This is a genomic window from Pseudomonas sp. Marseille-Q1929, assembly GCF_017316265.1.
GTDB lineage: Bacteria > Pseudomonadota > Gammaproteobacteria > Pseudomonadales > Pseudomonadaceae > Aquipseudomonas.
The window spans coordinates 57672-113509 of record NZ_JAFLWU010000013.1; the positions used below are offsets into that span (position 1 = coordinate 57672).

The 55838-nt window shown below is 62.1% G+C and carries 56 protein-coding genes (2 of these 56 cut by a window edge); 26 read left to right on the top strand and 30 right to left on the bottom strand.

Annotation, left to right across the window (positions count from 1 at the left end):
- The 3 genes from lipB to J1G37_RS15785 all read left to right on the top strand — a co-directional run.
- Window positions 1-564, top strand: the 3' portion of a protein-coding gene (lipB, locus tag J1G37_RS15775; RefSeq protein ID WP_017735631.1) for a lipoyl(octanoyl) transferase LipB. 84 nt of this gene lie to the left of the window's left edge; 564 of the gene's 648 nt are visible here — the last part of the coding sequence; its start codon lies beyond the left edge, outside the window; its stop codon occupies window positions 562-564.
- 26 nt (window positions 565-590) lie between these two features.
- A complete protein-coding gene (lipA, locus tag J1G37_RS15780; protein WP_162493887.1) occupies window positions 591-1592 on the top strand; it encodes a lipoyl synthase in 1002 nt (333 codons plus the stop codon).
- 151 nt (window positions 1593-1743) lie between these two features.
- Window positions 1744-2661, top strand: a complete 918-nt coding sequence (locus J1G37_RS15785) for an LD-carboxypeptidase (RefSeq protein WP_207043161.1) — start codon at window positions 1744-1746, stop codon at window positions 2659-2661.
- A 109-nt stretch (window positions 2662-2770) separates the two neighbouring features.
- Here J1G37_RS15785 and J1G37_RS15790 read toward each other — a convergent pair whose 3' ends face one another.
- From J1G37_RS15790 to leuS, 5 genes are all read right to left on the bottom strand, one after another.
- A complete protein-coding gene (locus tag J1G37_RS15790) occupies window positions 2771-4096 on the bottom strand; it encodes a lytic murein transglycosylase (RefSeq protein WP_207043164.1) in 1326 nt (441 codons plus the stop codon).
- Between the two features lie 61 nt (window positions 4097-4157).
- Window positions 4158-4322, bottom strand: a complete 165-nt coding sequence (gene arfA, locus J1G37_RS15795) for an alternative ribosome rescue factor ArfA (protein ID WP_003176285.1) — start codon at window positions 4320-4322, stop codon at window positions 4158-4160.
- Window positions 4323-4448: 126 nt separating this feature from the next.
- Window positions 4449-5486 (bottom strand): DNA polymerase III subunit delta, encoded by a 1038-nt coding sequence (gene holA, locus J1G37_RS15800; protein ID WP_207043166.1) that lies wholly within the window; start codon window positions 5484-5486, stop codon window positions 4449-4451.
- 39 nt (window positions 5487-5525) lie between these two features.
- Window positions 5526-6131: an LPS assembly lipoprotein LptE gene (lptE, locus tag J1G37_RS15805; RefSeq protein ID WP_207043167.1), complete on the bottom strand. Its 606-nt coding sequence runs from the start codon at window positions 6129-6131 to the stop codon at window positions 5526-5528.
- A gap of 89 nt (window positions 6132-6220) precedes the next feature.
- Complete coding sequence (gene leuS, locus J1G37_RS15810) at window positions 6221-8827, bottom strand: leucine--tRNA ligase (protein WP_207043169.1); 2607 nt, start codon at window positions 8825-8827, stop codon at window positions 6221-6223.
- Between the two features lie 262 nt (window positions 8828-9089).
- On the opposite strand from leuS, the gene J1G37_RS15815 reads away from it, so the two are divergent.
- Window positions 9090-9407, top strand: coding sequence for a hypothetical protein (locus tag J1G37_RS15815; protein ID WP_207043170.1), 318 nt, complete (start codon window positions 9090-9092; stop codon window positions 9405-9407).
- A 97-nt stretch (window positions 9408-9504) separates the two neighbouring features.
- Window positions 9505-10266 carry a YdcF family protein gene (locus J1G37_RS15820; RefSeq protein ID WP_207043171.1) on the top strand — a complete coding sequence of 254 codons (762 nt, stop codon included), beginning with the start codon at window positions 9505-9507 and terminating at the stop codon, window positions 10264-10266.
- 143 nt (window positions 10267-10409) lie between these two features.
- On the opposite strand, the gene lnt is transcribed toward J1G37_RS15820, so the two are convergent.
- The 5 genes from lnt to miaB form a co-directional block, all read right to left on the bottom strand.
- A complete protein-coding gene (gene lnt, locus J1G37_RS15825; RefSeq protein ID WP_207043172.1) occupies window positions 10410-11933 on the bottom strand; it encodes an apolipoprotein N-acyltransferase in 1524 nt (507 codons plus the stop codon).
- A gap of 8 nt (window positions 11934-11941) precedes the next feature.
- Window positions 11942-12781, bottom strand: coding sequence for an HlyC/CorC family transporter (locus tag J1G37_RS15830; protein WP_017735641.1), 840 nt, complete (start codon window positions 12779-12781; stop codon window positions 11942-11944).
- Between the two features lie 40 nt (window positions 12782-12821).
- Window positions 12822-13280, bottom strand: coding sequence for an rRNA maturation RNase YbeY (ybeY, locus tag J1G37_RS15835; RefSeq protein WP_017735642.1), 459 nt, complete (start codon window positions 13278-13280; stop codon window positions 12822-12824).
- Window positions 13273-14277, bottom strand: a complete 1005-nt coding sequence (locus J1G37_RS15840; protein ID WP_207043173.1) for a PhoH family protein — start codon at window positions 14275-14277, stop codon at window positions 13273-13275. Before J1G37_RS15840 ends, ybeY begins: the two co-directional genes overlap by 8 nt.
- A 237-nt stretch (window positions 14278-14514) precedes the next feature.
- A complete protein-coding gene (gene miaB / locus J1G37_RS15845) occupies window positions 14515-15843 on the bottom strand; it encodes a tRNA (N6-isopentenyl adenosine(37)-C2)-methylthiotransferase MiaB (RefSeq protein WP_207043174.1) in 1329 nt (442 codons plus the stop codon).
- 131 nt (window positions 15844-15974) lie between these two features.
- Between miaB and J1G37_RS15850 the strand changes: the two genes are divergently transcribed.
- Window positions 15975-16301, top strand: a complete 327-nt coding sequence (locus tag J1G37_RS15850; RefSeq protein ID WP_017735645.1) for a DUF1820 family protein — start codon at window positions 15975-15977, stop codon at window positions 16299-16301.
- Window positions 16302-16429: 128 nt separating this feature from the next.
- Here the strand turns inward: J1G37_RS15850 and J1G37_RS15855 are convergent, their stop codons facing one another.
- The 4 genes from J1G37_RS15855 to J1G37_RS15870 form a co-directional block, all read right to left on the bottom strand.
- A complete protein-coding gene (locus J1G37_RS15855; RefSeq protein ID WP_124527845.1) occupies window positions 16430-16984 on the bottom strand; it encodes a tetratricopeptide repeat protein in 555 nt (184 codons plus the stop codon).
- Window positions 16985-17209: 225 nt separating this feature from the next.
- Complete coding sequence (gene hemL, locus J1G37_RS15860) at window positions 17210-18493, bottom strand: glutamate-1-semialdehyde 2,1-aminomutase (protein WP_207043175.1); 1284 nt, start codon at window positions 18491-18493, stop codon at window positions 17210-17212.
- Between the two features lie 17 nt (window positions 18494-18510).
- The gene (gene thiE / locus J1G37_RS15865; RefSeq protein ID WP_207043178.1) at window positions 18511-19134 is read right to left on the bottom strand and encodes a thiamine phosphate synthase; all 624 of its coding nucleotides are present in this window, start codon (window positions 19132-19134) and stop codon (window positions 18511-18513) included.
- Between the two features lie 18 nt (window positions 19135-19152).
- Entirely contained in the window at window positions 19153-19950 is a 798-nt protein-coding gene (locus tag J1G37_RS15870; RefSeq protein ID WP_207043180.1) for a hydroxymethylpyrimidine/phosphomethylpyrimidine kinase, read from the bottom strand.
- A 276-nt stretch (window positions 19951-20226) separates the two neighbouring features.
- Here J1G37_RS15870 and J1G37_RS15875 point away from each other — a divergent pair, with 276 nt between their 5' ends.
- The 4 genes from J1G37_RS15875 to J1G37_RS15890 all read left to right on the top strand — a co-directional run bounded on the left by J1G37_RS15875 (window position 20227) and on the right by J1G37_RS15890 (window position 26701).
- Window positions 20227-22599, top strand: a complete 2373-nt coding sequence (locus tag J1G37_RS15875) for a hybrid sensor histidine kinase/response regulator (protein WP_207043182.1) — start codon at window positions 20227-20229, stop codon at window positions 22597-22599.
- Between the two features lie 90 nt (window positions 22600-22689).
- Window positions 22690-24339, top strand: a complete 1650-nt coding sequence (locus J1G37_RS15880; protein WP_207043186.1) for an acyl-CoA dehydrogenase family protein — start codon at window positions 22690-22692, stop codon at window positions 24337-24339.
- Between the two features lie 182 nt (window positions 24340-24521).
- A complete protein-coding gene (amn, locus tag J1G37_RS15885) occupies window positions 24522-25994 on the top strand; it encodes an AMP nucleosidase (RefSeq protein WP_177325320.1) in 1473 nt (490 codons plus the stop codon).
- Between the two features lie 71 nt (window positions 25995-26065).
- Entirely contained in the window at window positions 26066-26701 is a 636-nt protein-coding gene (locus J1G37_RS15890; RefSeq protein WP_242551609.1) for a pseudouridine synthase, read from the top strand.
- Here J1G37_RS15890 and J1G37_RS15895 read toward each other — a convergent pair.
- Window positions 26696-26905 carry a DUF2788 domain-containing protein gene (locus J1G37_RS15895; RefSeq protein ID WP_025999909.1) on the bottom strand — a complete coding sequence of 70 codons (210 nt, stop codon included), beginning with the start codon at window positions 26903-26905 and terminating at the stop codon, window positions 26696-26698. The two genes, J1G37_RS15890 and J1G37_RS15895, sit on opposite strands and share 6 nt — an antisense overlap.
- Before the next feature lie 194 nt (window positions 26906-27099).
- Entirely contained in the window at window positions 27100-27579 is a 480-nt protein-coding gene (locus J1G37_RS15900; RefSeq protein WP_017735654.1) for an Lrp/AsnC family transcriptional regulator, read from the bottom strand.
- A 415-nt stretch (window positions 27580-27994) separates the two neighbouring features.
- Between J1G37_RS15900 and J1G37_RS15905 the strand changes: the two genes are divergently transcribed.
- Window positions 27995-29071, top strand: a complete 1077-nt coding sequence (locus tag J1G37_RS15905) for a DUF6515 family protein (protein WP_207043187.1) — start codon at window positions 27995-27997, stop codon at window positions 29069-29071.
- Here the strand turns inward: J1G37_RS15905 and J1G37_RS15910 are convergent.
- A complete protein-coding gene (locus tag J1G37_RS15910; RefSeq protein ID WP_207043188.1) occupies window positions 29068-29961 on the bottom strand; it encodes a cation diffusion facilitator family transporter in 894 nt (297 codons plus the stop codon). The genes J1G37_RS15905 and J1G37_RS15910 overlap by 4 nt on opposite strands.
- Window positions 29962-29976: 15 nt before the next feature.
- Window positions 29977-30396, bottom strand: a complete 420-nt coding sequence (locus J1G37_RS15915; RefSeq protein WP_207043190.1) for a polyribonucleotide nucleotidyltransferase — start codon at window positions 30394-30396, stop codon at window positions 29977-29979.
- Between the two features lie 255 nt (window positions 30397-30651).
- Here J1G37_RS15915 and hrpB point away from each other — a divergent pair, with 255 nt between their 5' ends.
- Window positions 30652-33159 carry an ATP-dependent helicase HrpB gene (gene hrpB / locus J1G37_RS15920; RefSeq protein WP_207043192.1) on the top strand — a complete coding sequence of 836 codons (2508 nt, stop codon included), beginning with the start codon at window positions 30652-30654 and terminating at the stop codon, window positions 33157-33159.
- A gap of 126 nt (window positions 33160-33285) precedes the next feature.
- Here the strand turns inward: hrpB and J1G37_RS15925 are convergent, their stop codons facing one another.
- A complete protein-coding gene (locus J1G37_RS15925; RefSeq protein ID WP_207043196.1) occupies window positions 33286-34374 on the bottom strand; it encodes an endonuclease/exonuclease/phosphatase family protein in 1089 nt (362 codons plus the stop codon).
- Window positions 34375-34414: 40 nt separating this feature from the next.
- Window positions 34415-35074: a YciC family protein gene (locus tag J1G37_RS15930; RefSeq protein WP_207043203.1), complete on the bottom strand. Its 660-nt coding sequence runs from the start codon at window positions 35072-35074 to the stop codon at window positions 34415-34417.
- Window positions 35075-35254: 180 nt separating this feature from the next.
- Here J1G37_RS15930 and J1G37_RS15935 point away from each other — a divergent pair, with 180 nt between their 5' ends.
- From J1G37_RS15935 to J1G37_RS15950, 4 genes are all read left to right on the top strand, one after another.
- Window positions 35255-35992, top strand: a complete 738-nt coding sequence (locus J1G37_RS15935; protein WP_207043204.1) for a DUF2076 domain-containing protein — start codon at window positions 35255-35257, stop codon at window positions 35990-35992.
- A gap of 128 nt (window positions 35993-36120) precedes the next feature.
- Window positions 36121-36597: an NYN domain-containing protein gene (locus J1G37_RS15940; RefSeq protein WP_124527830.1), complete on the top strand. Its 477-nt coding sequence runs from the start codon at window positions 36121-36123 to the stop codon at window positions 36595-36597.
- A 25-nt stretch (window positions 36598-36622) separates the two neighbouring features.
- A complete protein-coding gene (locus J1G37_RS15945; RefSeq protein WP_207043207.1) occupies window positions 36623-37234 on the top strand; it encodes a 3'-5' exonuclease in 612 nt (203 codons plus the stop codon).
- A 228-nt stretch (window positions 37235-37462) separates the two neighbouring features.
- A complete protein-coding gene (locus J1G37_RS15950) occupies window positions 37463-37711 on the top strand; it encodes an acyl carrier protein (RefSeq protein WP_207043208.1) in 249 nt (82 codons plus the stop codon).
- A gap of 88 nt (window positions 37712-37799) precedes the next feature.
- Here the strand turns inward: J1G37_RS15950 and J1G37_RS15955 are convergent, their stop codons facing one another.
- Window positions 37800-38261: an Lrp/AsnC family transcriptional regulator gene (locus J1G37_RS15955; RefSeq protein WP_017737385.1), complete on the bottom strand. Its 462-nt coding sequence runs from the start codon at window positions 38259-38261 to the stop codon at window positions 37800-37802.
- 160 nt (window positions 38262-38421) lie between these two features.
- Between J1G37_RS15955 and yedA the strand changes: the two genes are divergently transcribed.
- Together yedA and J1G37_RS15965 are read left to right on the top strand one after the other, a co-directional pair.
- Complete coding sequence (yedA, locus tag J1G37_RS15960) at window positions 38422-39318, top strand: drug/metabolite exporter YedA (protein WP_124527825.1); 897 nt, start codon at window positions 38422-38424, stop codon at window positions 39316-39318.
- A 47-nt stretch (window positions 39319-39365) separates the two neighbouring features.
- A complete protein-coding gene (locus J1G37_RS15965) occupies window positions 39366-40700 on the top strand; it encodes a DEAD/DEAH box helicase (protein ID WP_207043209.1) in 1335 nt (444 codons plus the stop codon).
- Between the two features lie 121 nt (window positions 40701-40821).
- Here the strand turns inward: J1G37_RS15965 and J1G37_RS15970 are convergent, their stop codons facing one another.
- Together J1G37_RS15970 and J1G37_RS15975 are read right to left on the bottom strand one after the other, a co-directional pair.
- Window positions 40822-42048, bottom strand: coding sequence for a TIGR03862 family flavoprotein (locus tag J1G37_RS15970; RefSeq protein ID WP_207043210.1), 1227 nt, complete (start codon window positions 42046-42048; stop codon window positions 40822-40824).
- A gap of 171 nt (window positions 42049-42219) precedes the next feature.
- A complete protein-coding gene (locus J1G37_RS15975; protein ID WP_207043211.1) occupies window positions 42220-43140 on the bottom strand; it encodes a histone deacetylase in 921 nt (306 codons plus the stop codon).
- Between the two features lie 75 nt (window positions 43141-43215).
- On the opposite strand from J1G37_RS15975, the gene J1G37_RS15980 reads away from it, so the two are divergent.
- Genes J1G37_RS15980 through J1G37_RS15990 form a run of 3 tightly spaced genes read left to right on the top strand, consistent with a single transcriptional unit; the run spans window position 43216 to window position 45289 of the window.
- Window positions 43216-43785 (top strand): GNAT family N-acetyltransferase, encoded by a 570-nt coding sequence (locus J1G37_RS15980; protein ID WP_017737390.1) that lies wholly within the window; start codon window positions 43216-43218, stop codon window positions 43783-43785.
- A 38-nt stretch (window positions 43786-43823) separates the two neighbouring features.
- Window positions 43824-44693 (top strand): acyl-CoA thioesterase II, encoded by an 870-nt coding sequence (gene tesB, locus J1G37_RS15985; RefSeq protein ID WP_207043212.1) that lies wholly within the window; start codon window positions 43824-43826, stop codon window positions 44691-44693.
- On the top strand, window positions 44690-45289 hold the full coding sequence (locus J1G37_RS15990) for an HAD family hydrolase (RefSeq protein ID WP_207043213.1): 600 nt from the start codon (window positions 44690-44692) through the stop codon (window positions 45287-45289). The genes tesB and J1G37_RS15990 overlap by 4 nt, the downstream gene beginning before the upstream one ends.
- Before the next feature lie 135 nt (window positions 45290-45424).
- On the opposite strand, the gene J1G37_RS15995 is transcribed toward J1G37_RS15990, so the two are convergent.
- The 3 genes from J1G37_RS15995 to J1G37_RS16005 are packed head-to-tail and all read right to left on the bottom strand — an operon-like array spanning window position 45425 to window position 47758.
- A complete protein-coding gene (locus tag J1G37_RS15995; RefSeq protein WP_207043214.1) occupies window positions 45425-46399 on the bottom strand; it encodes an alpha/beta hydrolase in 975 nt (324 codons plus the stop codon).
- Entirely contained in the window at window positions 46400-47287 is an 888-nt protein-coding gene (locus tag J1G37_RS16000) for a neutral zinc metallopeptidase (protein ID WP_207043215.1), read from the bottom strand.
- Window positions 47288-47344: 57 nt separating this feature from the next.
- On the bottom strand, window positions 47345-47758 hold the full coding sequence (locus J1G37_RS16005) for a membrane lipoprotein lipid attachment site-containing protein (RefSeq protein WP_207043216.1): 414 nt from the start codon (window positions 47756-47758) through the stop codon (window positions 47345-47347).
- A gap of 183 nt (window positions 47759-47941) precedes the next feature.
- Between J1G37_RS16005 and J1G37_RS16010 the strand changes: the two genes are divergently transcribed.
- Entirely contained in the window at window positions 47942-48820 is an 879-nt protein-coding gene (locus J1G37_RS16010; RefSeq protein ID WP_124527816.1) for a DMT family transporter, read from the top strand.
- A gap of 1 nt (window position 48821) precedes the next feature.
- On the opposite strand, the gene J1G37_RS16015 is transcribed toward J1G37_RS16010, so the two are convergent.
- Window positions 48822-50156, bottom strand: a complete 1335-nt coding sequence (locus J1G37_RS16015) for an MFS transporter (RefSeq protein ID WP_017737397.1) — start codon at window positions 50154-50156, stop codon at window positions 48822-48824.
- 212 nt (window positions 50157-50368) lie between these two features.
- Here J1G37_RS16015 and quiC point away from each other — a divergent pair, with 212 nt between their 5' ends.
- Both quiC and J1G37_RS16025 read left to right on the top strand, forming a co-directional pair.
- Entirely contained in the window at window positions 50369-52270 is a 1902-nt protein-coding gene (gene quiC / locus J1G37_RS16020; RefSeq protein ID WP_207043218.1) for a 3-dehydroshikimate dehydratase QuiC, read from the top strand.
- 80 nt (window positions 52271-52350) lie between these two features.
- Window positions 52351-53016: a TetR/AcrR family transcriptional regulator gene (locus tag J1G37_RS16025; RefSeq protein ID WP_017737399.1), complete on the top strand. Its 666-nt coding sequence runs from the start codon at window positions 52351-52353 to the stop codon at window positions 53014-53016.
- A 73-nt stretch (window positions 53017-53089) separates the two neighbouring features.
- Here J1G37_RS16025 and J1G37_RS16030 read toward each other — a convergent pair whose 3' ends face one another.
- Entirely contained in the window at window positions 53090-53938 is an 849-nt protein-coding gene (locus J1G37_RS16030) for a shikimate dehydrogenase (protein ID WP_207043219.1), read from the bottom strand.
- On the bottom strand, window positions 53935-54375 hold the full coding sequence (gene aroQ, locus J1G37_RS16035; RefSeq protein WP_124527811.1) for a type II 3-dehydroquinate dehydratase: 441 nt from the start codon (window positions 54373-54375) through the stop codon (window positions 53935-53937). The genes J1G37_RS16030 and aroQ overlap by 4 nt, the downstream gene beginning before the upstream one ends.
- A 242-nt stretch (window positions 54376-54617) precedes the next feature.
- On the opposite strand from aroQ, the gene J1G37_RS16040 reads away from it, so the two are divergent.
- Entirely contained in the window at window positions 54618-55046 is a 429-nt protein-coding gene (locus J1G37_RS16040) for a DUF4160 domain-containing protein (protein WP_207043220.1), read from the top strand.
- The gene (locus J1G37_RS16045; protein ID WP_207043221.1) at window positions 55025-55507 is read left to right on the top strand and encodes a DUF2442 domain-containing protein; all 483 of its coding nucleotides are present in this window, start codon (window positions 55025-55027) and stop codon (window positions 55505-55507) included. Before J1G37_RS16040 ends, J1G37_RS16045 begins: the two co-directional genes overlap by 22 nt.
- Window positions 55508-55648: 141 nt before the next feature.
- On the opposite strand, the gene trmA is transcribed toward J1G37_RS16045, so the two are convergent.
- Window positions 55649-55838, bottom strand: the end of a protein-coding gene (gene trmA / locus J1G37_RS16050; protein WP_124527808.1) for a tRNA (uridine(54)-C5)-methyltransferase TrmA. The gene runs 890 nt beyond the window's last position; 190 of the gene's 1080 nt are visible here — the last part of the coding sequence; its start codon lies beyond the right edge, outside the window; the stop codon is at window positions 55649-55651.

The following is a 55838-nucleotide window of genomic DNA, read 5'->3' on the forward strand; positions in this document are numbered from 1 at the left end:
CGTGGTACGTCGGCCCCGGACGAAATCTGGCTGGTCGAACACCCGCCGGTGTTCACCCAGGGCCAGGCCGGCAAGGCTGAGCATCTGCTGCTGCCGGGGGATATTCCGGTGGTGCAGGTCGACCGAGGTGGCCAAGTGACTTACCATGGCCCGGGACAACTTGTCGCATACCTACTGTTGGATGTGCGCAAGCTGGGTTTTGGCGTACGCGACCTGGTCAGCCGCATGGAGACATGCCTGATCGAGCTGCTGGCCAGCTACGGCGTGACCGCCGCGGCCAAGCCCGATGCACCTGGTGTGTACGTGGATGGCGCGAAAATCGCCTCCCTGGGCCTGCGCATTCGCCATGGTTGTTCCTTTCACGGCCTGGCCCTGAACGTGGACATGGACCTGGCGCCGTTTCGTCGGATCAACCCGTGCGGCTATGCCGGGCTGGCGATGACCCAACTGAGCGACCACGCCACACCGATTAAATTTGCCGAGGTTAGTGCCCGGCTGCGTGCGCAGCTCGTCAAACACCTCGACTATGCTGAGCAGACGACCCTTACGGGCGGAATCGACTGATTATGACTACTGATGCAGTGCAAACCATGATCCCGACGGTGGACGTTACTGACCGTCCGGCCCCGGCCCCGCGTGCCAAGGTGGAAGCCGGCGTCAAGCTGCGCGGCGCCGAGAAGGTTGCACGCATCCCGGTGAAGATCATTCCGACCACCGAACTGCCGAAGAAACCCGACTGGATTCGCGTGCGCATCCCGGTTTCGCCGGAAGTCGACCGTATCAAGGCCCTGCTGCGCAAACACAAGCTGCACAGCGTGTGCGAAGAAGCCTCGTGCCCGAACCTGGGCGAGTGCTTCTCCGGCGGCACTGCCACCTTCATGATCATGGGTGACATCTGCACCCGTCGTTGCCCGTTCTGCGACGTGGGCCACGGTCGACCGAAGCCACTGGACGTCAACGAGCCGGAAAGCCTGGCCATCGCCATCGCCGACCTGAAGCTCAAGTACGTGGTGATCACCTCGGTAGACCGCGATGACCTGCGTGACGGCGGTGCCCAGCACTTTGCCGACTGCATCCGCGAGATCCGCAAGCTGTCGCCAAACGTGATGCTCGAAACCCTGGTGCCGGACTACCGTGGCCGCATGGACGTCGCGCTGGAAATCACCGCCGCCGAGCCGCCGGATGTGTTCAACCACAACCTGGAAACCGTGCCGCGCCTGTACAAGGCCGCGCGTCCGGGTTCGGACTACCAGTGGTCGCTGACCCTGCTGCAGAAATTCAAGCAGATGATGCCGCACATCCCGACCAAATCCGGCTTGATGCTGGGCCTGGGTGAGACCGACGAAGAAGTCATCGAAGTCATGAAGCGCATGCGCGAACACGACATCGACATGCTGACCCTGGGCCAGTATCTGCAACCGTCCCGCAGCCACTTGCCGGTGCAGCGTTTTGTGCACCCGGACACCTTCGCCTGGTTTGCCGAGGAAGGTTACAAGATGGGCTTCAAGAACGTCGCGTCGGGCCCGTTGGTACGTTCGTCGTACCACGCTGACGAGCAGGCCAAGTTGGTCAAGGCGAGCCTGGTTTCCTGATATAGATTTACGCAACGCCGCAAATCCAATGTGGGAGCGGGCTTGCTCGCGAAAGCGGTGTTTCAGTCACCTGATTTATTGACTGACACTGCGCATTCGCGAGCAAGCCCGCTCCCACATTTCGTTCCGCGTCAATTAGGGAGATCTGTGGATGTCCGCTGCCGTACCCGCCCTGCGCCCCGAAGGCACCATCGCCCTGATCGCACCCGCTGGCCCCGCCGCGTTGGATGTCGAAAAAGTTGGCCAATGGATGCGTGCCCGAGGCTATGACCTGCGAATCTTTCCCGGTGTCTACGAACGTGACGGCTATCTCGCCGGCAGCGATCAAACCCGTCTCAGTGACCTCCATCGTGCTTTTGCCGACCCCGACATCGACGCCATCTTCTGCCTGCGCGGCGGCTACGGTACGCCACGCCTGCTCGACGGCCTCGATTTCGACCTGCTACGCGCCCATCCAAAGCCGTTTGTCGGCTACAGCGACATCACGGCCGTGCACCTGGCAATCAGCCGCTACGCCGGTTTCGTGACCTTCCACGGGCCGATGCTCAACGCCGACCTGTTGGGTGACAAGCAACCACCGACCGAGTTTTCCCTGCTCAGCATGCTGCGCGGCGATCTCGGCACCGGCAGCGTGCTGGCACACCCGGTGGCCTACCCGTTGACCACGATTGCCCCAGGCATCGCCTGTGGGCGCTTGCTGGGCGGCAACCTATCGATGATCGCGGCGGTGATGGGCACGCCTTACGAAATTGATGCCGAGGGCATCATTCTGTTGATCGAAGACGTCAACGAACCGATCTACCGCATCGACCGTTTGCTGACGCACCTGCGCCTGGCGGGCAAGCTGGCGCAGGTTGCCGGTGTGCTGGTGGGGGATGTGGCGGGGGTGGACCCGATGGCGTTGGAGCGTTTGCTCAAGCAGACGTTCGAGCCTTTGTGCATTCCGGTGTTGGCGGGCTGGCGCAGTGGGCATTGTGATCCGAACCTGACGTTGCCGATGGGCGCGTTGGTGCGGCTGGATGCGGGGGAGCAGCGATTGGTGTTGGAGCAGGATGTGGTCTTTAGATAGTTGGTGCTTGTGATGCCGTCATCGCAGGCAAGCCAGCTCCCACACTTTGGAATGCATTCCCCTGTGGGAGCTGGCTTGCCTGCGATAGCGGTAGTGGCCATAAGCAGATCTAGCGGTTTTGCAACGACTCCAACAGCTTCACCGTTGGATACCCATCCGCCGGCCAACCTAACGACTGCTGCGCCGCCCGAATCGCCTTGCGCGTATTGGCGCCGATAATCCCGTCCGGGTTGCCGGCCTCATAGCCCTTGGCGTTCAGCACGGTCTGCAAATCAATACGCTGGGAACGACTCAGCGGCAGTTCATCCTTCGGCCACTCGCCACGAATCACACCCCCGCCGCCAAATCGTTCCGACAGCAGGCCGACCGCCAGCGCGTAGGACGACGAGTTGTTGTACTTGAGGATCGCGCGGAAGTTATCCAGCACCAGGAACGCCGGGCCACGGTAACCCGCAGGTAGCAGCAGGGCAGCGGATAGCTGGTCTACGTTCGGCGGCATGCTCGCGCCGGGTGGCAGTTGGATGCCCAGTTTCAGCCAGTCGGCGACGGTCTTGCGGACACCGCCGTCGGCCAAGGTGTAATCGAAGCCCGTCGGCAGTCGATTGACCTCAAACCCCCACGGTTGGCCTTTCTGCCAGCCGGAGCTTTGCAGGTAGTGCGCCGTGGAGGCGAGGGCATCGGCCGGGCTGTTCCAGATGTCGCGGCGACCGTCGCCATCGAAATCCACGGCGTGGGTGTTGTAGGTGGTCGGGATGAACTGGGTCTGGCCCATGGCGCCGGCCCAGGAGCCTTTCATCTGATCGGCCTGGATATCGCCGTGCTGGATGATTTGCAGCGCCGCCAGCAATTGCGCCTGGGCAAACGCCGGGCGACGGCCTTCATAGGCCAGGGTCGCCAGGGAGCGGATCACCGAGTTGTTGCCCTGGAACTGGCCGAAGTTACTCTCCATGCCCCACACCGACACCAGCGCCTGGCGGTCGACGCCATAGCGTTGCTCGATGCTTTGCAGGATGTCGGCGTACTTGATCAGCAACGCCTGGCCATTGCGCACACGCAGCGGCGAGAGGGCGCCGTTGAGGTATTCCCACACCGGCCGGGAGAATTCCGGCTGGCTGCGGTCGGCGCGGATAACGGCCATGTCCGGGGTGACGTTGGCAAAGGCATTGTCAAAAACGGCCGGGGTGATCCCGGCCCTCAGGGCCTGTTCGCGAAACCCGGCCTGCCATTCGGCGAAGGTCTGGGTCGGCTGGATATCCAGGTTGTCCACGGCCAGGGGCGCCACGACAGCGGGGGCCACGACTGGAGCGGTCTGGAGTTTGGGCAGGGGTTGAGCGTCGGCGGCGGTAGGTTTCTCCGCACAGGCGACGAGCAGAATGAGGCTGGAGGCAGCGATCAATTGGCGAAGGTGCCAACGACGGGAGAGACAAGAGGGCATGCACAGGTCCAGGGATTACAAATCAGGTGCAGACCTTATCATGCCAAAGGGGCGCTTGCCTTCAGGCAGCCAGAAAGTAAGAAGCCTCCCAGCTATTAGACTGGAAGGCTTCGCGGCGGTAGCTACCTTTGCCCTTGCCGGCGCGTTCTTGACGGCTGCGGAACAGTGGCTGGGCGATGATGGATTTGGCCTTGTTGGGGCCATGCTTGGATGGCTTTTTGCTCATGGTCGGTACTCTCTGGGTGGGTTGGAACGGTGCAAATCATCTGCCGAAGTTGTGAGGCTGTAAAGACTGGCACCTATCAGAAATTGTAAATGCGATCAAAAATGTGGGAGCGTCTTTGCGAACGGATTATTCGGCGGGAAGTGTCAGGCGCTGGCCGGCCATCAATAGCGACAGGCGGCTCAAACTCATCCACGGCGAACCCGCCGCCTGGCCCTTTATCTGTGCATCGATGCGCTGGGCCTCCAGCAGCAGCAGCGCCCAGCGTTGCGCCGAGTGCCGTTGCAGGGCTTTGCTCATCAGGGGTTTGCGCTTGTCCCACACCGGTGGCCGGGCCTGGCTGAAGCACTTGTCCAGCGGCGTGCCCTGGCTGTATTGCAGGGCAATATTGGCCAGCACCCGCAGCTCACGGGCCAGGGCCCAGAGAATCACCGGTGGCTCCACGCCTTCGCCGCGCAGGCCTTCGAGCATGCGCAACGCGTGGGCGGGTTCGCCGTTGAGGATCGCATCCACCAACCCGAACACGTCAAAGCGCGCGCTGTCAGCCACCGCACCCTGTACGGTTTCGACGGTGATCTGCCCGTCTTCGGCCATCAGCTTGAGCTTTTCGATCTCTTGGGCGGCGGCCAGCAAGTTGCCTTCAACCCGCGCGGCAATCAGTTCCACAGCATCTTGCGTCGCCGACAGCCCCGACTGGGACAGGCGCTGACGAATCCATTGCGGCAACTGATTGCTGTCCACTGGCCAGATCTGGATGAACTGGGTCTGCGGACCCTCGACTAACGCCTTGCCCCATTTGGTTTTCTGCGCACTGCCGTCGAGCTTGGGCAGGCTGATCAACAGCACCGTGTCTTCGGCCGGGCGTGAGCAGTATTCCATCAAGGCGGCCGCACCTTTGTCGCCGGGCTTGCCGGACGGCAGGCGCAGTTCCAGCAGGCGTTTTTCGGCGAACAGCGACATGCTCGCCCCAGCTTGCAGCAGCGTGCCCCAGTCGAAACTGGCGTCGGCGCTGAACACTTGGCGTTCATCGAAGCCTTGCTGGCGGGCGGCGGTGCGGATGGCGTCGGCGGCTTCCTGGCACAGCAGCGGGTCATCACCGCTGACGATATAGACAGGCGCAAGGCCACCTTGCAGGTGTTTGGCGAGTTGGGCGGGGGCGAGTTTCATAGGCGGGGCGAACGGGGCGCCTGGGGCGCCCCGTCTGGCTTACTCGACTGGGACTTCAACAGGCGATTGTTTCGGCGTGTTGTCTTCGTACTCTTGCGCGGCTTTCAGGGCGTCGGCGTCAGCCTTGGCTTTGTTGTCGGCAGCTTGCTGCAAGGTTTCGAGTTTTTCCGGTGTGAGCATTTGCAGGCGCAGCATCACGCGCTGTACCAGTTCGCGACGGATTTCCTTGCGCACCTGAATGGTCTCGGAGTCCGAGCCGACCAGGTTGTTGCCGTCGTGGCTGACGATCTTCTGGACGACGATCTTGTCACCCATCAGCGGCAAGCTATCACGGCCACGGACTTCGAAGGTCAGCTCGGTGGCCAGTTCGATGTCGGACGCACGGCCAGCACTGGCGTAGCTCAGGTTACGCTGGGTGTCTTTCTCGCTGGCCAGGTACAGTTTGTAGGTCGCGCCGGTGTAAACCTTGACGCCGCTGTTTTCCAGGACTTGGCGCAGCTGGGTCACGGTCTCGCCGTAGGCGTCGCGTGCGCTGAGGTCCAGTTCCTTGATCGTCAGGTCATTGGTGCCGGTGCCGCGCAGCTGGAAGCCGCAAGCGCTCAGCAGTACGGCCAGGCCCATCACCAGCAGATTGCGTTTGATCATTGTGTTGCTCCCCTTGAAACCACGTGGGCCTTATCGAGGCCCTGAAGGTTTTGTTCGGCGCGGGGCCCAAGCCCCGCGCCCGATCCGATTTAGCTGGCGACGATATTGACCAGTTTGCCAGGCACGACGATCACTTTGCGGATCGTCAGGCCTTCGGTGAAGCGCAGCACGTTCTCGTTGACGCGTGCGGCGGCTTCGACGTCTTCACGGCTGGCGCTGGCCGGCATGTCGATCTGGCCACGCAGCTTGCCGTTGACCTGGATCACCAGTTGCAGCGTGTCCTGGACCAGGGCGCTGTCATCCTGCTTTGGCCAGGCGGCATCAATGACGGCGCCGTCGTGGCCCAGGCGGTTCCACAGGTCGTGGCTGATGTGCGGTGTGATCGGCGCCAGCAGCAGGGTGACCGTTTCCAGGCCTTCCTGAATCAGTGCGCGGTCCTGTTCGGTCGCTTGCGGGGCTTTTTCCAGCACGTTCATCAGCGTCATCACCTGGGCGATGGCGGTGTTGAACTTGTGGTTCTGGCCCACGTCCTGGCTCGCTTGGCGGATCGCCAGGTGCGTGCTGCGACGAATGGCTTTCTGCTCGTCGCTCAGGCCGGCCACGTCCAGTTTGCCCGGCAAGCCCTGGCTGATATGGGCGTGCGCCAGGCGCCAGACGCGTTTGAGGAAACGGTGCGAACCTTCGACGCCGGAGTCGGACCATTCGGCGCTCATGTCCGGCGGCGAGGCAAACATCATGAACAGGCGGCAGGTGTCGGCGCCGAACTGGTCGATCATCGACTGTGGGTCGACGCCGTTGTTCTTCGACTTGGCCATCTTCTCGGTGCCACCGATTTCCACCGGCAGGCCGTCCGAGATCAGCTTGGCGCTGATGACCTTGGCTTTGCTGTCACGCTCAAGTTCGACGTCCGCCGGGTTGAACCAGGTGTAGGCACCATTGGCTTCACGACGGTAGTAGGTCTCGGCGATCACCATGCCTTGGGTCAGCAGGTTCTTGAACGGCTCGTCGGAGCTCACCAGGCCTTCGTCACGCATCAGCTTGTGGAAGAAGCGCGCGTACAGCAGGTGAAGAATGGCGTGTTCGATACCGCCGATGTACTGGTCCACTGGCAACCAATGGTCGGCTGCGGATTTCTCCACCAGGCCACCCTCGTAGTGCGGCGAGGCGTAGCGGGCGTAGTACCACGAGGACTCGACGAAGGTGTCCATGGTGTCGGTTTCACGCTTGGCAGGCTGGCCGCATTTAGGGCAGTTGCACTCGTAGAACTCAGGCATGCGCGCCAACGGCGAACCGGCGCCGTCCGGCACCACGTCTTCCGGCAGGACGACCGGCAGTTGGTCTTCCGGTACAGGCACGTCACCGCAGGTTTCGCAGTGGATGATCGGGATCGGGCAGCCCCAGTAACGCTGGCGGCTGATGCCCCAGTCGCGCAGGCGGAACTGGGTGCGCGAGGCGCCCAGGTTTTTCTTGATCAGTGCCACTTCCATGGCGTCGAACGCGCCCTGGAAGTCCAGGCCGTCGAATTCGCCGGAGTTGATCAGGGTGCCGTGCTCGCCGTAGGCGTCTTGCCACGGGGCCGGGTTGGTCTCGCCGGAGCTGGTGCGCACCACGGACTTGATCGGCAAGGCGTACTTGGTGGCGAACTCGAAATCACGCTCGTCGTGGGCCGGCACAGCCATTACGGCGCCATCGCCGTAGTGCATCAGCACATAGTTGGCGACCCATACTGGCAACTTCTCGCCAGTCAGTGGGTGCTCGACAAACAGCCCGGTCGGCAGGCCTTTTTTCTCTTGGGTGGCGACGTCGGCCTCGGCCACGCTGCCGCCTTTGCATTCGGCGATGAACGCCTGCAGCTCAGGGTTGTTCTGTGCGGCTTGAGTGGCCAGCGGGTGCTCGGCGGCCACGGCGACGTAGGTCGCGCCCATCAAGGTGTCTGGACGGGTGGTGAAGACTTTCAGTGCGCCCGCTTCGCCGATCGAGTCGACGTTGTACGGGAACTGCACTTCCATGCCCTTGGACTTGCCGATCCAGTTGCGCTGCATGGTCTTGACCTGTTCAGGCCAGCCCGGCAGGTCGTCGAGGCTCGACAGCAGTTCATCCGCGTAGGCGGTGATCTTGAAGTAGTACATCGGGATTTCGCGCTTTTCGATCAGCGCGCCGGAACGCCAGCCGCGACCGTCGATCACCTGTTCGTTGGCGAGTACGGTCTGGTCGATCGGGTCCCAGTTAACGGTGCCGCTCTTTTTGTAGATCACACCTTTTTCGAACAGGCGCGTGAACAGCCATTGTTCCCAGCGGTAGTAATCCGGTTTGCAGGTGGTCACTTCGCGGGACCAGTCCACCGCCAGGCCCAGGCTGCGCAGCTGGGTCTTCATGTAGGCGATGTTTTCGTAGGTCCACTTGGCGGGGGCCACGTTGTTTTTCATCGCGGCGTTTTCCGCCGGCATGCCGAAGGCGTCCCAACCCATGGGTTGCAGGACGTTCTTGCCGAGCATGCGCTGGTAACGGGAGATTACGTCACCGATGGTGTAGTTGCGCACGTGCCCCATGTGTAGCTTGCCGCTGGGGTAAGGGAACATCGATAGGCAGTAGTAAGTCTCCTTGCCTGGCTGTTCACTGACTTCAAAGGACTTTTGCTCGTCCCAGAAGGTTTGGGCGGCATTTTCGATTTCACGGGGCTGATATTGTTCGTGCATGGCTACTTTTGAACTGAATAGGGGTGGCCTAATCCTCTTCGGTGCAACGTTCAGGTTGATCGACACCAAAAAGCGGCGCGTCCGTGCCCAAACCCTGCGGGAAGTGGAGTTACAGGAAGCGCCGTAGCATACATGACCCCACTCTATCGAGGGAAACCCTGATTGCGCAGCCAGGGCCGTCTGTCGCGGCACCAGGCAGGTGCAGCCATGGGGGCTACGCTGTTTATTGGGGAGCAAGACTTTTCTTCAATGAGGTGAGGGGATGGCTGAATCGCAGCGAACTTTAACGAAACCGCAGTTGTACGAAGGACTGATCGACCGTTTGGGTCGTGCATTGGATGCAGCAAATACAGCAGGCCGATTGTGTGATGAACGGCCTGAGGAGCTGGAGTTGCGTGGCTTGAGCCAGGCAGAGCTTGAACTGATCAAGGTTTTCCTGGAGTCCAATCACCACCGCGCATCGTATGAACAGGCCTCCCCGCCTGCTCGGGATTCCTTGCGCTCGGCCAAGGTGGTTTGGCTGAAAGACTTGCCTGCCGCTCGCGGCCCGGAAAAGCTCCGGGTCTTACGGTGCAAGTGATGCACAACGTTATCTGTAAACCTTCTTAAATTGTGCTGGTAAAGATTGTCGCTAAATCCCGTTGCATCTAGGCTTCGGGCATCTTTGGAGATGCCCGATGCCTTTTCGTTATTTCATCAAACAATTGTTGTTGCCGCCCGGTATTTTCTTGCTGCTGCTGGCGCTTGCCTGGTGGTTTCGTCGTAGCCGTCCGCGGCTGGCGGGATGTTGTTTTGCGCTGGGGCTGGGCGGAATGTGGCTGATCAGCCTGCCGGTGATGGTGGAGTGGGGCGCTCACGCTCTGGAGACAGAGCCGCCGTTGGCGCGGGAAGAGTGGGCGACCCTGGCGCAACGCGCCGACGCCATTGTGGTGCTGGGTTCGGGGCGCGAGCGCGGCGATCCGGCGTGGGGTACCGACCAGCCCACTGGCGTCGGGCTTGAGCGTGAGCGTTATGCGGCGCGACTGGCCAAGGCCTCGGGGTTGCCGGTGTTGACCAGCGGAGGGTTGCACTACGGCACGCCGCCCAGCGAGGCCGAGTTGATGGCCGTGTCGATGAGGGATGACTTCGGCGTCACGGTGCGCTGGAAGGAAGAACGCAGCCGTACTACTTGGGAAAACGCCCAGATGAGTGCCGAGATTCTGCTGCCCGAAGGCATCAAGCGCGTAGTGGTGGTTACCCAGGCCTGGCACATGCCGCGTTCGGTGTGGAGCTTTGAGCAGGCCGGTTTCACCGTGGTGCCGGGGCCGGTCGGTTTTCTCGGGGTGGACAACGCCCGGCCGTTGGGCGGCTGGATGCCAGAGTTCAAGTCGATCTGGCAGAGCGGGCAGTTGATCAATGAGGCGGTGGGGCAGGTGGGTTACCGGCTTTTTTACCGATAACCCGCAACACAGTGGATCAACTGTGGGAGCTGGCTTGCCTGCGATGGCATCACCTCAGTACAACTGATACACCGAGGTGTCTGCATCGCAGGCAAGCCAGCTCCCACATAAGCCAGTACACATATGGGTTCTGTGTTTGCCTGTCAGACCGTCTTGGCCATTCGCCCGGCCAGCAGCGCCCAGCCAAACAGCAGCACACACACAATAATCAACGGCCACGACCGCCATTGCAGGTACGGCGTGAGGTTGTGCATCGGCACCACTTCACCATACAGAATCCCCCGCTCAAACTGCGGGATCTGCGCCGTGATCTGCCCATACGGGTTGATCAGCCCGGTCACGCCGTTGTTGGTGGCGCGGATCATCCAGCGGCCGGCTTCCAGGGCACGCATCTGCGCCATTTGCAGGTGCTGCAAGGGGCCGATGGAGGTGCCGAACCAGGTGTCGTTGCTGATGGTCAGCAACAAGTCGCTGCGGGCGGAAAGACCCGCGGCGAACTCCGGGTACACCACTTCGTAGCAAATGAACGGTGCAATCTGATAGCCCTTGGCCTGCAACATCGGCTGGTCTGCCGGGCCGCGGGCGAAGTCCGACATCGGCAGGTCGAAGAAGGCAATCAGCCCGCGCAGCATGTCCTGCAGCGGCACGTACTCGCCAAACGGCACCAGTTTCTGCTTGAGGTAGGTGCCTTCGCCTTCGCCGACCACGGTGATGCCGTTGAAGTAACGCTTCTGGTGATGCACTTCCTGGCGGATCGGTACGCCGGTGATCAGCGCGCTGTGCCGGTCGGCGGCGAACTTGCCCATCATCCCCAGGTAGCCTTCAACCGACTCCTTGAGTACCGGCACGGCGGTTTCCGGCCAGATCAGCAGGTCCACCGGCTTGGAGGCGAAGCTCATGTCGCGGTACAGCGCCAGCTGCGCATTGAGCTGCTCGGGGTCCCACTTCATGCTTTGTGCGACGTTGCCCTGGATCGCGGCGACGGTCAGCGGTGCGCCGGAGGGCGTGGTCCAGGCGTGATGCTTGAGCGCCAGGCCGATAGCCCATGGTGCCACCAGCAACACCAGGCCCGCGCCGATAAAGGCGTTGCGCTTGCTCGCCAGCAGGCGCGGCAGGTTGCACAGCAGGGCGGCGGTCAGCGCCAGAGCGAAGGAAATCAGCCACATCCCACCCAGCGGCGCGAGGCCCGTCAGCGGGCCGTCGAGTTGGCTGTAACCGGAGTAAAGCCATGGGAAACCGGTGAGGAACCAGCCGCGAAACGCTTCCTGGCCGACCCACAAGGCCGCAAAAGTCAGTGCATCGGCCAGCGGCGCTTCATTGCGCCGTAGCCAGCGTGCCCACAGCCAGGCGGGCAGGGCGAAGAACAGGGCGATGGCAGCGGTAAACGCCAGCATCAGCAAGCCCGCCAGCAGCACCGAAGCGCCGCCGAAGTGGTGGATGCTGTAGTAGATCCAGCTGGTGCCGGCGCCAAACAGGCCGAAACCAAAACACCAGCCCCGGCCCAGGGCCTGGCGTGGGCTCAGTTCCCGCAGGCCGATATAGAACAATCCGACGGCGATCAGCGCAAACGGCCACAGATCGAACGGCGCCAGTGCCAGGGTGGTGATGGCGCCGGCCACCACGGCCAGCAAATTACCGGGCCAGCCGGGGCGGGTTAGGCGCTGCATGTCATTCCTTAGCGGGCAATAGGGGTCAAGCGGATCAAGTGGATACGACGGCTGTCCGCGTTGAGGATGCGGAAGCGGTATGCGCCGATCTCGGTGGTTTCGTTACGTTTTGGCAGGTGGCCAAACGCATTCATCACCAGGCCGCCCACGGTGTCGAATTCATCGTCGGAGAATTCGCTGTCGAAGAACTCGTTGAAGTTCTCGATCGGCGTCAGCGCCTTGATCAGGAAGTCACCGCTGGGCAGCGGCTTGATGTAGCTGTCTTCTTCGACGTCGTGCTCGTCTTCGATGTCGCCGACGATCTGTTCCAGCACGTCTTCAATCGTGACCAAGCCAGCCACACCGCCGTATTCGTCGATCACGATGGCCATGTGGTTGTGGTTGGCGCGGAATTCGCGCAGCAGCACATTCAGGCGCTTGGATTCGGGCACGAAGGTGGCCGGACGCAGCAGGTCCTTGATGTTGAAGTTGTCGCCGTTCTCCTTGAGGATCAGCGGCAGCAAGTCCTTGGCCAGCAGGACGCCCATGACGTCATCGTGGCTTTCGCCGATCACCGGGTAGCGCGAGTGCGCCGAGTCGATCACGGCCGGGAGGAATTCCCGTGGGGTCTGGGTGGCCTTGATGCTGATCATCTGCGAGCGCGGGACCATGATGTCACGTACTTGCAGGTCAGCGACCTGGATGGCGCCCTCGACGATGGCCAGCGCTTCGCTGTCCAGCAATTTGTTCTGGTGGGCCTCGCGCAGCAGCTCCAGCAGCTCCTGGCGGTTTTTCGGCTCGTGGGCAAAAGCCTGGGTCAGTTTACCCAGCCATGACTTCTGCCCGTTGCTCGATCGGTCTTCGCTCATAGCGATTACTCTAAATCCTTTGTTGTTTCAGTTGAGTGTCTTAGTTTTCGTCATCTGCGTACGGGTCTGGATGACCCAATTCAGCAAGCAACGTTTGTTCCAGTGTTTCCATTTCCTCGGCTTCGTCATCGTCTATATGGTCGTAACCCAAGAGATGCAAGCAGCCGTGGATGACCAGGTGTGCCCAATGGGCTTCCAGTGCCTTGCCTTGTTCCTTGGCCTCGCGCTCGACGACTTCAACGCAGATCACCAGGTCACCCAACAGTGGGATATCCAGTAACTCATCGGGGACGTCGGCGGGGAAGGACAGCACGTTGGTCGCGTAATCCTTCTGGCGCCAGGTGTGGTTCAGTTCGCGGCCTTCGGGCTCGTCCACCAGACGGATGGTCAGCTCCGAGTCGGCGGTGCGCTGGCGCAGGGCCAGGGCGCACCATTGACGGAACTGCTCTTCACTGGGGGCGGGTGCTTCGGTGGCCAGCTGCAGGTCTAGCTCAAGCATCGCGGCGAGCGTCCTTGGACAAACCATCGTCACGGTGTTCGAAGCGCTCATAGGCCTCGACGATGCGCTGCACCAGCGGGTGGCGCACCACGTCTTTGGGCGAGAAGTGCGTGAAGCTGATGCCCGGCACGTCCTTGAGCACTTCAATCACATGGCTCAAGCCCGACTTGGTGCCCTTGGGCAGGTCAACCTGGGTAATGTCGCCGGTGATAATCGCCGTGGAGCCGAACCCGATGCGGGTCAGGAACATCTTCATCTGTTCGACCGTGGTGTTCTGGCTTTCGTCGAGGATGATGAAGCTGTTGCTCAAGGTGCGGCCGCGCATGTACGCCAGCGGGGCGATCTCGATCACCTGGCGCTCGATCAGCTTGGCCACGTATTCAAAGCCAAGCATCTCGTAAAGTGCGTCGTAGAGCGGGCGCAGGTACGGGTCGATTTTCTGTGCGAGGTCGCCGGGCAGGAAGCCGAGCTTTTCGCCCGCTTCGACGGCCGGGCGCACCAGCAGGATGCGGCGCACTTGCTCGCGCTCAAGGGCATCCACCGCACAGGCCACGGCCAGGTAGGTCTTGCCGGTACCGGCGGGGCCGATGCCGAAATTGATATCGTTACCGAGGATTGCCTTGACGTACTTCTGCTGATTCAAGCCTTTTGGGCGAATCATGCCTTTCTTGGTACGCAGGGCCACGCTGGCTTCGGCTACTGGGTTGTTGGCCAGGTCTTCCACAGCCGATTCCTGCAAATACAGGTGCACGGTTTCCGGCGACAGCTCGCTACCCTTGGTTTCGCGGTAGAGGCGGCGCAGCAGGTTTTCTGCAGATTTGGTGTACTGGGCTTCACCAATGAGCTCGAACTGATTGCCGCGATTGCGGATCTCGATGCTCAGGCGTTGTTCGATCAAGCGCAGGTGCTCGTCGAACTGTCCGCACAGGTTGGCGAAACGGCGAGCCTCAAACGGCTCGAGGAGAAAACGATGGGGTTCTACGATGGGTGCGTTCAAGGTCGCTTTTAGCCGCCCTTTGGCTGTTGAGGTGAAATAGAGAATAACGCCAGTGGCCGGTGTGCGAAAGCACTTAAATGGGCTGGCCTCACTCTCCAGACCAATGAAGAACCCCTGTGGGAGCTGGCTTGCCTGCGATAGGGCCTGTACATCCAAAATAGATGCGGCCTGTTACGCCGCCATCGCAGGCAAGCCAGCTCCCACATTTGATCTTCATTTATGTTTGGGTTTTTGCGATCAGTTGATCAACGAGCCCCGCAACGAGTGCGGTTGCGCCGCGTCGATGTGCACGTCGGCAAACTGCCCGATCAGCGTGGGATTATCGCAACGGAAGTTGACGATTCGGTTGTTCTCGGTGCGCCCTTGCAGCTCGCCCGGATCCTTCTTCGAATAGTCGGTGACCAGGATGCGCTGGATCGAGCCAACCATTTGTCGGCTGATCTCGAACCCTTGCTGGTTCAGCCGGTGCTGCAACGCGTTCAGGCGCTCTTTTTTCAGTTCTTCCGGGGTTTCGTCCAGCAGGTCGGCGGCCGGCGTGCCGGGGCGCTGGCTGTAGACGAACGAGTAGGAAAAGTCGAAGCCGACGTCTTCGATCAGCTTCATGGTCTGTTGGAAGTCTTTCTCGGTCTCGCCCGGGAAGCCGACGATAAAGTCCGAACTGATGCAGATACCCGGCACCGCCGCGCGCAATTTGCGCAGTTTGGATTTGTACTCCAGGGCGGTGTGGTTGCGCTTCATCGCCGACAGGATGCGGTCCGAGCCCGATTGCACCGGCAAGTGCAGGTGTTTGACCAGCTCCGGCACGTCGGCGTGGGCCTGGATCAGGCTGTCGGAGAACTCCAGCGGGTGCGAGGTGGTGTAGCGGATGCGCTCGATGCCGTCGACGGCGGCGACCACGCGGATCAGCTCCGCGAGGTCGGCCAGGCGGCCGTCATGGGTCAGGCCGCGATAGCCGTTGACGTTCTGGCCCAACAGGGTTACTTCACGCACGCCGTTTTCGGCGAGGTGGATGATTTCGGACATGACATCGTCAAATGGCCGGCTGACTTCTTCGCCACGGGTGTAGGGCACCACGCAGAAGGTGCAGTACTTGCTGCAACCTTCCATCACCGACACGTAGGCGCTCGGCCCATCGATACGCGGTTCGGGCAAGTGGTCGAACTTTTCTATTTCAGGAAATGACACATCAACCTGCGGCAGCTTGGTGATGCGCGCGGCGTCGATCATTTCCGGCAGGCGGTGCAGGGTCTGCGGGCCGAAGACCACATCGACATAGGGCGCGCGGTCGCGGATCGCGGCGCCTTCCTGGCTGGCCACGCAACCGCCGACGGCGATCACCATCTCCGGGTTGGCCAGTTTCAATTCACGCCAGCGGCCCAGCTGCGAATACACTCGGTCCTGGGCCCGCTCGCGGATCGAGCAGGTATTGAGCAGGATCACGTCGGCATCTTCGGCGCGGGCGGTGACTTCCAGGGCCTGATGTTCGCCCAGCAGATCGACCATGCGCGAGCTGTCGTACTCGTTCATCTGGCAACCGTGGGTTTCGATGTAAAGCTTCTTGGCCATGGGAATCGTCAACTGGTGGTAAAGAACCGCGCATTATAGGGGGCATGCCCATTGGTTCCTAGCGTTGTGCATCGGGTGCCATGCTATAGTTCGCGCCCTCTTTTATATCCCCGATGTGTTGCTCGCCCACCATGACCAAACGTGAAGCTCCAATCTATAAGGTGATTTTCCTCAACCAGGGCCAGGTGTTCGAAATGTACGCCAAGCAGATCTATCAGAGCGATCTGTGGGGTTTCCTGGAGGTGGAGGAATTCGTCTTTGGCGAGCGCACCCAGTTGGTCGTCGATCCGGGCGAAGAGAAGCTCAAGGCTCAGTTCGAGGGTGTGGTACGCAGTTTTGTGCCGATGCATTCGATTGTGCGCATCGATGAAGTCGAACGCCTGGGCACGCCGAAGATCAGCGAGGCGCGGGGGATGGGCAATGTGATGCCGTTTCCGATGCCGATGCCTGAGAAGTAGGGCTTTAGACCGTGTCGCGCCCTTCGCGAGCAAGCCCGCTCCCACATTTAACCGAGTTCCAACTTTGGAATGCATTCAAATGTGGGAGCGGGCTTGCTCGCGAAGAGGCCTTCAAAGGCACAAGAGATTTAAGGCAGGGGTGAAAAAGGCGAACGCCCATCCGCACTCTGCAATTCCTGCAAATAATTGCGAAAGATCTGCCCCAGCACCTGGGTCGCCACTTCCAACTCATCACGTTGCATGTGTTCGGCCACTTCGTCGGCCGTATCCAGCGCGTCCTCGGCACCGTTGACCGCCGCCATTTTCAGCACGATATACGCCTGGACGTTGTTGGCCGGCACGCCTTCGCCATGAAAGAACATGGTACCCAGTTTGAATTGGGCTTCAGCATGGCCCTGCAACGAGGCTTTCTCGAAGTAGCTCAAGGCTTTGTTGAGGTCGCGGGCGGGGTTCTGGCTGTCGTGGAAGTACTCACCCAACTCGTATTGCGCCTGCGCATCCCCGCCGTCGGCCTGTTTCTGGCACGCGCTCAGGGCTTCGGCCTGGCTGTCTGGCTGGGTATTGAGGGTGCAACGACCCATCGCTGGGATTAACAACGAGTTGCCGCCTGCTTGTGCATGTGCCAGCAGCGGCTGAAGGAGCAACAGGCAGCCCAGAACCAGGGTGCGGCCGGTGCGTTTCATGGGAATCGACTTACCTCTGACGGGGCACGCGGACCCTCGCGGGATCCAATAAGCGCGCATTATGAAATAAGCAGGCCTCTGCTTACAAAGTCTTTACTCGTTTTTCTGCTGGTTGGGCAAGTTATCTGCCGGATTGCAGGTGAATTCTCGAAAAAACTAGGAAATGTCTGTAAGCAAAGTAGCAAATCTGACGCCACCGCGGGCAGCGTCAGAGTTTGCATGGGCTTATTTCAAGGCAGCGAACGCGCGCTCGGCGGCATCCAGGGTCAATTTCAGCTCGGCCTCGCCATGGGCGATCGAGGTGAAGCCCGCTTCAAACGCGCTCGGCGCCAGGTACACGCCGCCTTCCAGCATCAGGTGGAAGAAACGTTTGAACAGGTCGGCATCGCTGCCCATCACATCATCAAAGGTGACGATATCGTCGGCACCGCTGAAGTACAGGCCGAACATGCCGCCGGCTTGCGTGGTAACAAACGGAATGCCGGCGGCGTCGGCGCGCTGTTGCAGGCCGTCGAGCAGGCGCGTGGTGTAGTCGGTCAGTTCGGCGTGGAAACCCGGGCGGCTGATCAGGCGCAGGGTGGTCAAGCCAGCGGCCATGGCCAGTGGGTTACCGGACAAGGTGCCCGCCTGGTACACCGGGCCCAGCGGCGCGATGTGGTGCATGATCTCGCGCTTGCCGCCGAAGCAGCCGACGGGCATGCCGCCACCGATGATCTTGCCGAAGGTGCTCAGGTCCGGCGTCACGCCGTAGTGCGCCTGCGCGCCGCCGAGGGCCACGCGGAAACCGGTCATCACTTCGTCGAAGATCAGCACCACGCCGTGCTTGTCGCACTGTTCGCGCAGGCCTTCGAGGAAACCCGGCGCCGGCGGTACGCAGTTCATGTTGCCGGCCACCGGCTCGACGATGATGCACGCTACATCCTGGCCCACTTCATTGAGCATCTGCTCGACGGCGGCGATGTCGTTGAACGGCAGGGTCAGGGTGTGTTTGGCAAATGCTGCCGGCACGCCGGCCGAGCTTGGCACGCCTTGGGTCAGCAGGCCGGAACCGGCTTTCACCAGCAGGCTGTCGGAGTGGCCGTGGTAGCAGCCTTCGAACTTGATGATGCTGTCGCGGCCGGTGAAACCACGGGCCAGGCGGATCGCGCTCATGGTGGCTTCGGTGCCGGAGCTGACCATGCGCACCATTTCCATCGACGGCACGATCGAGCAGACCAGGTCGGCCATCTCGGTTTCCATGGCCGTCGGTGCGCCATAGGACAAGCCGTGTTGCAGCTGCTGGCGCACCGCATCCAGCACGTCCGGGTGGCTGTGGCCGAGGATCATCGGGCCCCAGGAACCGACGTAATCCACATAACGCTTGTCATCTTCGTCGGTGACGTAGGCGCCTTCGGCATGCTTGAAGAACAGCGGCGTACCGCCCACGCTCTTGAACGCACGCACGGGGGAGTTCACACCGCCGGGGATGTGTTTCTGGGCATTGGCAAACAGCGTTTCGGAACGGGACATGATGGGGCTCTCTGAAATCAGATCTTAAGAAGGGCGTTGAAGGCGCGGGCGCGGCGCGTGACTTCCTGGGTGCTGTCGGCGCCGAACAGGCCGTGGACCACCGCCAGCAAGTCGGCCCCGTGGGCCACCAGCGGTGCGGCGTTCTCCAGGGTGATGCCGCCGATCACGCAGATCGGCACCTGCAGGCGCGCGCGGGCCTGGGCGAGCATTTCGACGGTGGCCGCCGGGGCGCCGGGTTTGGTGCTGGAATTGAAGAAGCGACCGAAGGCGACGTAGCTGGCGCCCTCGTTCGCGGCCTGCTCGGCCAGTTCGATCTGGCTGTGGCAGGTGCTGCCGATGATCGCCTTGGGGCCGAGCAATGCGCGGGCGGGCGTCAGCGGGCCGTCGGTCTGGCCCAGGTGCACGCCGACGCCCAGGCGCGCGGCCAGTTCGGCGTCGTCGTTGATAATCAGCTGGGTCTTGTAGCGCGAGCACAGTTCGCGCAGCTTTTCCGCTTCGCGCAGGCGCCGCGCTTCGTCGCTGCTTTTGTCGCGGTACTGCAACAGGGTCACGCCACCGTCCAGCGCCGCTTCGACGTAAGCGAGGAATTTCCCCGCCAACAGTTGGCTGTCGGTAATGGCGTAAAGGCCACGTAGTTTCATCGGGTAAGCCCCTTGGTCTTACGAGCAGAAATCCAGCGGCAACCGGCGCGGTACAAACTGGCCCTGGCCGAGTTGTTCGGCGTCACGCAGGGTGCGCCAAGTGTAGTTGAGGGCCGATTGCACGGCGCTCACCAGCCCTTCGCCCTGGGCGATTCGCCCCGCCAGCGCACTGGCCAGCGTGCAGCCCGAACCGTGATAACTGCCCGGCAGGCGCTGGCAGGTAAAGGTCTGCTGCGTGCCGTCGCGGCTATATAGACGGTTATGCACTTCATGCTCGTCGCCATGCCCGCCGGTGATCAGCAGGTGCCTGATATACGGCAGCAGCTTCGCGGCGCATTCGTCGGCGGTGCCGTCAGGCAGCTCGGCGAGGATGCGCGCTTCGGGCAGGTTTGGTGTGGCAATCAGCGACAGCGGCAACAACCGCTCGCGCATGGCATAGCCGACTTCATCCTTGCCCAGGCTGCCACCGCCACCGGCGCGCAGTACCGGGTCGCACACCACCGGCAGGTGCGGGTGCGCCTGCAGCAGTTCGACCACGGTATCGACCATGGCGGTGGAACCGAGCATGCCCAGCTTGACCGCCGCGACGTCGGAGTCGCCCAGTACGGCATTGGCCTGAGCCAGCACCCACTCGCGGTCGAGCACGCGGAAATCGCTGACATTGACGGTGTTCTGCACGGTCAGGGCGGTGACGGCCGGAGCCGCATGGCAACCCTGGGCGAGCAGGGCTTCGATATCTGCCTGCAGGCCGGCGCCACCACTGGGGTCATGGCCGGAGAGACAGAGGACAACGGGGCGAGAGCTGTAGATATTCATGGTGCGCGAGCTTACCACCAAACGCTTTTTGCGTGGCTGTCTGACGATGGTTGAATTTCGCCCCGCGTGTGGCACTTTTTTGGCGCTCGTCAGGTACGAAAAAACGCTCTGAAAGTGCCGGTCTAGAGCCTTCGTAAAATTTATTTACATGGCCTCTAGTGGCCTTTAGCGGCTATGCTAGAGTGGATCCAAATTACTAACAGTATCGCCGGTATACGTCTTCTCAAAAGGAATGGGGGCTTTTTGACATAACCGGACAGGCCACGTTGGGGCTCTATGCGCTATTTTTTGATCTTACTGTTGTGCGGGCTGCCGCTGCTCGCCAACGCCATCGGGTTCAACCAGGACACGCGAAGCCTGCCCCTGGGCCGCGTGATGCAAGTGCTCGAAGACCCCACCGACGCCCTCACCATCGCCGAAGTCAGCTCCCCCGCTTATGCCGCCCAGTTCAAGCCCCACGACAAAGCCACTCTCAATGCTGGTTATTCGCGCTCGGTGTTCTGGCTCAAGATCGACCTGCATTACCAGGCCAAGGATCCCCGCGCGCCACGCACCTGGTTTCTCGAGTTGGCCTACCCGCCGCTCAATCACCTCGACCTGTACCAGAGCGACAGCACCGGCGCCTACCGCCTGAGTACCCGTACTGGCAGCGCGCTGCCGTTTTCCAGCCGAGAAGTGCGCCAGAGCAACTACCTGTTCAAGCTCAATTTCGTCCCGGACCAGCAGGAGACAATCTACCTGCGCCTGCAAAGCCAAGGTTCGATCCAGGCACCGCTGACCCTCTGGGCCGGCACCGCCTACCTGGAAGAACAGCCGCTGCGCCTCTACGTGTTGGGCGCGATCTACGGCGTCTTGCTAGGGATGTTGATCTACAACCTGTTCATCTACCTGAGCGTGCGCGACACCAGTTACCTCTATTACATCCTCTATATCGCCTCGTTCGGCCTGTACCAGCTGTCGGTCAACGGCGTGGCCGTGGAGTACTTCTGGCCGAACAACCCGTGGTGGACGAATGCCGCGGTGCCGTTCCTGATCGGCTCGGCCGCGCTGTTCGGCAGCCTGTTCGCGCGCAGTTTCCTGCATACCGCGCAGCACAGTCGCTGGCTTGACCGGATCTTGCTGGCGCTGGCCGCCTGCGGTGCGCTGGTGATGGCGCTGGCGCTGCTGACCAGCTACGCCGTGGCCCTGCGCCTGGCGACCGGCCTGGCGCTGGTGTTCACCGTGAGCATCTTTATTGCCGCGATTAAAGCCTGGCTGTGCGGCCAGCGCATGGCGCGGTATTTCATCATTGCCTGGTCGGCCTTCCTGCTCGGTGGGGTGGTGAACACCATGATGGTATTGGGCTACCTGCCCAACGTGTTCCTCACCATGTACGCCAGCCAGATCGGCTCGGCCATCGAGGTGGCGCTGCTGTCCCTGGCCCTGGCGGATCGCATCAACGGCATGCGCGAGCAGCAGGCGCAGATCCTGTTCGATGCCAGCCAGAAGCTTGAAGTGCTCAACCAGCAACTGGCCCGCAGTAACCGGCTCAAGGACGAATTTCTCGCCACCTTGACCCACGAGCTGCGCACGCCGATGAACGGCGTGATCGGTTCCCTCGAACTGATGCAAACCGTCCCCCTGGACGCTGACCTCGCGCAGTACCAGCAGACCGCCGCCGGTTCGGCACGGGACATGATGCGCATGGTCAATGGCATCCTCACCCTCACCGAGCTGCAAGCCGGCCGCCTCACCGCCCAGCCGCAGGTGTTCAGCCTGCGCGGCGTGCTCGACACCCTACGCCAACAGTTCAGCGCCAGCGCGCAAAGCAAGGGCCTGGAATTTTCGATTGATGTGGCGGACGAACTGCCGGACCGGGTGATCGGCGATGCGGACAAGCTGACCCAGTGCCTGGATTGCCTGCTGGATAACGCCTTCAAGTTCACCCATCAAGGCGCGGTGCGTGTGCGTGTGGTCGGTGTGCCCGATGGCGCGGGGGCGCTGCGCCTGAGCTTTATCGTCACCGACAGCGGCATCGGTTTTGCCTTTCTCGACGAAGCCACGCTGTACCAGCGCTTCTTCCAGCTCGACGGTTCGACTACCCGTGAATACGGCGGCCTGGGCATTGGCCTGGCAATCTGCCGGCAGTTGATCGAGTTGTTGGGCGGGCGCCTGACCCATCATTCCGAACCGCGCAAGGGCAGTCGCTTCCAGTTGGAAGTTGGGGTCGAGCCGGTGCCGTCCGAGCCGAAAACCGCCGGGACGATTCCGCAGCGCGCGCCGCAGGACTGTGCGGTGCTTTTGGTGGACGACAACAGCGTTGGCCAGTTGGCGGTGCGTGGCATGCTGCTCAAGCTCGGTTACCGGGTCAAGACGGTGGACAGCAGTCCCGCAGCACTGGCGGCCTTGCAAGGGGAAACTTTCGAGGCGGTATTGCTGGATGTGCCTGAAGGCGGCTTCTCGTTGTGTTGTCAGATCCGTGCCTTGCCCGGCTGCGGTGAGCTGCCGGTCATCGCCTTGAGTTCATCGCTGAATACCTCAGACCGTGAGCGCTGCCATGGCATCGGCATCACCGAACGGCTGGCCAAACCCGTGCGTTTCGAGGCGTTGCAAGCGGTGCTGGAGCGATGCGTGCTGTGCCAGGTCGAGGGCGAAAGCGCCGGACATTAGGCGCCTATGCCACTTTTTTAAGCGCAGTGCCGGTGCTTAACTGAAATTCAGGCCGCCAATGACCGTGGCCTTTTTTCCAGGAGGCCCGTCATGAACCTGCATCAGTTCGCCGAAACCCACGACGTCACCAACCAGCCGCCGTCCCTGGACGGTACCAACCTGTACCGCATCGACGTGCCCTTGCAAGAGTGGTCGCGGCGCTTTGGTGCCGGTTGGGCCGAGGCGCGCCTGGATGCCTATGGTGCGCTGGCCGGTGGCCCGCTGATGGCGGCCGGGTTCCTGGCGAATCAGAACAAACCGCTGTTCAGCAGCCATGACCGTTATGGCCATCGCATCGACCTGGTGGAGTTCCACCCGGCCTACCACGAGCTGATGCGCACGGCCGTCGAGCACGGCCTGCCATCGCTGCCCTGGGCGCATCCGCAGGCGGGCGCCCATGTGGCCCGCGCCGGCCTGACCTACCTGCACAGCCAGGCCGAAGCCGGCACCGGTTGCCCGCTGACCATGACCTTCGCCTGTGTGCCGGCCCTGCGGCTGCAACCCGACTTGGCTGACATCTGGCTACCAAAAATCCTCAACACCCAATACGACCCACGCAACGTCGGCATCGCCCATAAAACCGGGGCCACCATCGGCATGGCCATGACCGAGAAGCAGGGCGGCACCGACGTGCGCGCCAACACCACCCGCGCCTATCCGGTGGGCGCCGGCGGCCCCGGCCAGGCGTATGAGCTGGTGGGGCACAAATGGTTCTGCTCGGCGCCGATGTGCGATGCGTTCCTGACCCTGGCCCAGACCGACAAGGGCCTTACCTGTTTCCTACTGCCCCGGCACCGCCCGGATGACACGCGCAACGAGTTCTATATTCAGCGCCTGAAAAACAAGCTCGGCAACTGCTCCAACGCCTCCAGCGAAGTGGAGTTCCGTGGCGCCCTGGCGTGGATGATTGGCGAAGAAGGCCGTGGCGTACCGACCATCATCGAAATGGTCGCCATGACCCGCTTCGATTGCATGGTCGGCTCCAGCGCCCTGATGCGCCAGGCACTCACCCAGGCCAGCCATCATTGCGCCCATCGGACGGTGGGCGGTCGTGTACTCAGCGAACAGCCGTTGATGCAAAACGTACTCGCCGACCTGGCGCTGGAGAGCGAAGCGGCGCTGGCGCTGAGCATGCGCATGGGCCGTGCGCTGGATCACCTTGGGGATGAACAGGAAGCCAAGTTCGCCCGGCTGGTGACGGCGGTGGGCAAGTACTGGATCTGCAAGCGCGCGCCGGCAATGATCAACGAAGCCGCCGAGTGCATGGGCGGTGCCGGGTATGTCGAGGACAGTATCCTGCCGCGCCTGTACCGTGAGGCGCCGGTGAATTCGACGTGGGAAGGTTCCGGCAACGTGCAGTGCCTGGATGTGCTGCGCGCGCTGTCGAAAGAGCCGGGGGTGTTGGAGGCGTTGTTTGTCGAGCTGGGGGATGGGCACGGTGACAAGTCGCTGGCGCGGCATATCGAACAGCTGAAATCGGCGTTCATGGACACCCAGGACATCCAGTACCGCGCGCGGCAATTGACCGAGGACATCGCCGTGGCGTTGCAGGCCAAGTTGTTGCTGGAGGCGGGGAATGGGGCGGTCAGTGATGGGTTTATTGCCAGCCGCCTCGGCGAATCGTCCGGCCGGGTGTATGGCACATTGCCCCGTGGCGTCGATGTGGAAGCTATCGTCGCCCGCTCAACACCAACCCTCTGACTACACTCGATCAAAATGTGGGAGCTGGCTTGCCTGCGATAGCGGTCTACCAGTCAAATCACTGCTGACTGACCCACTGCAATCGCAGGCAAGCCAGCTCCCACATCGATTGCATTCCAATTGCACTGTTTCAGTAGGCCTTGGATACAGGCAAGATAAAGGCCTGCACGTCAGAACACAGGATGCTTACCGTGACCGAAGCTTTTGTTGTCGTTCAATCCGCCGAAGAAGCCGTGGACCGGCTGGCGGCTCTGCATGAGCGTGCTACCGGCGCACTCAACCAAGCCCTCAAGCAATACCTCAAAGACCGCGTCGAACCCGACGCCGAACAACGCGCGCTGTTTCGCTACCCGGAACTGCGCCTGACCTACCACTGCCACGGCGAAGTCCCACAGACTACCCGGGCGTACGCCAAGGTCCAGTTACCGGGGACCTACAGCGTCACCGTCACCCATCCCGCCGCGTTCCGTAAGTACCTGCTGGAGCAACTGGTGCCGCTGATGCACGACTTCACCGTGACGGTGGAAGTGGGCGTCAGCCAGCAGAACATCCCGTACCCCTACGTGGTGGAGCAGGGCGACGAACTGGCCGGCTCCGGCGTGACCGCCGCGACCCTCGCCCGTGTGTTCCCGAGCACCGACCTGTCGGCCGCCACCGATGGCATCGCCGACGGCCTCTACGACTGGGAAAACACCGACCCGCTGCCCCTGGCGCTGTTCGATGCAGCCCGCGTGGATTTTTCCCTGCGCCGCCTGGTGCACTACACCGGCAGCGACTGGCGCCATGTGCAGCCGTGGATCCTGCTGACCAACTACCACCGCTACGTGGACCAGTTCATCCTGCATGGCCTGGAGCAACTGCGCAGCGACCCGCGTTTTATCCGCATGGTGCTGCCGGGCAACGTGGTGATCGACAAGAGCATGGACCACGGCGAAGCGTCGGCGATTGCGGCGGGCGTGGTCTGGCACCGCTACCAGATGCCGGCCTATCACTTGCAGGCCAGCGACGGCCACGGCGTGACCCTGGTGAACATCGGTGTGGGCCCGTCCAACGCGAAGAACATCACCGATCACTTGGCGGTGCTGCGTCCGCATTGCTGGCTGATGATCGGCCACTGCGGCGGCCTGCGCCAATCCCAGACCATCGGCGACTACGTACTGGCCCACGCCTATATGCGCCGCGACGGGATTCTCGACCGGGTGGTGCCGCCGAACATCCCCATCCCGGCCCTGGCCGAAGTGCAGATGGCCTTGCAGCAAGCGGCGGCCAACGTCACCGGCGAAAAAGGCGAAGAGCTGAAAAAACGCCTGCGTACCGGCACCGTGCTGACCTATGACGACCGCAACTGGGAATTGCGCTGGGCCCAGGAGCGGCCGCTGATCAACCTGTCCCGCGCCGTGGCGGTGGACATGGAAAGCGGCACCATCGCCGCCCAGGGTTATCGCTTGCGGGTGCCGTATGGCACGTTGTTGTGTGTGTCGGACAAGCCGCTGCACAGCGAAATCAAGCTGCCGGGTTCGGCCAACGCGTTCTATGAACGTGCGGTGAGCCAGCACTTGAAGATCGGCATCGAGGCGGTGGATCTGCTGCGCACCGAACTCAACTCGCTGCACTCGCGCAAACTGCGCAGTTTCGACGAGCCGCCGTTCCGCTAAGCGGTTGGGATGGTCATTTAACGGTCAGGCCACTAGCATTGTCGGTCCTGACCGTTAGATGTACCGAAGCCATGTCCCGTCCCACCCGTCCCGATTCGCGCCGTCCTGGCGTGAAGCCCCCGTATTCCGCCGCGCGTCGCGTTGCCAAGGCACCGCCGGCCGAGCCGAAGCTGATCCTGTTCAACAAGCCCTTCGACGTGCTGACCCAGTTCAGCGACGAAGGCGGGCGCGCGACCCTCAAGGATTTCATCGACATCCCCGGCATCTACCCGGCGGGCCGCCTGGACCGTGACAGCGAAGGTTTGCTGCTGCTGACCAACGATGGCCAGTTGCAGGCGCGGATTGCCGACCCCAAGCACAAGCTGGCGAAAACCTACTGGGTGCAGGTGGAAGGCGAACCGAGCGAAGAACAGCTGCAACGCCTGCGTGCCGGTGTGGAACTCAACGACGGCATGACCTTGCCCGCCGAAGCCCGGCAGTTGGCCGAGCCCGAGTTATGGCCGCGCAACCCGCCGGTGCGCTTTCGCAAAAGCGTACCCACGTCGTGGCTGGAATTGGTGATTCGGGAAGGGCGTAACCGCCAGGTTCGACGTATGACGGCGGCGGTGGGCTTGCCCACTTTGCGCCTGGTGCGTGTGCGAATTGGCGATTGGACGATCGACGGCCTGGACCAGGGCCAGTGGAAGGAAGTGCCGGCGCGCCTATAGAGCGCCGGATTCGATCAGGCCGATCACCACGCTCTTGATGATGAACGCGGCCACACCCAGGCCCAGCACGAAGAACAGGATGAACGAGCCAAAGCGCCCGGCCTTGGATTTCTTCGCCAGGTCCCAGACGATAAAGCCCATGAAAATGATGAGGATGGTGACCAGGCCGGTCATCATCCATTCTTCGAAGAGGGCGGGGTCGATGTTGTTCATGGGGTATTTTTCCGACAATACAGGCGGGAAGTATACGGCAGCGCTAAAGACACAACATTGACCTGAGTCGGTCGCGGTCAATGTGGGAGCTGGCTTGCCTGCGATAGCATCAACTCGGTGTAACTGAAAGACCGAGTCGCCTGCATCGCAGGCAAGCCAGCTCCCACATTTGATCTCTATTGATCTTAAGTGCGCAGGTGGGTCAGGGGGAGTTCGGTGCTGTTGAGTACTTGGTTAAGTACAAAGCTCGACCGCACGCTGGTCACCCCATCGATGCGGGTGAGATGCCCCAGCAGCAATTTCTGATAGTGATCCATATCCGGCACCACCACCTTCAACTGATAGTCCGCATCCATCCCGGTGACCAAACTGCATTCCAGCACCTGGGGCAGGGTGCGGATCGCCGCCTCGAAGTTCTCGAAACGCTCCGGTGTATGCCGGTCCATGCCGATCAGCACATAGGCGGTGAGGCTCAGGCCCAGCATCTTGCGGTCGAGCAGGGCGACCTGGCGGGCGATGTAGCCGTCGTCTTCTAACTGCTTGACCCGGCGCGAGCACGGCGACGGCGACAAGCCGATGCGTTCGGCCAACTCCTGGTTGGAGATCCGCGCGTCACGCTGCAATTCCGCCAAAATACTCAGGTCGTATCGGTCAAGCTTGCTCATTGGGTTGGCCTTTGTCGTAACTATTGCGGCGAATTATCTATGAAGGGTTAAAAATTGCGCAAGCACTGTTTATTGACGCAATCTTCGCAATCATCTGCCGGGCGCTGGCGGGTATCTTTATCAACAGAATCACCGCCTGGACAACAGTCCACAGCAGCGCGCCCAATCAGGCCCGCTGCGGCCGCCGCCCCAGCAGGGTTGAGCCGGCCTCCAGGCTGCACACTGTCCACAAGACGGCGTGAGGTGAGCCAACGTCAAAAGCGTTGAGCACGGACGAAGTTCTCAAGGGGTGGCCGACGGGTCACCCCTTTCTTTTTGCCTGCGAAAATGTTTCTCGTGACTGATAACCTGTCCGAGAACCGGGCCATGCTTTTCCAGTCTCATGGATAGGCCCTAATCCGCAGTGAGGAATAGCATGAAGCGCATCTGGCGTTTGACAGGTGTAGGTTTGCTGATGGTCACCGTTGGCGCGCAAGCTGTGGCCGACGAGCGTGATAACACCCCACGCCCTGAAGGCGGTGGTCAGCATGAGCGCGGCCAGGGCGGCGGCCGCCAGCAGGGCAATGAACAGCCACGCCAGCAGAACAACGCGCCAAGGCCTGAAAACAACCAGCCACGGCCGGAAAGCAATCAGCCTCGCCCGCAGAATCAGCATTTCGAACAGCGCAGTGGGCAGAACGACCATTGGCAAGGCCGTCAGCCGGGCAATGAGCCGAGTCGGCCCGTGCAACCGCAGCCGTCGAACAACCTGCCGATCCAAAGTCGCCCCGACACCGTGCGTCAGACCCAGGAGCCGCGCCAGGGGTACTACCGCGACATCCCCCGCCGCAACGACGGCAACCAGCACTGGGAAGCTGGCGGCCCCGGCTCGCGTCCAGGCAACAACGGCGGCGGCTACAACAATAACCGCCCTGGCGACAACCGCTGGCCAGGCCGCCCCGACGGGCATGGCAATGGCTGGGGCCCCGGCCCGCAGCATCGCCCTGGGTACGTGATCGACCGCTTCCCCGACCGCAACTACCGCGTGCCTTACCGTGGCCAGGACTACTTCTTCTCCGGTGGCTACTGGTATCGCCCGCAGGGCCCGCGTTATGTGGTGGTGACGCCACCGTACGGCATCCGCGTGCAATACCTGCCGGACTACGCGCGGGAAGTGTGGGTGGGCAGCGCGCTGTTCTTCCTCGCGGCCGGTGCCTATTACACCTACGAAAGCAGCTCCCAACAGTACGTGGTGGTGCAACCGCCCACGCAGGTGCCCGCGCCACAACCGGCGCCGCAGGGTAATGGCTATGACGTGGTGGCCTATCCCGCCAACGGCCAGTCACCGGCCCAGGTGCAGCAGGACGGTTATGACTGTTATCGCTGGGCCGTGCAGCAAAGCGGCTTCGATCCGCAGCAAGTCACCTACGCCCCCGACCCGGCGGTGGTGCAAACCTACCGCCAGGCCCAGGGCAACTGCCTGAGCAGCCGTGGGTACCAGGTGCAGTACTAGGCTTTATTGCCCGTGACCACTTCTCGCGGGTCGGCGTGCACCAGCACTTCGGCGCGCGGGTAGGCGGTGTGGATGGCATCGGCGGCCTGGTCGCTGATGGCGTGGGCCACCGACAGCGTCAATTCCCCCGGCAACTCCAGGTGCAACTGCACAAACCAGTGGTTGCCCGAGATGCGCGTGCGCAAGTCATGGGCGCCGAGCACGCCGGGTACGCTGCGGGCCAGTTCCAGCATGTGCTGGCTGACGTCCGCCGGCAGCTCTTCATCCATCAACACTGCAAAGCTTTCCCGGGCGATCTGGACCGCACTCCACAAAATGTAGGCGGCGATGCCCAGGCCGAACCACGCGTCCACCTGATGAAAGCCCAGGCCGGCAATCACCAGCGCCACCAGGATGCTGCCGTTGAGCAGCAAGTCCGATCGATAGTGCAGCGAGTCGGCCCGCACCGCGTTGGAGCCGGTTTCGCGGACCACCCGGTGTTGCAGCATCAGCAACGCCACCGTCAGCACCAGCGAAAAAATGATCACGCCAATGCTCAGCCACGGCGCGCCGACCGGTTCCGGGTGCTGCAAGCGCTCATAGGCTTGCAGCGCGATCAACACCGCACTGCCGCCGATAAACAGGGCCTGGGCCATGCCCGCCAGTGACTCCGCCTTGCCGTGGCCGTAACGGTGATCGTCATCGGCCGGGCGCAGGGCGTAATGCACGGCGATTAGATTCAGCAGCGAGGTGACGCCGTCCAGCAGCGAGTCGGTCAACCCGGCGAGCATGCTCACCGAGCCGCTGAGCCACCAGGCGATGGCCTTGGTGATGATCAGCGCACAGGCGACGCCGACCGAAGCGCGGGTGGCCAGGCGCAGGAGCCTAGCGTGTTCGGGGCTGCTGGTCATAGACGGGTCGAATCCTTAGGCGGCGGGTTGCAGGCCGAGGGAGGCGAGTTGTTGCACGCTGCCCTTGAACTGGATCATGCGCGGGTCGTCCAGCGGCAAGGTGTGGCCGGTTTCTTTCTGGATGATGGTTTGCAGCTTGGCGGTATCGACCTTGCCGTCGGCGCCGATGGCTTCGTGCAGTTTCTCTGGCGCGACTTGCGCGGTCTTGCCCGGTTCGAAGTAGATCGCACCGGTGGCAAAGTCCACACCAAAGGCGATCAGGCCAGGGATCACGTAGAACAACAGGCCCACGGCGTCGAGCACGGCAATGGTCGGGTCGATCTTGCCGTCGATCTGGCCACGGCGATCCGGGTAGAAGATCGAACCGCAGGCCGTCAATTGGCTCAGCAGGGTGACGGCAAGGACACCGCCGATGACACGGGAAGCGATACGCATGGGGAAATCTCCTGAACATGTATTGAGAGTGACTATATGCCAGATCGGCTGAACGACGCCGATCCTATGTGGGAGCTGGCTTGCCTGCGATAGCGGTGGGTCAGCCTACCAATGTGGTACTGATACACCGCCATCGCAGGCAAGCCAGCTCCCACCTTTGATTGCATTCACAATCGAAGTGGGGCGGCGTTTCTGAGACCAGCACCGGCACTCGGCCGTTCGCCGTTATACTCGCCGCTCTGCTTTGGAGCCAGTATGAATTCGTTGCCGATCGATGATGTTTTACCCACCCTGCGTGACGCCTTGGCGAATCGCCATGAAGCCGTGCTGGAAGCACCGCCCGGTGCCGGTAAAACCACCCGCGTGCCGTTGGCGTTGTTGAACGAGCCGTGGCTGGCCGGGCAAACCATCCTGATGCTCGAACCCCGCCGCCTCGCCGCCCGCGCCGCCGCCGAACGGCTGGCCAGCGAGCTGGGGGAAAAGGTCGGTGAAACCGTCGGTTATCGCATCCGTCTCGACAGCAAAGTCGGGCCGAATACGCGTATCGAAGTGGTCACCGAAGGCATCCTCACCCGCCGCTTGCAGGACGACCCGGCGCTGGACGGCGTGGGGCTGCTGATCTTCGACGAGTTCCACGAGCGCAGCCTCGACGCCGACCTTGCGCTGGCCCTGAGCCTCAACGGCCGCGACCTGTTTCGCGATGAGCAGCCGCTGAAAATCCTGCTGATGTCCGCCACTCTTGAAGGCGAGCGCCTGTCCGGCTTGCTCGACAACGCGCCGATTCTGCGCAGCGAAGGGCGCATGTTCCCGGTGCAGATGCGCTGGGGGCGGCCGTACCAGGTCGGGGAATTTATCGAACCGCGCCTGGTGCAGACCATCCTTGAAGCGCTGCACGATGAAAGTGGTAGCGTGCTGGTTTTCCTACCGGGCCAAGCGGAGATTCGTCGGGTCAACCAGCAACTGGCTGACGCCCTCGGTGATCGCACCGATGTGCTGCTCTGCCCGCTGCACGGCGAGCTCGACCTCAACGCCCAACGCGCGGCCATCGACCCGGCGCCCGCCGGCAAACGCAAAGTGGTGCTGGCCACCAACATCGCCGAAACCAGCCTGACCATCAACGGCGTGCGCGTGGTGATCGACGCCGGGCTGGCGCGGGTGCCGCGCTTCGACCCCGGCAGCGGCATGACCCGCCTCGACACCCAGCGCATCTCACGCGCCAGTGCGACCCAGCGTGCCGGTCGGGCCGGGCGCTTGGAACCGGGGGTGTGTTACCGGTTGTGGTCCGAAGACCAGCATGAAGGCCTCGCCGCGTATGGCAGCGCGGAAATCCTCGCTGCCGACCTCGCCGGCCTGGCCTTGCAACTGGCGCGCTGGGGCGTCACGCCCACGCAACTGGTGTGGCTGGATGTGCCGCCCACCGCCGCGTATGCCCAGGCCCAGGATTTGCTGGTGCGGCTTGGCGCCTTGAATGACGACAAACTCACCGCCCACGGCCAGAAAATGGCCGAGTTGCCGGCCCATCCGCGCATCGCCCATTTGCTGTTGCGTGGGCAGGATCTGGGGCTGGCGACCACCGCATGTGATGTCGCGGCGCTGTTGGGCGAGCGCGACATCTTGCGCGGCGGCGGCGCGGATTTGCACAGCCGCCTGGCACTGCTGTCCGGCGAAGAGCGCGCCCGTGGAACCCAAGGCGGCGTGCAGCGGGCCAAGCAATTGGCGCGGCAATACCGTGGCTATTTAAAAGGCAAGGCCACGCAACCGGTGGCCGACCCCGATCACCCGCGCTGGCTCGGCGCCTTGCTGGCGCTGGCCTACCCGGACCGCGTCGCCCAGCAACGTCGCCCCGGTGGCGCCGAATATCGCCTGGCCAATGGCCGCGCGGCGCTGTTCGCCGAAGCCGACAGCCTGATGAAACAAGCGTGGCTGGTGATTGCCGACCTCGGCAGCCGCCAGGGCCAGCGCGAAGAACGCATCTACCTCGCGGCGGACTTTGATCCGGCGCTGTTCGACACGGTGCTCGCCGAGCAGGTGCGCAACGTCGATCAACTCGACTGGGACGAACGCGAAGGCGTGCTGCGCGCCGAACGCCAGCGCAAAGTCGGCGAGTTGGTACTGAGCCGCGAGCCCCTCACCGGCCTCGACGAAGCCGCGCGCAGCCAGGCGCTGGTCAACCTGGTGCGGCGCAAAGGCCTGGAACTGCTGCCGTGGACACCCGAGCTGCGTCAATGGCAAGCCCGCGTCATGCTGCTGCGCCATCTCGATGCCGGCAAAACCAGCGAATGGCCTGACATCAGCGACGGCGCCTTGCTCGCCGGCCTCGAACATTGGCTGATGCCTTACCTCGGCAAAGTCTCGCGCCTGAGCCATTTTTCCAACCTGGATATCTCCAGCTTCCTGCACAACCTGTTGCCCTGGCCGCTGCCCCAGCGCCTCGACGAACTGGCGCCGCAACATGTGAAAGTGCCGTCGGGCTCGTCGGTGCGTCTGGACTACAGCGAACAGCCGCCGATTCTGGCGGTGCGCCTGCAGGAATTGTTCGGCCTGGCGGACACACCGCGTATTGCCGGCGGGCGCCAGGTGGTCAAGTTGCACCTGCTGTCCCCGGCGCGGCGGCCGGTGCAGGTGACGCAGGATCTGGCGAACTTCTGGCGCAGTACCTACGCCGAGGTTAAGAAGGATTTGAAGGGGCGGTACCCGAAGCATTACTGGCCGGATGATCCGTTGGTGGCTGAAGCAACTGCCCGGATCAAACCCCGCAAATAGACACGATGGAGATCAGATGTGGGAGCTGGCTTGCCTGCGATAGCGGTGTATCAGTGACATAGTTTCAGCTGACCCACCGCTATCGCAGGCAAGCCAGCTCCCACAAAAGCCAGTTCCCACAGGGCCTTATTGCGCGGCGGGTAGCAGGAATCGCGCAATCACCGGCAAATGGCTGGAGATGCGCAACGTATCGTCCTGCCGCACCCGGGCTTCCACCCGCTTGATGCGCGGGCTATAGAACAGATAATCAAGGGTACGATCCGGGCCATCGAGGCTCGGGTCATTGGGGAAATTCGTCAGCCATTTCTCCCGGTCGATGCCGCTGGATTGACTGTTACTCGGGATCATCGGGTATTTGTCCCACAGCAGATGCAGCTCGCTGTCTGGCGAATACTGTCCGCGTTTAGCCGCGTCCAGGCGTAGGAATTGCCCCAGCGGCAGCAGGTTGAAATCCCCACCGATCAACCAGGGTGTGCCCCGGCCTTCGAATTTATCCAGCAGCTTGAGCGTGGCTTGCACTTGCCCTTGCACGGCACTGCGCCCAGGCGCGTTGCCGTCCAGGCGGGTGTTGAGCACGGCCAGTTGGCCACCGTCGCTCAGGGGCAGGTACGTCAGCAGCAGGGCGGGCTTGGGTTGGAACTGGCGGCTGAGGAGATTGGCCTCGGGCGCAGGCAATTGCAGGCGCTCGGCGTGTTCGATCTGGTAGCGGCTGAGGGTCGCCAGCTTGCGGCCGACGCTGCCGAAGATGTGCCGGTCGGGGACGAAGTCGGCTTTCCAGTCGAAGGCCTGGGCGCTGCATGGGTAGAGGTCGACCAGGCGCTCTTGCAACAGGGCTAGCTGGTCCTGGTAGTGGGAGGGTTTGGCGTTTTCGTCGAGTTCCTGCAACAGCAGGAGGTCGGGCTGTTCGTCGCGGATCACCCGGGCCACTTCGTCGAGGCTGAACGCCATGTCTTCGACAGTGGGGCGCTCATCCGGGCCGCTGCCGTCGGCGGTGTCGTACCAGAAGACGTAGTTCTTGCCGGCCAGGTACTGCACGTTCCAGGTCATGACCTTGAGCGCCTGCCCCGGCAGCAGGGTCGGCGCACGCGGTGCCACGCAGCTGACGGGCAGGGTTTCCTTGAGCTCGGGGCGCCAGGTCAGGCTGTAGATCAGGGCACTGAGCAGGCCTGCGCTGATCAACAGGCCCAGCAGGGTGATGCGCAATAAACGGGTCATCGGCTCGGCTTATAGCGTTTCAGAGGTGGCACGGAGCATATCACCGCGCGTCGGCATCGCCACCGATCAGCATGAATAAACGGAACAACACCACGCTGGTAAACAGCTGCAGGAAGCTGTGGGCGCTGTCCATCACCAACCCCAGTAGCGGAGCGGGCGTTGGGTAGGCCGCGACACTGGCACCCTTGAGCAGCCACAGCGGCGTCATCACGCACAGCAGGCACACCAGGATGCGCCAGAAATGCCCACGGGTCAGACGCAAGCTTTCCTTCATCGCCTCCAGCGCCGACATGCCGCGCAGCACCAGCAGGTATTCGGCAAACGCCAGCACCACCATCAACCACAACCCTGGCAGGAAATACAGCGACAGCCCCAGCAGGATCAACAGCGTGCTCATGGCCGTCAGCAGCGCAAAGCGCGGCCACAGGGTCAGGGCCATGGCCCATACATCCTTGGTGCGCGGCGACTCGCCACGGGTGCGGGCGTCGAGAAACAGGATCAAGGCGCCGGTGTACAGCGGGTACACCAGCAACCCGACCACCACGCTGTAGCCGGGGAACGCATCCGCGCCCAGCGTGTGGTCGAGTACCTGTTGCAGCAGGGCTTCGAGGATCACCAGCGGCAGGCACAACTGGACGATGGCGCCCAGGTTGCCGAGGGTGAAACGAAAGGAGTCGCGCAGCACGTCTAACGGATTCATCAAGTTCTTCGCAGGCCTGAAAGCAAGGGCAACACTTTACCCGATCGCGACCTTTGGCACGCAAACGTAAACCTTGCGTAAAGACCATTGAAACAACTCGTAACACCCCCATAACTAGATCGCACTCAGCCTGACGTCAGGCGAGGCCACGATTTTTACCGGCAATCTAACGAGGTCGCCATGAACAGCGAAGAGCAAACCCTGATCGATGGACTGTTTTCACGGTTGCAACAAGCCGAAACGGACTCAGCCCCCCGCGACGCCCTGGCCGAAGCGCGGATCAAGGAGCACATGACGCGCCAACCGGCGGCCGGGTACTACATGACCCAGTCGATCCTGGTGCAGGAACATGCGCTCAAGAGCCTCGACGCGCAGAACAAGCAGCAGGCGCAGCAGATCCAGCAATTGCAGGAAGAGTTACAGCGCGCCAAAGCCCAAGCGGCACCCGCCGCAGCGCCGAGCAGCGGTGGCTTCCTGTCGAGCATCTTTGGTGGCGGCGGTTCCCGTGAACAGCCACCGGCCCAGAGCGCGGCGCCATCGTCGGGTGGCTGGCGTGAGCCGACGCGTCCGTCGTTCAGCCAGCCGCCTGCGCCGCAACAAAGTTATCAACAGCCTCCCGCTGCCGCTCCAGTGGGCAGTGGCTTCCTCGGCGGGGCGATGAAAACCGCCGCTGGCGTGGCCGGTGGTGTATTGCTGGCCGAAGGCATCAGCAGCCTGTTCCATCACAACCAGCAGCCGCAGGTGGTGGAAGAAATCATCGAACAACCGGCACCGGCCAGCGATCAAGGCGGCTGGGGCAACGACGACCAGAAGTTTGCCGGCAACGACAACTGGGGCAGCAACAACTCGGACAGCTTTGCCGACAGCGATTATTCCGACGATTCCTTCACCGATGGCGACGACGATTCCTTCGTCTGACCCTCCCAAGCCTGGCGCGCTTCGTCGCGCCGGGCTGATTTTTCTCGGAAACGCCCCCATGGCTGGCATACTGGCGCCTTTGCGGGCGTGCGCGCCCGGCATCCAAGTGGCTGTCATGGGGAAGTGCGGTGAAGAAAATTGCAGTGTTCGCCGATGTACAAAACCTCTACTACACCGTGCGCCAAGCGTATGGCTGCCACTTCAACTACGCCGCCCTGTGGGCTGACATCAGCTCGCGCGGGCAGATCGTCGAGGCGTACGCCTATGCCATCGACCGGGGCGACAGCAAGCAGCAGCAATTCCAGCAGATCCTGCGCAACCTGGGCTTCACGGTAAAACTCAAGCCCTACATCCAGCGCAGCGACGGCTCGGCCAAGGGCGACTGGGACGTGGGCATCACCCTCGACATCATGGACGCCGCCGACCACGTCGACGAAATCGTCCTGGCTTCCGGCGACGGTGATTTCGACATGCTGCTCGAACGCATCATCAACAAGCATGGCGTCGAAGCCGTGGCCTACGGCGTGCCGGGGCTGACGGCCAATTCGCTGATACGCGCTGCCAGCCGCTACGTGCCGATCGAAGGCGCGTTGCTGCTCAAATAAATAGTTAGACGGAGTTGGAACAGGTTTGGAACGTATAGCGGTCATCGACTTTGAAACCACCGGCATCAGCCCCAGCAGCCAGTGCCGCGCCACGGAAATCGCCGTGGTCATCCTGGAGCACGGCCAGATCGTGGACCGCTACCAGAGCCTGATGAAAACCGGCGTGCACGTGCCCGCGTTCATCGAACAACTCACCGGCATCAGCAACACCATGCTGCGCAGCGCGCCACCGGCGGAGCGGGTGATGAATGAGGTCAATGAGTTCGTCGGCACTACGCCGTTGCTGGCGCATAACGCCGCGTTCGACCAGAAGTTCTGGGACTTTGAACTGGGCTTGATCCGCCGAACCCGCCTGCAAAAGTTCGCTTGTTCGTTGCTGCTGGCGCGGCGGTTGATGCCGACGGCGCCGAATCACAAGCTCGGCACGCTGAACACATTTGCCCAACTGCCCCATACCGGCAAGGCTCACCGGGCGATGGCGGATGCGGAAATGGCAGCCAACCTTACGGCGCATCTGGCGCAGGAATTGCGCGGTACGCATGGTTTACGCGAACTGTCCCACGACCTGCTGTGCAGCTTGCAGAAAGTCCCGGCGGCAAAAATCACCGAACACCTCAAGAAACATCGCGGGTTTTAACCCCACCACATTCCCCTGTGGGAGCGGGCTTGCCCGCGATGACGGTGTGTCAGGCAGTGCAAATGCTGGCTGACCCACCGCCATCGCAGGCAAGCCAGCTCCCACAGGGGTTATGTGTCGTTCATCGAGACTGTGTGCAGTCCAGCGCCTGATCCACGACCACTTTCGCCATCTCCACCAAATCTGGTATCTGTTTCGATATTGGAAGAGGGCAAGGAGATTGGCGAAATGAGGGCTCAGATCAGCGAAAGGGTCATTCAATTGTTCGTTGAAATAATTGGCTTCATCGACCATAGCCAAGTATCAGAGCAAACGAACTTCATCCATGACTTCAAGATCATCGATGACGACCTGACCTGTTTCATCATGCAGATCAAGTGGCAATTCAACCTGCGTGCGACTCAGGAAGATTGGGATCACTTCACCACGATCAAGCAGGTTGTGGATCTGATTGAACAGCGCTCAAGTCCGCTGTGAGGCAACTGACGCCATCGCGGGCAAGCCCGGCTCCCACAGTGGAATGCATTCCAACTGTGGGAGCTGGCTTGCCTGCGATAGCGATCGTTCAGCCACCACTTTTCCCATTGCTCTCCAACTGCGCCAACGGCACCCGCCGCTCTATCGCACTCGACAAAATAATCGACGTCTTGCTGAAGCCAAACTTGGCGACCCGGTTGATCAAATTTTCCAACTCCGGCATCGAACCCACCGCCGCTTGCATGATCACGCACGGATCGCCCGTTACCCGATGGCATTCCGTCAGCTCGGGAATTTCCGCCAGGGCGTCATACACCTTCTGGCTGCCGTGATTGGTCAATCGCAGTTCAATCACACACTGAATCGGCAAGCCGACCTTGGACAGATCGACCTTGGCCTGATACCCGGTGATCACCCCGCTGGCCTCCAACTTGGCCACCCGCTCAGCCACGGCCGGTGCCGAGAGGTTCACCGTGCGCGCCAGTTGGGCGTAGGACGCACGGCCGTCTTCGAGCAGGGCGCTGAGGAGCATGCGGTCGTATTTGTCCATGATAAGGCTCCAGTTGCGTGTGGCTTTCGAAAGCATGGGTTATAGCCTTCATAACCATGCTTTGAAAAGTGTATGGGCGGTTTAAACAGGTTTTGTAACTTATGTTTAAGGGCCTGCCTTTTTAGAATAAGCATCCCACCTCCTGCCATAGAGCCACCCAATGCCTGGCCCAAGTCGCTTTCCCTTACCGTTGATCGCCGCTTTTTTTGCGTTGTATGTGATCTGGGGTTCCACCTATCTGGTGATCCGCATTGGCGTGGAGTACTGGCCGCCACTGATGCTCGGCGGGATTCGCTTTTTGGCGGCGGGGGCGGTGATGTATGGCTTTCTGCGCTGGCGCGGGGTGCCGGCGCCGACGTGGGAGCAGTGGAAGGCGTGCGCGAAGATCGGCATTTTGCTGCTGACCTTCGGCAACGGCGCGGTGACGTTGGCCGAGCATTCCGGGGTGTCGTCCGGGGTGGCCGCTCTGGCGGTGGCGACGGTGCCGTTGTTCACCTTGCTCTGTGGGTATTTCTGGGGCGCGCGTAATACCCGTCTGGAATGGGCGGGTGTGATCCTGGGGATTGCCGGTATCGCCATGCTCAATATGGGCAGCACCTTGCAATCGAGCCCGATGGGCGCTGCGTTGCTGCTGTTTGCCGCCGCTTCGTGGGCATTCGGTTCGGTGTGGAGCCGCCGCTTGCCGCTGCCCCAGGGCGCGATGGCCAGTGCCGCGGAGATGCTGGTGGCGGGCGTTACGCTGCTGATCGGCAGCGCGTTGACCGGTGAACGCTTGCAAGCCATGCCGCCGCTGGAAGGCTGGCTGGCGCTGGCGTACCTGGCCGTGTTCGGCTCGATCATCGCCTTCAACGCCTATATGTACCTGCTCAAGCACGTACGTCCGGCAGCGGCGACCAGTTACGCCTATGTGAACCCGGCGGTGGCGGTGTTGCTCGGGATTGTGTTCGTTGGCGAGACCATCGGCATGGAGGAAGCCCTGGCGATGCTGGTAATCATCAGTGCCGTCCTGCTGATCAGCCTGCCCCAGTGGCGCAAGCCGAAGCCCGAAATAAGGTAAACTGCGGCGCATTGCGTGCTTGCGCTGAATTTTCCTACGGTAACTACATGACTTTCGCCTCCCTTGGCCTGATCGAACCCTTGCTGCGCGCCCTTGAGACGCTTGGCTACCAGACCCCGACGCCGGTGCAGGCGCAAGCCATTCCGGCGGTGCTGGCCGGTCGCGACCTGATGGCTGCGGCCCAGACCGGTACCGGCAAGACCGCCGGTTTCGCCCTGCCGCTGCTGCAACTGCTGACCCTGGAAGGGCCGAAAGTCGCCGCCAACTCGGCGCGTGCACTGATCCTGTGCCCAACCCGCGAGCTGGCCGAGCAGGTTCACGCCAGCGTCGCCGAGTACGCGCAAAACCTGCCGTTGACCACTTACGCGGTGTACGGCGGCGTGAGCATCAACCCGCAGATGATGAAGCTGCGCAAGGGCGTCGACATCCTGGTCGCCACCCCTGGCCGCCTGATCGACCTGTTCCGCCAGAACGCGCTGAAGCTTAATCAGCTGCAAACCCTGGTGCTGGACGAAGCCGACCGCATGCTCGACCTGGGCTTCTCCGAAGAGCTGGCGAACATCTACCGCATGCTGCCGAAAAAGCGCCAGACTTTGCTGTTCTCCGCGACCTTCTCCGATGACATCCGCCTGCTCGCCGGGCAGATGCTCAACGACCCGCTGAGCATCGAAGTCAGCCCGCGCAACGTCGCCGCCAACACCGTGAAACAGTGGGTGGTGCCGGTGGACAAGAAGCGCAAGCCGGAGCTGTTTGTGCACCTGATGCGCAAGGGCCGCTGGAAGCAGGTGCTGGTGTTCGCCAAGACCCGTAACGGCGTGGACGCGCTGGTGGACAAGTTGCAGGGCCTGGGCATCAACGCCGACGGCATCCATGGCGACAAACCCCAAGCCACGCGCCAACGTGCGCTGGACCGCTTCAAGTCGAGCGAAGTGCAGATCCTGGTGGCCACCGACGTGGCGGCCCGTGGCCTGGACATCGAAGACCTGCCGCTGGTGATCAACTTCGACCTGCCGATCGTGGCGGAAGACTACATCCACCGTATCGGTCGTACCGGCCGTGCGGGCAACACCGGTGAGGCGATTTCCCTGGTGTGTGCCGATGAAGTGAACATGCTGTCGGCCATCGAGATGCTCACGCGTCAGACGTTGACCCGCAAGATGGAGCCGGACTTCGAACCGGAGCACCGTGTGCCGGACACCGATGCCAGTGGGCAGGTGGTGAAGAAGCCGAAAAAGCCGAAGAAACCTAAAGCTTCCGGTGGCGGCGGTAAACGCAACCTGGGCAAATGGGTGGACAGCGGGGACGTGGCGCCGTCGGAGCCTTCGATCAAGCCGGTGCGCAAGGTGCCGGTGTTTAATACTGGGCCGCGTAAGAAGAAGTGATTTTTCGGTGGGGCTGATGGCCTCATCGCAGGCAAGCCAGCTCCCACATTTTGATGTGTGAATAGCGTCAAATGTGGGAGCTGGCTTGCCTGCGATGGCGGCCTTGAATCCACCCCAAATCTCAGCGCCTAAGCCACTCCACCATCCCCCGCCCAGCCGCTCGCCCGCTGGCAAAACACCCCGTCAGCAAGTACCCGCCCGTCGGCGCTTCCCAGTCCAGCATCTCTCCCGCACAAAACACCCCTGGCAATTGCTTGAGCATCAAGCGCTCATCCAGCGCTTCGAACGGCACGCCGCCAGCGGTGCTGATCGCTTCGTCCATTGGTCGGGTTTTCACCAGCGTCAGCGGCAGGGCTTTGATGGCGGCGGCCAGTTGCGCCGGGTCATTGAAGTGTTCAGCAGGCGCCAGCTCACGCAACAGCGCAGCCTTCACACCATCCAGCCCCAACTGGCTGTGCAAGTGTTTGCTCATCGAACGCGAACCACGGGGTTTGGCCAACGCAGCCCGAATCTTGTCCACAGGCTTGCTCGGCAACAGGTCGATATGCACCGTGGCTGAGCCGGTCTGGTTGATCGCCTCGCGTATCGGTGCCGACAGCGCGTAAATCAGGCTGCCCTCGATCCCGGTGGCGGTGACCACGCACTCGCCGAGCCGAGGTTTTTCGTCGCCCAAGCCGATGGCAACGTTTTTCAGCGGCGCGCCAGCGAATTTGCTGACCATCAACTCGCTCCAGGCCGACACCTCGAAGCCGCAGTTGCTCGGTTGCAGCGGCGCATTGCGCACGCCTTTGTCTTCCAGCAACTTGAGCCACGCACCGTCGGAGCCCAGGCGCGACCAACTGCCGCCGCCGAGGGCCAGCAGCACCGCATCGCTGTGGACAGTTTTTTCGCCGTCGGGACTGTGGATAAGTAAGTCACCGTCGGCATTCCAGCCAGTCCAACGATGCCGGGTGTGGATAACCACGCCCTGATCCCGCAGGCGCTTGAGCCAGGCGCGCAGCAGGGGCGCGGCTTTCATGTCGGTAGGAAAGACCCGGCCGGAGGTGCCGACAAAGGTTTCGATACCCAGGCCGTGTATCCATTCGCACAAAGCCTCGGCGCCAAACCCACGCAGCAGCGGGGCCATGTGTGGCGCGCGCTCGGCATAGCGCGACAGGAACGCCGGGTAGGCTTCGGAGTGGGTGATGTTCATGCCGCCCACGCCGGCTAGCAGGAATTTCCGGCCTACGGATGGCATGCCGTCGTACACATCCACGCGCAGCCCCGCCTGGCTCAAGACTTCGGCGGCCATCAGCCCGGCAGGGCCGCCGCCGATGATGGTGACGTGTTGAGGTGGGGTCTGGGGCATGGCAAGGGCTACGGTCGAATAAACAGGGCGAGCATTCTACCCGACGAGAACGCAAACGACTGATCAAAAAATGTACACCTTCCTACAAGCCATACAGATATTGGCTCTTAGCCGCTTACGCTCAAGTTATCCACAGGCCGTTCCACAGGCATTGTGGGTAACGCGCACAATTCAATGACAGCCTGATGACGTCCACACCCGCTGCGCGCTGTGGTGCAGGATACCGTGGCGCCGGGCCAGGGCAGGGCGGTCTTTGCTGTAGCCGCCGCCGATCACGCCCATCACCGGGATGTCGCGGCCCAGGCAGTGGCGCATCACGCTTTCATCGCGGGCGGCGACGCCTTGGTCTGTCAGCTTGAGGTAACCGAGGGCGTCGTCCTTGTGCACATCGACGCCGGCGTCGTACAGCACCAGGTCCGGCTGGTAGAGCGGCAGCAGGTAGTTGAGCGCGTCGTCCACCACCTTGAGGTAATCGGCGTCGCCCATGCCCATGGGCAGTGGGATGTCCCAGTCGCTCTGGGCCTTGCGCGCGGGGAAGTTCTTTTCGCAATGCAGCGACACGGTGATGGCGTCCGGCGTGTCGTGGAGGATGCGTGCGGTGCCATCACCCTGGTGCACGTCGCAGTCGAAGATCAGCACGCGATTGACCCGGCCGCTGGCCAGCAGGTAATGGCTGATCACCGCCAGGTCATTGAAGATGCAAAAGCCCGCTGGGTAATCGTAGTGGGCGTGGTGGGTGCCGCCGGCGAGGTGGCAGGCGAGGCCGTGTTCCAGCGCCTGTTCGGCGGCGAGGATCGAACCGCCGACCGCGCGCACCGTGCGCCGGGCCAGGGCTTCGTTCCACGGCAGGCCGAGGCGGCGCTGGTCTTCGCGGGACAGTTCGCCGCCCATGTAGCGTGCGATGTAGCCGGGGTCATGGGCCAGGGCCAGGATCTCGGGTGGGCACAGTTGCGGGCGCAGCAGTTGGCTGTCCTCGGTCAGCCCGCTGGACACGAGGTGGTCACGCAACAGGCGGAACTTGTCCATGGGGAAGCGGTGGTCCGCCGGGAACTCGGGGCTGTAGTCATCGTGATAGATCAGTGGCAAAGGCATGGGATTTTCTGATGGGAACCTGCGACGGATCTTACCCGCGTTGTACACTCACGCACATGGCAAGGGAGGGGACCCATGGAGCCGATACTCGAACTGGAAAGCGCAAGGCTGGTGCTGCGCCAATGGCGCGACAGCGACCTGCCGGAGTTTGCGCGCATGTGCGCCGACGACCAGGTGATGCGCTACTTCCCGGCCAAATTGAGCCACCTGGAAAGCGCCGCGCTGATCGGGCGGATTCGCGGCCACTTCGCCGAATACGGCTTTGGCCTGTGGGCCTTGCAGCGCAAGGATACAGGCGAGTTCATCGGCCTCACCGGGCTGCTGAATGTCGGCTTTGACGCGGCGTTCACCCCGGCGGTCGAGATCGGCTGGCGCCTGGCCCGCGAGCATTGGGGCCTGGGTTACGCGAGCGAGGCGGCCTGGACCGCATTACGCGCGGGATTCGATCGCTTGCAACTGGATGAAATCGTCGCCTTCACCACCGAAGCCAACATGCCCTCACAAAAAGTCATGCAGGCCATCGGTATGCATTACGATCCCCAGGCAGATTTTGCACACCCCAAGGTCGCAGCCGATGACCCGCTGCGCCATCATGTGTTGTACCGCATCACCCGCGCCCAATGGTTGGACACGCTGCACGGATAAGCAGCCCGGAATGCCCTATAGATGTTAGGAGTTGCTCTATGAGCCAAGTATTGGAAGATCTGGTGGACCTGCTGACCCTGGAACCGATCGAGGAAAACCTCTTTCGCGGCCGCAGCCAGGACCTGGGTTTTCGCCAACTGTTCGGCGGCCAGGTGCTCGGCCAGTCGCTGTCGGCCGCCAGCCAGACCGTAGAAGAAGCGCGGCACGTGCACTCCCTGCATGGTTATTTCCTGCGCCCCGGCGATGCGAAACTGCCGGTGGTGTATTCAGTGGACCGCGTGCGTGATGGCGGCAGCTTCAGCACCCGTCGGGTCACCGCGATCCAGAAGGGCAACCCGATCTTCACCTGCAGCGCCTCGTTCCAGTACGACGAAGAAGGCTTCTCGCACCAGAGCACCATGCCCGTGGTGGTCGGCCCGGAAAACCTGCCGTCGGAGCTGGAACTGACCCAGCAACGCGCGCACCTGATCCCCGAGCATATGCGCGACAAGCTGCTGTGCCCCAAGCCCATCGAAGTGCGCCCGGTCACCGAAAAAGACCCGTTCAACCCGCAGCCGTCCGACCCGGTCAAGTACGTGTGGTTTCGTGCTGATGGCGCTTTGGCCGACACCCCTGCGCTGCACAAATACCTGTTGGCCTACGCGTCGGACTTCGGCTTGCTGACCACCTCGCTGCTGCCCCATGGCAAGACCGTGTGGCAGAAAGATATGCAGGTCGCCAGCCTCGACCACGCGCTGTGGTTCCACGCCGACCTGCGCGCCGATGACTGGTTGCTGTATGCCATGGACAGCCCGTGGGCCGGCAATTCCCGTGGGTTTTCCCGGGGGAGCGTGTACAACCGTGCTGGGCAGTTGGTGGCGTCGGTGACTCAGGAAGGTTTGATCCGCCATCGCAAGGACTGGGCATGAGCCTGTCAGACGTCAAACACTGGGTGTTCGACATGGACGGCACCCTGACGGTGGCCGTGCATGATTTTGCGGCGATTCGCGCGGCGTTGGAGATTCCGCCTGAGGACGACATCCTCACCCACCTGGCGGCGTTGCCCAAGGAGGTCGCGGCGGCCAAGCATGCGTGGTTGCTGGAGCATGAGCGCGAGCTGGCGCTGGGTTCGGTGGCCGCAGAAGGCGCCGTGGAACTGGTGCGCGAGTTGGCCGGGCGCGGTTATCGCCTGGGCATCCTGACCCGCAACGCGCGGGAATTGGCGCACATTACCCTGGAGGCGATTGGTTTGGCGGACTGCTTTGCCATCGAGGATGTGCTGGGGCGTGATGATGCCAAGCCGAAGCCGGACCCGGATGGGTTGTTGAAACTGGCGGCGGCGTGGGATGTGGCGCCGGGCGAAATGGTGATGGTGGGGGATTACCGCTTTGACCTGGATTGCGGCCGGGCGGCGGGGGCGCGCACGGTGTTGGTCAATTTGCCGGAGAATCCGTGGCCGGCGCTTGTCGATTGGCATGCTGAGGATTGCGCGGCCTTGCGGCGGATGATCCAGCCCAGACAATAGAGATCAACTGTGGGAGCTGGCTTGCCTGCGATGGCATCACCTCGGTGCAACTGAAAGACCGAGTCGCCTGCATCGCAGGCAAGCCAGCTCCCACAAAAGCCAGCTCCCACATTTTTGATTGGGTCTCTTCAGTTGTTATTGGGCAAACAACACCTTCTGCCCCTCTGGCGACGTAAACATCCCATCCCCGTTATGCCCCACCCCCGGCACCTCAACCAACCGATGCCCCAACTGCGGATGCCGCTGCTTGAGGTAGTCAAAATAGTTATGCCCACGAACCAACCGATACGCCCCCTGGGTCTCGGCCTCACAGCCTTTGTCCAGCGCGTGGTGATTCGGGTCGGTGTCCTGCTGGCCCAGCAGGTAAGTGATGTCGCGTGACACATATGCCTGTTCAAGCTGCGCCGGGCTCTGGCCCTTGGCGTAGGCCGGCAAGTTCTGCATGCCGTATTTCCAGTCGTTGAACCCCGGGCAACTGGCCGCATCGAACTTCACCGGCCGCTGCGGGCTGAAGTAGGCGTAGGACGAAGGGTTCGCCACCACATAGCGCAGGCTGATGCCTTCGGTTTGCAGCTTCGGGTGGTCGTGGCTGGTGAGGGCAAAACGCTGTACCACCTGGCCGCCACCGGAATGCCCGGCTACGACAATTTCCTTCAATGCTGGGAACAGCTTGCGGTTGCCCAGGTGTTTGATGATTTGGTCGAGTGCGCCGTAGGAACTGATGTGCCCCGGGCCGGTGGACGGTTCGCCGGCCATCCAGCCATTGTCGGTCCAGCGCAGTATCTGGTTGTCCAGATGCTCGTGTTGCGCATCCGCCTCGATCAGAAAGCGCGGGGCGATCACCAAGGTGTTGGCGCCTTGTCCGGCATTTGCGGTGGCCTTTTCGCCACTTTCCAGGTAGGTCTGCGCATCACGCAGGCGACCGTGCACGATGATCAGCGCACGGGTCACGTCTGGTAGCGGCTGGCGCCAATCCTGGCTCAGGCCGACGCTCAGGTCGCCGGCCTGCAGGGGGAATCGATCAAGACTGGCTTCCTTGGCACCGTGTCCGGCCGCCCAGGTTGAACAACTGACTAACAGGCCCAGCAGCAATCCCAATCGTTTATTCATTTAAAGACTCTTGGCGGAAAAGGTATCGCATTGAGTGATCTGGCCCTGGGCGAAGCCGGTCTTGAACCAGCGTACGCGCTGCGCCGAGGTGCCGTGGGTAAACGAGTCCGGCACCACGCGGCCCTGACCCTGTTGCTGCAAACGGTCATCGCCGATGGCGTTGGCCGCGTTCAGCGCTTCTTCGATATCGCCGGGTTCCAGCCAGTTCAGGCGCTTTTGCGCGCGGTTGGCCCATACGCCGGCAAAGCAGTCGGCTTGCAGTTCCTGGCGGACCAGCAGGCCGCCGTCGCCTTGCATCTGCCGGCCTTGTTGCCGTGCCGCCTGGATTTTCGAAGAGATACCCAGCAACGTCTGCACATGGTGCCCGACTTCGTGGGCGATCACGTAGGCCTGGGCGAAGTCGCCCGCAGCCTGGAAGCGTTGCGACATTTCCCGGAAGAAATCCAGGTCCAGGTACACCTGCTGGTCCGCGGGGCAATAGAAGGGGCCGCTGGCCGACGTGGCGCCACCGCAGGCGGAATTCACCCGACCACGGAACAGGATCAGTTTCGGGTTCTTGTAGGCCAGGCCGTTTTCCTGGAACACCTGGGCCCAGGTGTCTTCGGTATCACCGAGCACCGCGCGGACAAAATCCGCCTGCTCGTCGTTGGCCGGCGGCGCCTGGCGCGTTTGCGTGCTGACCGACGGCGCCTGTTCCATCTGGCCGGTGAGCTGGCCGAGGATCTGCAACGGGTCCTGGCCGGTCAGCCAGCCAATGCCGACGATCAGCACGATGGCGGTCAGGCTCAAGCCCTTGCCGCCACCAAAGCGCATGCCGCCACCGCCGCCGCCACTGTCATCGCGGGCATCCACCACGTTGTCGCTGCGTCGGCCTTTTTTCCATAGCATGGGGGCAATCCTCTCGGTGAACGGTCCTACAAGTAAGTGGGATGAGTATGGACGTTATTAGCGGCAGTAGCCTTCGCCGGTTGCTACGATCAGGCAGTCCTTTTTATCCGCCAGCCACTTCAGGCCGGTGGCTTCGCCGTCACCGGCGCGCAGCAGTTGCGGGCCGTCCGGACGGGTGAAGGCGATGCCGTCTTCGGCGGCTTCACCTTTGAAGGTGCCCGAGTCGTCGGCATCGAGACCGTATTGCATGGTAAGGATGTAGTGACCACGGCCGATGCTGTCGTCCTTGGCGATGGTCAGGTGCAGGCCCTCGACGCCAATCCACTTGCCGACCCATTGGTCGGTGGGCGGGGTTGCCGGCACCAGCGTCGCTTGCACGGAGGCGGGCGCGGGCTTGGGGGCTTCCTTGGTTTCCTGGTTGCAAGCGGCAAGCAGGGCAACGGCAGACAGAACGAACAGGGTTTTTTTCATAGCGGCAGGCCTTGGTTAAAAAGTGTGCAACGTACGGGCAAACGTGGGACGTTGGACTTCAATCCCGTGATTTAGTGCGCTGTTCGCACAGTGTTTGGTTATGCTCTTGGGGCAGACGCAGGCCCGGCTGCTAAATTACCGGGTTGAGCAGCCCGCGTTCAGCCCGTCATGCAAGAGAACTCAATGACCGTCAGCACTCCCCTCTCCGGCGTCAACCATCCCTTCAAAGGCATTTTGCTGATTGTGGTGGCGACTTTCCTGTTCTCCAGCCACGACGCCTTGTCCAAATACCTCGCCGGGTTCTACCCGATCGTGATGGTGGTGTGGGCGCGCTACCTGGTGCACACCTTGCTGATGGCCGGGATTTTCCTGCCGCAATCAGGCCTGCGCGTGCTGCGCAGCAAACGGCCGGGCATGCAGGTGGTGCGCGCGTTGTGCCTGTTGGGCACGAGCCTGTTCTTTACCGCGGCGCTGCATTACATCCCGTTGGCGGAAGCCACGGCGGTGAACTTCCTCGCGCCGATCCTGGTGACAGCCCTCTCGGTGCCGCTGCTCGGCGAGCACGTCACACGCGGCCAGTGGCTGGCGGTGATCTGCGGGTTTGTCGGCGTGTTGATCATCATCCACCCCGGCGGTGAACTGTTCACCCCGGCGGTGCTGCTGCCGCTGTGTTCGGCGCTGTTCTTCTGCTTCTACCAGTTGCTCACGCGCATCCTCAGCCAATACGACACACCGACCACCAGCAATTTCTTCGCCGGCCTGTGCAATACCTTGGTGATGAGTGCGCTGGTGCCGTTCTTCTGGCAGATCCCGACGTGGTGGCACGGGGTGTTGATGCTGGCGCTGGGCACCTGCGGGATGACCGCGCACTTGCTGTTGACCCAGGCGTTCCGCTTCGCGGCGCCGGCCTTGCTGGCGCCGTTCGGCTATTGCCAGATCGTGTTTGCGGGGTTGTTGGGCTGGCTGGTGTTCAACCATACCCCCGACGTGACCACGGTAGTCGGCATCGGGGTGATCTGCATGAGCGGGTTGGCCGCTGCCTGGCAGCAGCGGCGTAGGTAGATTAAACGTCTACGGTAGGAATCTTGCGCGGGGCCATGAAGTACATCCACGTCAGCGCAATGAAGTACATCGCCGGGATCAGGGTGAACAACACGGTGTAGTTGTTGTTGGTCACGGTGAGGATGTGGCCGACGATCTGGGTCATGAACATGCCGCCGATAGCCGCGCACATGCCGCCGAAACCGAACACCGTGCTCATCATGTGCTTGGGCGTGTAGTCCATCACCAGGCTCCAGATGTTGGCGGTCCAGGCCTGGTGCGCACCGATGGCCAGGGAGATGGCAAACACCGCGACCCACAGTTGGCTGGAACCGGCAGCCATGATCACGCCGACGATGCAGCAGGCGAACAGCAGCATCGACAGCAACCGCGCCTTGATCGAGTTCATGCCACGGCCGATCAGGAACGACGACAGAATCCCCCCACCCACACTGCCGAAGTCGGCTGTCAGATAGATGATGATCAGCGGGATGCCCATCTGGGTCACGTTGATGCCCAGGTTGTATTGCTGGTTGAGGAACGGCGGCAACCAGTACAGGTAGAACCAGAACACCGGCGCGGTCAGCGCGTAGGCAATGGCGAAGGCCCAGGTGCCGCGCATGCGCAGGATACGGCTGAACGGCACGCCCGGTTGTTCAGGCTCGACTTCCCGTTGCACGTAGTCCAGTTCCGATTGCTTAACGCTCGGATGGTCTTCCGGGTTGTAGTACTTCAAGCCCCAGAACACCAGCCAGATCGCGCCCAGCGAAGCCATGCACAGGAACGCGGCTTGCCAGCCCCACACGTGCAGGATCAGCGGCAGCAGCATCGGCGTCATCATCGCGCCAACGTTGGTGCCGGCGTTGAAGATACCAGTGGCCACCGCACGCTCGCCGGCGGGGAACCACAGGCGCGTGGTCTTGACGCAGGCCGGGTAGTTGGCGGCCTCGGTCAGCCCGAGGATAAAGCGGCAGACCATAAAGCCCACTGCCGACGTCGCCAAGCCGTGGGCGCCGGTGGCCAGGCTCCACAACAGCACGGCGCAGAAGAACACGCGTTTGACGCCGACGCGGTCGATCAAGCGGCCTTGCAGCACAAAGCCGATGGCGTAGCCGACCTGGAACCAAAAGTTGATGTTGGCGTAGTCCATCGCCGTCCAGCTCATTTCCTTGGCCAGGATCGGTTGCATCACGCCCAGGGCGGCGCGGTCGATGTAGTTGAGGGTGGTGGCGAAGAACACCAGGGCCAACATGCCCCAGCGAGTCTTGCCCACGGCCATGGCGCCGCGGATCTTGTCGCCGATGCCGGCGTGCGGGGTGCCGGGGCGCGCGGCCAGGGCGGAATTTTGCAGAGGCATGAGGTCGTACCCGTTTTTTGAAATTTTTATGGTGTGTTCTGGGTCAGGTTGCGGAGTCGATGGTGCGCAGCGGCTAAAAAATCGTCAATTCGCCAAAGCGGCTTAGTGTTCGATAATCGCACCAAAAACTAACCGGTTCGTACATTTTAATTGCTGTGGGTAGACTGGGGGCGAATAATTTGGCGCAAACAATAATTGCCGGGAGTCGCCCCATGCAACGTTCCATTGCCACCGTTTCCTTGAGCGGCACCCTGCCGGAAAAACTCGAAGCCATTGCCGCCGCCGGATTTGATGGCGTGGAGATCTTCGAGAACGACCTGTTGTATTACGACGGCAGCCCCCGCGAAGTTAGGCAAATGTGTGCCGACCTGGGGATTGCCATCACGTTGTTCCAGCCGTTTCGCGACTTTGAAGGCTGCCGCCGCGACCGCCTCGCACGCAACCTGGAGCGCGCCGAGCGCAAGTTCGACCTGATGCAGGAACTGGGCACCGACCTGGTACTGGTGTGCAGCAACGCCTCCGCCGATTGTGTCGGCGATGAGCGCATTTTACTCGATGATCTCAGCCTGTTGGCCGAACATGCCGGCCGCCGTGGTTTGCGCATCGGCTATGAAGCGCTGGCCTGGGGCAAGCATGTGAACACCTGGCAGCAGGTGTGGAACCTGGTGCGCCAGGTCGATCACCCCGCCCTCGGCGTGCTGCTCGACAGCTTCCACACCTTGTCGCTCAAGGGCGACCCGAGTGGCATCGCGCAGATCCCCGGTGACAAGATTTTCTTTGTGCAGATGGCCGACGCGCCGATCCTGGCCATGGACGTGCTGGAGTGGAGCCGGCATTTCCGCTGCTTCCCGGGGCAGGGCGAATTCGATTTGGCGGGCTTTCTTGCACCGATCATCCAGAGTGGCTACACCGGGCCCTTGTCCCTGGAGATTTTCAACGACGGTTTCCGCGCCGCGCCGACCCGGGCGAATGCGGCGGACGGCCTGCGCTCCTTGCTGTACCTGGAAGAGAAAACCCGCGAGCGCCTGCAACAGCAAGCCCCGGCGCAACCGGTGGAGATTCTGTTCGACACCCCGGCCGCCAGCGAATACGACGGCATCGAGTTCCTTGAGTTTGCCGTGGACGAAAGCCTCGGCGCCAAGCTGACCCATTGGCTGGAGCGCCTTGGCTTCGTCAAGGCCGGCCAGCATCGCTCCAAGAGCGTGAGCCTGTTGCGCCAGGGTGATATCAACCTGATCCTCAATTGCGAGCCTTACTCCTTCGCCCACAACTTTTTCGAGGCCCACGGCCCGTCGTTGTGCGCCACGGCGCTGCGGGTCAAGGACAGCGCCAAGGCCCTGGAGCGGGCGGTGGCCTACAAGGGCCAGCCCTATCGCGGCTTGGTCGGCCCCAATGAGCTGGAACTGGCCGCCGTGCGTGCGCCGGATGGCAGCCTGATTTACCTGGTGGACCCCAGCGAAGGCACGCTGTACGACACCGACTTCAACCTGCAAGCCGCGCCGCCTGCCGGTGGTGGCTTACTGCGCATCGACCATATGGCCATGGCCCTGCCGGCCGACAGCCTCGACAGTTGGGTGCTGTTTTACAAGAGCCTGCTGGATTTCGAGGCCGACGACGAAGTGGTGTTGCCCGACCCGTACGGTTTGGTGAAAAGCCGCGCGCTGCGCAGCCGTTGCAGTTCGATCCGTCTGCCGCTGAATATTTCCGAGAACCGCAACACGGCGATTTCCCACGCGCTATCGAGCTATCGCGGTTCGGGTGTGCACCACATTGCCTTCGACTGCGCGGACATTTTCGCCGAGGTACGCCGGGCCAAAGACGCGGGCGTGCCGCTGCTGGACATCCCGCTCAACTACTACGATGACCTCGCCGCGCGGTTTGATTTTGACGATGAGTTCCTCAGCGAACTGGCGTACTACAACGTCCTGTACGACCGTGACGCCAATGGTGGCGAGCTGTTTCACGTGTACACCGAACCGTTCGAAGGGCGGTTCTTCTTCGAGATCATCCAGCGTAAAAATGGTTATGCCGGCTACGGCGCAGCCAATGTGGCGGTGCGCCTGGCGGCCATGGCCAAATCCCGCAGCGGTGCGGTGCGCCAAGCGCGGTTGTGAGCAATGGCGCGGTGCTTCCTTCGGGGAGCGCCGCAGCCCATAATCGGCGCCTGCACAATAAAAACGGCCGTGAGCGCACCATGACCCTGACTCCCGACCTCTCCGCTGCGTCCGAAACGCCGCGCAAGAGTCGTAAGAACAACCCGGAAAAGACCCGCGAAAATATCCTGCAGGAAGCGATCGTCGAGTTTGTCCAGCAAGGCCTGTCCGGCGCGCGCGTGGACGCCATCGCCGAGCGCATCCACACCTCCAAACGCATGATCTATTACTACTTCGGCAGCAAGGAGCAGCTGTACGTCGAGGTGCTGGAGAAGCTCTACGGCGACATCCGCAACACGGAAACCCGGATGAACCTCACCGCCCTGGAGCCCCGTGAAGCAATCCGTCGGCTGGTGGAATTCACCTTTGATCACCACGACCAGAACGTGGATTTTGTGCGCATCGTCAGCATCGAAAATATCCACAACGCCGAGTATGTGAAGCGTTCGGAGTCGATCAAGGCGATGAACAGCAACATCCTTGAAGCGCTTGGCGCGACGTTGCGGCGTGGGGCTGAGATGGGTGTGTTTCGTGCGGGGCTGGAACCGTTGGATGTGCACCTGCTGATCAACTCATTCAGCTTCTACCGGGTGTCCAACCGCCATACCTTTAGTGAGATTTTTCAGATAGAGCTGTCGGATGAGGCCATCAAGCAGCGGCATCGGGACATGATTTGTGAGTCGGTGATGCGGTACTTGCAGGCCTGACTCTTCAGGTTGGAACACAACCCCTGTGGGAGCAGGCAAGCCAGCTCCCACAGATTGGATTGGCTGTGCATCCTTAGTGATTCATGGCCTGAAAGTGCGCCAACATCCGCTGCGCGTCCGGCGCTTCGCCACTGAACAGCTCAAACGCCTTCACCGCCTGAAACACCGCCATATTGCCGCCATCCAGCGTACGGCAACCCAGGGCCCGGGCATCCCGCAGCAGTGCTGTTTCCAGCGGGAAATACACAATTTCGGCCACCCACAGTTCTGCCCTCAGCAAGGCAGCTGGAACCGGTGTGCCCGGCAGCTTCGCCATGCCCATCGGCGTGGTGTTGACCACACCATCGGCCTCGGCCATGGCATTTTCCAAGTGGCCGCCGACCTGGGCGCGGCCCGGGCCGAAACGCTGGCTGAGGTTGTCCACCAGGTCCTGGGTGCGGCTGTTGTCCAGGTCGAAAATGCTCAAGTGCTCGACACCTTCGGCCAGTAGCGCGTGGGCCACCGCCGCACCTGCGCCGCCAGCGCCCATTTGCACGACACGCCGGCGCACGACATCACTCAAGTTACGGCGAAAACCCTCCGCGAATCCCAGGCAGTCAGTGTTGTGGCCAATGCGCTTGCCGTCCTTGAACACCACCGTATTCACCGCGCCAATTCCCCGAGCCTCGTCGGACAAGTCATCGAGCAACGGCAGGATCGCCTGCTTGCACGGGTAGGTAATGTTCAGGCCGGTGAACTGCATCAACTCGGCGGCGTCCAGCAGGTCGGGCAGGGCGTCGACGTTCAGCTGCAGCGGGTCCAGATCGATCAGGCGATACAGGTAGCGCAAGCCTTGGGCGTCACCTTCCTGTTCATGCAGGGCGGGGGTGCGGGAAGCCTGGATGCCGGAGCCGATCAGGCCGGCGAGAATGCGCGGCTTCATGCGTTCAACACCTGGCTGAAATGTTCCAGGGCCAAGTGGTAGCCATGGCTGCCAAACCCGGCCAGCACGGCTTTGGCGATGGGCGACACAAAGGAGTGATGACGGAATGCTTCACGGGCATGCACGTTGGATAAATGCACTTCGATCACCGGCACTTCACTGGCCACCAGCGCGTCGCGGATGGCGACGGAGGTGTGGGTCCACGCGGCCGGGTTGATCACGATACCGGCGCAACGGGTGCGGGCACCGTGGATCCAGTCGAGCAGTTCGCCTTCGTGGTTGGTCTGGCGGAATTCGATTTTCAGCCCGAGCTTTTCGGCGCTGCGCCCGCACAGCGCGGCGATGTCGGCCAGGGTTTCATGGCCGTAGGTTGCAGGCTCACGGGTGCCGAGCAGGTTGAGGTTGGGGCCGTTGAGCACCAGCACGATAGGCGGCATGGGAGGGTCTCCACAGTTATTGTTAGTTGTGGAAGTAAAATGTACTGAATGGTTAATTTGGTCAATCGACGGCTGAAGATATGTTCGATTACCGCACGGTTATGCGCGGTAACAACACTGCATTCGACGCTTGGTTCCCGGTTACTAGTCTGTGAAACAGCTTCAGGATTTTGGAGCCGGTTGTCGGGTGGCAGGGGGTGAAATTGTTACCGGGCGGAAAATAACCTAACGGATGGGTTACGATGCGAATAGGCACTTACAAGGGATTTGTGATTTCAGTATTGCTCAGGGATGAACATTGCCCACCGCATGTTCATGTGCGGGGCGCGGGTTGGGATGCGCGCTTTCGTTTCAGCTTTCTGGATGGCGACGTGGAGTTATGGGATGTGGACCCTGAACGGCGGCGGCCGCCCGGTGCAGTTCTGCTGGGCATTCGCGCGGCGTTGATGCAGCGGCATTATCTGGCGCGGGCGCGAAGGATTTGGTGGGAGAAAATTCAGACGGTTTGCCTGGAGAACCATTCCTGGGACTTGGGGGCGGATGAAGTGGTGCCGGGATTGGTCATCCGGCCGGGTGTTCATGTAATTGCACGCGCTTGGCACGATGCTGTGGGGCAGCAGACAATTTTGAATCTGGTGAGGATCCCAGTATGGGTGAAGATAAATTTGTAAAAGTCGTAAAAGCCAAAGTCCGGCCCTACGTGCCGCTCACCGAGGCCGATATCGATAAGGCGATAGCCCGCGGGCGCAAGACCAGGCATTTGTACGCCAACGCCAGTTCGGTGAGCTATGAGGACAAGAGCATTTCCATCGGCTTCAGCGACGGCAGCCGGGTCTCGCTGCCCGTGGCGGGCCTTCCCGAGTTCGAGGGGTTTTCCTTGGAGGACTTCCAGCAATTGGAGGTCGGTTTCGGCGGCAAGGCACTGTGCTGTGAACCCCAGGACCTGGACGTGTCCATCACCGGCCTGATTGCCACGAGCCAGCCCCTGATGGACCTGGCCGTGAGCCTGGTGGCTGCGCGCAACGGTCGCAAGCGCAGCGCCGCCAAGGCTGCCGCTGCCCGTGCCAATGGCAAGAAGGGCGGGCGGCCGCGCAAGGACACTCCGAAACCCGGCGATTCAACTGATGCGTGAAAATCTATGTTGGGAGTGGGCTTATGTGGGAGCTGGCTTGCCTGCGATAGCGGGCTGTCAGTTAGCCCATCAGTGCCTGAAACACCGCTATCGCAGGCAAGCCAGCTCCCACAAAGGCCTGCACCCACAGGGGGATAAGATTCAGCGACGAGTCAGCAAGACACCTGATTCCATATGGTGCGTCCACGGGAACTGGTCAAACATCGCACACTGGGTAATACGGTGCGTGTCATGCAGTTGCGCGATGTTCGCCGCCAATGTCTCTGGGTTGCACGAGATGTACAGGATGTTGTCGAAACGCCGGGTCAGCTCGCAGGTGTCCGGGTCCATG

Coding starts and splice junctions, on each gene's coding strand:
- J1G37_RS15830 (WP_017735641.1), bottom strand. CDS start 12,781: ATGAGCGAAGACCGATCGAGCAACGGGCAGAAGTCATGGCTGGGTAAA.
- J1G37_RS15785 (WP_207043161.1), top strand. CDS start 1,744: ATGTCCGCTGCCGTACCCGCCCTGCGCCCCGAAGGCACCATCGCCCTG.
- J1G37_RS16045 (WP_207043221.1), top strand. CDS start 55,025: ATGGGTGAAGATAAATTTGTAAAAGTCGTAAAAGCCAAAGTCCGGCCC.
- J1G37_RS16030 (WP_207043219.1), bottom strand. CDS start 53,938: ATGAAGCCGCGCATTCTCGCCGGCCTGATCGGCTCCGGCATCCAGGCT.
- lipA (WP_162493887.1), top strand. CDS start 591: ATGATCCCGACGGTGGACGTTACTGACCGTCCGGCCCCGGCCCCGCGT.
- lptE (WP_207043167.1), bottom strand. CDS start 6,131: ATGATCAAACGCAATCTGCTGGTGATGGGCCTGGCCGTACTGCTGAGC.
- J1G37_RS15975 (WP_207043211.1), bottom strand. CDS start 43,140: ATGCCTTTGCCACTGATCTATCACGATGACTACAGCCCCGAGTTCCCG.
- hemL (WP_207043175.1), bottom strand. CDS start 18,493: ATGTCCCGTTCCGAAACGCTGTTTGCCAATGCCCAGAAACACATCCCC.
- J1G37_RS15900 (WP_017735654.1), bottom strand. CDS start 27,579: ATGAGCAAGCTTGACCGATACGACCTGAGTATTTTGGCGGAATTGCAG.
- J1G37_RS15820 (WP_207043171.1), top strand. CDS start 9,505: ATGCCTTTTCGTTATTTCATCAAACAATTGTTGTTGCCGCCCGGTATT.
- arfA (WP_003176285.1), bottom strand. CDS start 4,322: ATGAGCAAAAAGCCATCCAAGCATGGCCCCAACAAGGCCAAATCCATC.
- J1G37_RS15870 (WP_207043180.1), bottom strand. CDS start 19,950: ATGAATATCTACAGCTCTCGCCCCGTTGTCCTCTGTCTCTCCGGCCAT.
- J1G37_RS16040 (WP_207043220.1), top strand. CDS start 54,618: ATGCGAATAGGCACTTACAAGGGATTTGTGATTTCAGTATTGCTCAGG.
- J1G37_RS16010 (WP_124527816.1), top strand. CDS start 47,942: ATGACCGTCAGCACTCCCCTCTCCGGCGTCAACCATCCCTTCAAAGGC.
- J1G37_RS15955 (WP_017737385.1), bottom strand. CDS start 38,261: ATGGACAAATACGACCGCATGCTCCTCAGCGCCCTGCTCGAAGACGGC.
- J1G37_RS16025 (WP_017737399.1), top strand. CDS start 52,351: ATGACCCTGACTCCCGACCTCTCCGCTGCGTCCGAAACGCCGCGCAAG.
- J1G37_RS15905 (WP_207043187.1), top strand. CDS start 27,995: ATGAAGCGCATCTGGCGTTTGACAGGTGTAGGTTTGCTGATGGTCACC.
- J1G37_RS15880 (WP_207043186.1), top strand. CDS start 22,690: ATGAACCTGCATCAGTTCGCCGAAACCCACGACGTCACCAACCAGCCG.
- J1G37_RS15980 (WP_017737390.1), top strand. CDS start 43,216: ATGGAGCCGATACTCGAACTGGAAAGCGCAAGGCTGGTGCTGCGCCAA.
- J1G37_RS15855 (WP_124527845.1), bottom strand. CDS start 16,984: ATGAAACGCACCGGCCGCACCCTGGTTCTGGGCTGCCTGTTGCTCCTT.
- J1G37_RS15890 (WP_242551609.1), top strand. CDS start 26,066: ATGTCCCGTCCCACCCGTCCCGATTCGCGCCGTCCTGGCGTGAAGCCC.
- aroQ (WP_124527811.1), bottom strand. CDS start 54,375: ATGCCGCCTATCGTGCTGGTGCTCAACGGCCCCAACCTCAACCTGCTC.
- holA (WP_207043166.1), bottom strand. CDS start 5,486: ATGAAACTCGCCCCCGCCCAACTCGCCAAACACCTGCAAGGTGGCCTT.
- J1G37_RS15995 (WP_207043214.1), bottom strand. CDS start 46,399: ATGAATAAACGATTGGGATTGCTGCTGGGCCTGTTAGTCAGTTGTTCA.
- lnt (WP_207043172.1), bottom strand. CDS start 11,933: ATGCAGCGCCTAACCCGCCCCGGCTGGCCCGGTAATTTGCTGGCCGTG.
- J1G37_RS15910 (WP_207043188.1), bottom strand. CDS start 29,961: ATGACCAGCAGCCCCGAACACGCTAGGCTCCTGCGCCTGGCCACCCGC.
- J1G37_RS15915 (WP_207043190.1), bottom strand. CDS start 30,396: ATGCGTATCGCTTCCCGTGTCATCGGCGGTGTCCTTGCCGTCACCCTG.
- thiE (WP_207043178.1), bottom strand. CDS start 19,134: ATGAAACTACGTGGCCTTTACGCCATTACCGACAGCCAACTGTTGGCG.
- J1G37_RS15850 (WP_017735645.1), top strand. CDS start 15,975: ATGACCAAACGTGAAGCTCCAATCTATAAGGTGATTTTCCTCAACCAG.
- J1G37_RS15925 (WP_207043196.1), bottom strand. CDS start 34,374: ATGACCCGTTTATTGCGCATCACCCTGCTGGGCCTGTTGATCAGCGCA.
- miaB (WP_207043174.1), bottom strand. CDS start 15,843: ATGGCCAAGAAGCTTTACATCGAAACCCACGGTTGCCAGATGAACGAG.
- leuS (WP_207043169.1), bottom strand. CDS start 8,827: ATGCACGAACAATATCAGCCCCGTGAAATCGAAAATGCCGCCCAAACC.
- J1G37_RS16000 (WP_207043215.1), bottom strand. CDS start 47,287: ATGCTATGGAAAAAAGGCCGACGCAGCGACAACGTGGTGGATGCCCGC.
- J1G37_RS15965 (WP_207043209.1), top strand. CDS start 39,366: ATGACTTTCGCCTCCCTTGGCCTGATCGAACCCTTGCTGCGCGCCCTT.
- J1G37_RS16005 (WP_207043216.1), bottom strand. CDS start 47,758: ATGAAAAAAACCCTGTTCGTTCTGTCTGCCGTTGCCCTGCTTGCCGCT.
- J1G37_RS15990 (WP_207043213.1), top strand. CDS start 44,690: ATGAGCCTGTCAGACGTCAAACACTGGGTGTTCGACATGGACGGCACC.
- hrpB (WP_207043192.1), top strand. CDS start 30,652: ATGAATTCGTTGCCGATCGATGATGTTTTACCCACCCTGCGTGACGCC.
- J1G37_RS15815 (WP_207043170.1), top strand. CDS start 9,090: ATGGCTGAATCGCAGCGAACTTTAACGAAACCGCAGTTGTACGAAGGA.
- J1G37_RS15875 (WP_207043182.1), top strand. CDS start 20,227: ATGCGCTATTTTTTGATCTTACTGTTGTGCGGGCTGCCGCTGCTCGCC.
- amn (WP_177325320.1), top strand. CDS start 24,522: ATGCTTACCGTGACCGAAGCTTTTGTTGTCGTTCAATCCGCCGAAGAA.
- J1G37_RS15935 (WP_207043204.1), top strand. CDS start 35,255: ATGAACAGCGAAGAGCAAACCCTGATCGATGGACTGTTTTCACGGTTG.
- J1G37_RS15970 (WP_207043210.1), bottom strand. CDS start 42,048: ATGCCCCAGACCCCACCTCAACACGTCACCATCATCGGCGGCGGCCCT.
- tesB (WP_207043212.1), top strand. CDS start 43,824: ATGAGCCAAGTATTGGAAGATCTGGTGGACCTGCTGACCCTGGAACCG.
- J1G37_RS15950 (WP_207043208.1), top strand. CDS start 37,463: ATGAGGGCTCAGATCAGCGAAAGGGTCATTCAATTGTTCGTTGAAATA.
- J1G37_RS15790 (WP_207043164.1), bottom strand. CDS start 4,096: ATGCCCTCTTGTCTCTCCCGTCGTTGGCACCTTCGCCAATTGATCGCT.
- yedA (WP_124527825.1), top strand. CDS start 38,422: ATGCCTGGCCCAAGTCGCTTTCCCTTACCGTTGATCGCCGCTTTTTTT.
- J1G37_RS15930 (WP_207043203.1), bottom strand. CDS start 35,074: ATGAATCCGTTAGACGTGCTGCGCGACTCCTTTCGTTTCACCCTCGGC.
- quiC (WP_207043218.1), top strand. CDS start 50,369: ATGCAACGTTCCATTGCCACCGTTTCCTTGAGCGGCACCCTGCCGGAA.
- ybeY (WP_017735642.1), bottom strand. CDS start 13,280: ATGCTTGAGCTAGACCTGCAGCTGGCCACCGAAGCACCCGCCCCCAGT.
- J1G37_RS16015 (WP_017737397.1), bottom strand. CDS start 50,156: ATGCCTCTGCAAAATTCCGCCCTGGCCGCGCGCCCCGGCACCCCGCAC.